Genomic DNA, 56,946 nt, shown 5'->3' with positions numbered 1-56,946 from the left:
CAGCAGCAGCGCCGGCGCCGCCAGCAGCCCGCGCCACGGCAGGCGCAGCGCGGACAGCAACTGCGGCATTCCCGGCAGCGCCGGCCGAGTCGGGAGCGGCGCCTGCAGCCGCAACGGCACGCCGGTCATGGCTTACTTGCCGAAGTTGACGGTCGGCGCCGTCGAGATCGCGCGCTCGTTCTCGACCGTGAACGAGGGCTTGGCCTGGTAGCCGAACATCATCGCCGTCAGGTTGGTCGGGAAGCTGCGCACGGTGACGTTATAGTCCTGCACCGAGGCGATGTAGCGCTGGCGCGCCACGGTGATGCGGTTCTCGGTGCCTTCCAGCTGCGACTGCAGGTCGCGGAAACTGGTGTCGGCCTTGAGTTGCGGATAGTTCTCGGACACCGCCATCAGGCGCGACAGCGCGCCCGACAGTTCGCCCTGCACTTGCTGGAATTTCTGGAAGGCTTCCGGATTGTTCAGCACTTCCGGCGTGATCTGGAAACTGGTGGCGGCGGCGCGCGCGCGCGTGACGGCTTCCAGCGTATCCTTTTCGTGGGTGGCATAGCCCTTGACCGTGTTGACCAGGTTCGGGATCAGGTCGGCGCGGCGCTGGTACTGGTTCACCACTTCGCCCCAGGCGGCCTTGGTGGCTTCGTCCTTGGACTGGAACTGGTTGTAGCCGCAGCCCGAGAGCAGGGTGCTGGACAGGACCGCGGCCAGCAGCAGGCCGGACCAGCGCGTGATGAGGGATGGCTTCATGGAAAATCCGTAGCAAGTTGTCGAATGGTTAAAAATATACCCGAAACGGCAATCCGGCGGCGTACCGACATGCGGGTCACCGGCGCCGGCCGGCGAGCGCCGCCGGAGCGGCGCGCGCTACAATACCGGGTTTGCAACGATTGACGAGGCCCGCCGTGACTTTCATTACCAAGCTGAACGCCGCCTGGCGCAGCAACGATTCCCTGCTGTGCGTGGGGCTCGATCCCGACCTGCCGCGCCTGCCGGAACACCTGCGCCGCCAGCCGGACGGCATCGTGGCGTTCTGCAAGGCGATCATCGACGCCACCGCCGACCTGGCCTGCGCCTTCAAGCCGCAGATCGCCTATTTCGCGGCGCTAGGCGCGGAACGCCAGTTGGAAAAAGTGTGCGCCTGGCTGCGCGCGCGCCACCCGCACATTCCGCTGATCCTGGACGCCAAGCGCGGCGACATCGGCGCCACCGCGCACCAGTACGCGCGCGAAGCCTTCGAGCGCTACGGCGCCGACGCCGTCACCGTCAGCCCGTACATGGGCTTCGATTCGGTCGAGCCCTACATGGAATGGGAAGACCGCGGCGTGATCGTGCTGTGCCGCACCTCGAATGCGGGCGGCTCCGACCTGCAGTTCCTGGACGCCGGCGGCCGTCCGCTGTACCAGCACGTGGCACAACTGGTGGCCGACAAATGGAACCGCAACGGCCAGTGCGCGCTGGTGGTCGGCGCCACCTTCCCGGACGAGCTGGCGCAGGTGCGCAGCATCGTCGGCGACATGCCGCTGCTGGTGCCGGGCATCGGCGCCCAGGGCGGCGACATCGGCGCCACCGTGGCGGCGGGCCGCACGGCGGATGGCGCCGGCATGATGATCAATTCCTCGCGCGCGATCATCTATGCCGAGCCGCAGGACGACGAGGATTTCGCCGCCGCCGCCCGCCGCGTGGCGCGCGCGACGCGCGACGAGATCAACCGTTATCGCGGCTGATACGGCCGCGGCGAGCCATCGCGTGATGGCGCCGGCGTTTGCTTTCACGGACACGGTCGTGCATGCGGCGCGGCGGCATGTACGCCGCCGGTGCAGCCGGCCCGTCTGTCGATCCCGCCCGTCGATCAATACCGTCCCGGCGCGATCGACTCGGCGTAATCGTACAGGGCGCCCAGGATGTCCTCGGCGCGTTCGTCCGCCGTCTCGGACAAGGCATCGATCTCGCCGGACAACTGCTCGATCGTGCGCGCGCCGCCATCCCCATCGAACAGGCGCGCCGCGCGGTGCGCTTCCCACTCCTGCAGTTCCTCCTGGTTCAGCGTATCCGGGAAATTGCGTGCGCGATAACGGAACAGCAGCTCGCCCAGGCGCTGGTCGTCGAACGACGGCCGCAGCGTGCCCAGGCGTTCCGGCGTTTCCTCGCGCAGCGATTCCAGCTTGCGCCGGTCGTTGCTGGAGATAAAGCCGCCATACAGGTCTTCGTCGACGTCGGCCTTGAGCGCCGGCTCGCCGCGCTCGAATACCTGCTTCCACACCGGCGCCATGTCCGGCCCGGCGGCGGCGATGCGCGCATGCGCCAGGCTCTGCTCGATATCCAGCTGCCACTTGGCGGCGGTGGCGGGGGTCAAGGTGCGCAGGTTACCGACCACCATCGGCGATTTGTTCAGGTGCACGCTCTTGACCGGCAGGCGCGTCACGCCTTCCGGCAGGTCGGCGCTGCGCGTGAACATGCGCAGGCGGATCGTCTCGACGTCCAGGCCGAACAGTTCCGACGGATCGTGACGGCAATCCCACACCAGCACTTCGTTCTTGTTGGTCGGGTGCGAGGCGATCGGCCAGACGATGGCCAGGCAGCCGCGCTCGGCCGGGAACATGCCGGACACGTGCAGGAAGGGCAGGCGCGCCGCCCGGTCCAGGTGCAGGCCCATCTCGGCGGCGACCTTGTCCTTGCGGCGCAGTTCCAGGCAAAAGTCGAACAGCTTCGGCTGCTGCTTGCGGATCAGGCGCGCCAGCGCGATGGTGGCGCGCACGTCGGACAGCGCGTCGTGGGCGGCGTCGTGCTGCAGGCCGTTGGCGCGGGCCAGGTCTTCCAGGCGGAAGCTGGGCTTGCCATCCTCGCGCAGCGGCCATTCGATGCCTTCCGGGCGCAGCGCATAGGTCATGCGCACCACGTCGAGCAAGTCCCAGCGCCCGCAATGGTTTTGCCACTCGCGCGCGTACGGATCGATCAGGTTGCGCCAGAACAGGAAGCGCGTCACTTCGTCGTCGAAGCGGATCGTGTTGTAGCCGACGCCGATCGTGCCCGGCTCGCTGAAGGCGGCGCACACCGCGGCGGCGAATGCGTGTTCCGGCACGCCGTGTTCCAGGCAATGCTGCGGCGTGATGCCGGTGATCAGGCAGGACTGCGGATCGGGCAGGTAGTCGGGCGCCGGCTGGCAGTACAGCATGACCGGCTCGCCGATCTCGTTGAGCTCGGCATCGGTGCGGAGCGCGGCGAACTGTGCGGGACGATCGCGCCGCGGTTCGGCGCCGAAGGTTTCGTAGTCGTGCCAGAGGAAGGTATGGGTGTTCATGGGGCCCGGATGGATGGTGAGGCGCCATTCTACCCGCTGGCATCGACCGGCCCTAGCCGCCGCTCAATCGATTCCGGGGAACCAATTCGGACGACGGCCTGGAGCGCCGTCGTACCCCTGCCTCAGGTGCAGATGCGGTCGCGTCCTGCCGCCTTGGCGCGGTACAGCGCGGCGTCGGCCGCCGCGATCAGGGCATTCTCGTCCTGGCCCGGCGCCAGGCTGGCCAGCCCGAACGAACCCGTGACGTGCGGCAGCGGAAAGCGCATGTCGGGAAACACCACGGCTTCGCGCATGTTCTGGCACAGGCGCTCGGCCACGATCAGCGCGGCCGGCAGGGCGGTGTTCGGCAGGATCGCCATCATTTCCTCGCCGCCGTAGCGCACCGCGAAATCGGACGGGCGCAGGGCGGCGCGCACCACCTCGGCGGCGGTGCCCAGCGCATGGTCGCCGGTGATGTGGCCATGGCTGTCGTTGAAGCGCTTGAAGTGGTCGAGGTCGATCATCACCAGCGACAGCGGCGTGCCGTCGTGGCGCGCGCGCGCCACCAGCTTGGGCAGCATGTCGGCCAGCCAGGCGCGGTTGTACAGGCCGGTCAAGCCGTCGTTGAGCGACAGCTGGCGGTAGAACTCGCCCAGCTTCTGGCGCCGGCGCAGCAGCGCATTGGCGGCGCGGATGCGGAACGACAGCAGGCGCAGCAGGTTGCGCGCGACGGCGTTGTTCTGCTCCACCAGGTTCCACAGCGCGTCCGGGTCGATCACCAGCAGCTCGGTGTCTTCCAGCGCCGTCATGGTCGTCAGGTTGGCGGCCTCGTCCAGCACCGATTGCTCGCCCACGCTTTCGCCGGGCGCGATGCGGTCGATGGTGGCTTCGCCCATCGCGGTTTCGGCGGCCACGCCGAGCGCGCCGGCCAGCACGATGTACAGGCGCGCACGCACGCTGTCCTGCAGCTGGTCGCCCTGCGGCAAGCGCACCACCGGACAGGAAGCGAGCCCGTCCGCGACGGCCGGGGTGTCGGCGTCGCGGAACAATTGCAGGTCGCTGATGGTGTAGCGCGAGGCGCCGAAAGTGCCGAGTCGTTCCATCGAGGCTTTGTTAATTCCAATCGGAAATTAGTCATGACGATGACGCATGATACCCCATCGCATTCATCCGGGGTCTGGCGCACGATAGGCAGGAATGGTTCAATGGCGGCATGCACGATCCATCCCATTCCCTGCCGGCCTCGGGCGACGACCCGGCCGACGCGCTGGGCCGCCGCCACCGGCCCTTTCCCGGCGCGCGCATCGTCTCGCTGGTGCCGTCGATCACCGAACTGCTGTGCACGCTCGGCCTGGCCGGGCAGCTGGTCGGGCGCACCGGCTTCTGCATCCACCCGCGCGACATCCTCGCATCGATCCCGAAGGTAGGCGGCACCAAGGACGTCAACGTCGACAAGGTGCGCGCGCTGGCGCCGACCCACGTGGTGGTCAACATCGACGAAAACGACAAGCCGCTGGTCGAACGCCTGGCGGAATTCGTGCCGCACATCGTGGTCACGCATCCGAACACGCCGCGCGACAACCTGGCGCTGGCGCGCCTGATGGGGGCGGTGTTCTGCGTGGAGGAAGCCGCCGCGCGCTGGTGCGCCGCCTTCGAGCGGGAATACGCCGCGCTGCGCGCCTTGCGGCCTGGACCGCCGCGCACGGTGCTGTACTGCATCTGGCAGGATCCGTGGATGACGGTCTCGCAGGACACGTATATCGCCAGCATGCTGGCCGAGCTGGGATGGCGCGTGCCTGCGCTGCCGGACACGGCGCGCTATCCGCGCTTTAACTGGTCGGACGACTTGGTGGATGGATTGGATGCGGTGCTGCTGTCGACCGAGCCGCACCGCTTTACCGAACGGCATGCGGATGCGTTGGAAAGGCAGATCGGGATACCGGTGCTGCTGGTGGATGGGGAGATGATGTCGTGGTACGGCAGCCGCGCGCTGGAGGGATTGCGTTATCTGCGGCGCTTGCGCGGGATGCTGGAGGGGGAGGCGGATGCCGACGAGGATGGGCCGACGGCCTGATTTACCGTCGTCCCCGCGCAGGCGGGGACCCATAGTGAGCATCCAGAAAAGTCAGCTTGAAAGCAGCATGGTACTTCCTGGCTAACAAAGCCTGACATTCAGCATGGGTCCCCGCCTGCGCGGGGACGACGGCGCTATGTTGTCCCGGACCCGATAGAGTTAGTCCGTGACAACCCCAATCACGAATTGCTGGTCAGGTTCTTGTCGGCTTCCGGCTCCACGTCCGCGCTCATCGGCGCCGGTTCACGCAGCTTCTTGTCGTTCAGGCGGCCGAGGGCGCTGTCCAGCGCGCGCTTGAGCTTGTCGGCGGCGTTCGAGATCGACAGGTGCAGGTTGTCGGCGTGGGCATGCACCACCACCGGCGCGTAGCCGGAGACGCGCGCTTCCATCATGCAGTAGTTGCTGCCGTCGGCGTGTTTCTGGCTGTTTTCGTTGCTCAGGTGGACATCGACGCGGCGGATATGTTCGCCGAAACGGGAGATGCTCGATTCGACCGCGCTGCGGACGCGCTCGTCCAGGCCCTGGTGACGGTCGATGGTGTTATCGGTGTTGACGTTGATTTCCATAAGAGTGCTCCAAATGTGAACATTGTGGAAACAATCTTACACCTTTCGCCAAATAAGCCGCGTTCCGCTGGGAATGCTCGCGTCACGCGGCCTGCATCGGCGGCGCCGAGCGCCTCAGCCGGCCTTGCGCGCGGCCTCTTCGGCTTCGTGGTGCGGGAAGCGGTCCATGCGCGACAGCACCGGGAACAGCTTCATCCAGGTGCCGGTGACCACCAGCGTGGCGGCCCCGCCGAAGATGATGGCGCGCACCAGGCCGAACCAGCTGGCGGTCAGGCCCGATTCGAATTCGCCCAGTTCGTTGGAAGCGCCGATGAACACCGAATTGACGGCGCTGACGCGGCCGCGGATTTCGTCCGGCGTCTCGTACTGCACCAGCAGGTGGCGGATGTAGACGCTGACCATGTCGCCGGCGCCCATCAGGAACAGGGCGACCAGCGCCACCGGGAACAGGTGGGTCATGCCCATCACCACCGTGCCCAGCCCGAACAGGCCGACGCCGCCGAACATCCACAGGCCGACGCGCCTAGTGATCGGGAAGAAGGCCAGCGCGATCGAGCACAGCGCGGCGCCGGCGCCGGGCGCGGTGCGCAGCAGGCCCAGGCTGGTCGGTCCGGCGCCCAGCACGTCGTGCGCGTAGGCCGGCAGCAGGGCGGTGGCGCCGCCGAACAGCACCGCGAACAGGTCGAGCGAGATGGCGCCCAGCACGATCGGCCGGCTCCATACGAAGCGCAAGCCTTCCAGCAGCGTGTGCCAGCTGACCGGACCCTTGTTGAACGCCTGCGGCGCGCTCCTGGTGAGCGCCATCAGCAGCACCGACAGCGCCAGCAGGATGCTCGATACCATGTACACGAAGTTGGGGCCGAACGCGTACAGCAGGCCGCCCAGCACCGGGCCCGCGATCACGGCCACGTGGAAGGTCGACGAGCTGAGCGCCACCGCCTGCGAAAAGTCCTTGTTCGGCACCAGGTTGCGCAGCACCGCCTGCGAGGCCGGCATCATGAAGGCGCGCGCACTGCCGTACAGCACCAGGATCGCGAACACCGGCCACACCACCGTGCTGCCGGACAGCGTAAATGCCACCAGCAGCAGGCTGCACAGCAATTGCGTGGCCATGCACAGCAGGATGATGGTGCGGCGGTTGTGGGTGTCGGCCACGTGGCCGGCCCACAGGATCAGCAGCAGGAAGGGCGCGAACTGCGCCAGGCCGATCAGGCCGAGGTCGAACAGGCTGTGCGTGATCTGGTACACCTGCCAGCCCACCGCGACGCTCTGCATCTGGACCGCGAGGGTGCCCAGGAAGCGGGCGGAAAGGTAAAACGACAGGTTGCGGTTGCGCAGGACGCTCAAGCCGCCGGAAGGGGAGGTCGATGACATAGGGGAGGGCTAGGGGTTCCGGAAGGAATGCAACCCACATTGTGCCCGATGTCGGCGGATGGCGCAGTCATTACACCCGCAGGCGCGGGTGTAATGACATTGGCATCGCCCGGTGCGCCGCGTCGGGACAGCGCTCAGGACTGGGCCAGGTCGGCCTCGGTCGTGAACGCGTCGGCGTAGAACTCTTCCGCCGGCAGGCCGCAGCGCTGCACGTAGTCGCGCCGCGCCGAGTCGACCATGATGGGCGCGCCGCAGGCATACACCTGGTGGCCGGTGAGGTCGGGCAGGTCTTCGATCACGGCGGCGTGCACGTAGCCGCTGCGGCCGCGCCAGTCGTCGGCCGAGGTCGCGTCCGACACCACCGGCACATAGCGGAAATGCGGCAGCTCGCGTGCCCACTGCTCGCACAGTTCGTGCATGTACAGGTCCTGCGGCCGGCGTCCGCCCCAGTACAGCGACACCGGGCGCTCCGACTTCAGGTGGATCAGGTGTTCCACCAGCGCCTTGACCGGGGCGAAGCCGGTGCCCGAGGCCAGCAGCACGATCGGCTTGGTCGATTCCTCGCGCAGGAAGAAGGTGCCGAGCGGACCCTCGAAGCGCAGGATGTCGCGCTCCTTCATGGTGCCGAACACGTGGTCGGTGAACACGCCGCCCGGCAGGTGGCGGATGTGCAGTTCGAGCGGGCCGCTGAACGAAGGCGCGTTGGCGATGCTGTAGGCGCGCCGCTTGCCGTCCTTGAGCAGGAATTCGATGTACTGGCCGGCGCGGTAGGCCAGCGCCTCGTTGGCCGGCAGTTGCAGCGACACCAGCGCGACGTCCGGCGCCGCGCGCACGATGGCGGCGACCCGGGTCGGCATCTTGCGCACCGGGTACTCGGTGCTGCCGCCGACCTCGCGCGCCTCGATCACCAGGTCGCCCTCGGCCACCGCGCAGCAGAACAGCGCATAGCCCTGCAGCTTTTCCTGATCGGACAGGGCGCGCTGCTGGTGCGGCTTGTGCTGCACCGCGCCCTCGACGACCTTGCCCTTGCAGGAACCGCAGGCGCCGTTCTTGCAGCCGTACGGCAGGCCGATGCCGGAGCGGATCGCGGCCGCGAGCACGGTTTCGTCCTGCTCGCAGTCATAATGGTGGCCACTGGGCTGGACAGTGATCTGGAACGTCATGGAATCCTCGAATGAATACAAATAAGAATGTCAGGTTTTACAAGCCGCGCCTGCTGGTCGTGGGCTGCGGCGATGTCGGCATGCGCCTGCTGCCGTGGGTGACGCGGCGCTTTCGCGTGTTTGCCGTCACCAGCCAGCCGGAGCGCCGCGCCGAGCTGCGCGCCGCCGGCGCCATCCCCATCGTTGCCGACCTCGACCGGCCGCGCACCCTGGCGCGCCTGCGCGGCCTGGCGCAGCACGTGGTGCACCTGGCGCCGCCGCAGCAGCAGGGGGAGCTGGATGTGCGCACGCGAAATTTGACCGCCATTCTACCCGAGGGCGCGCGCGTGGTTTATATAAGTACGACCGGCGTCTACGGCGACCGTGGCGGCGCCTTGACGGACGAGAGCGCGCCGCGCCGGCCGCGCAACGCCAGGGCGCGGCGCCGGGTCGACGCCGAGCAGGTTTTGCGCGCCTGGGCACTGGCCGCGCGCGGCAGCGTGGCGATCCTGCGCGCGCCCGGCATCTACGCCGCCGACCGCCTGCCGCTGGAACGCCTGCGGCGCGCCACGCCGGCGCTGGCGCACGACGAGGACGTGTACACCAATCATATCCACGCCGACGACCTGGCCTACCTGGCGTTCCTGGCGCTGTTCCGCGGCGGCGCCGGGCGCGCCTACAACGCCTGCGACGACACGCGCATGAAGATGGGCGAGTACTTCGATGCCGTGGCCGACGCCTTCGGCATGGCGCGCGCGCCGCGGGTGTCGCGCGCCGAGCTGGAGCGGACGGTGTCGGCCATGCAGTTGTCGTTCATGTCGGAGTCGCGCCGGCTGGTGAACGGGCGTATCAAGCGCGAACTGGGGGCGCGCTTGCGGTATCCGCGGGTGGAGGTGGCGCTGCAGGGGGCGAAAAATCCGTCTCTTGAAGGAGGGATGGAACAGATCAGGCAACAACAGGCGTCATGAAATGCAATATCGATGCATGACGCCTCGATGCCTTAGTTGGATCCGGATTTTGGGATGGTAGCGTTGTTCAAGTCTCTTTTTTCGATATGTGGGCCAGCACAGAACGCCGTTTGCGCATGCGGACCTGCACAAAACGCCATGGCAGTATTGGGGCCGCTGTGTGCATGGGAAGGTGACGTATGGATGTGTGGACCGGCACAGAACGCGGTTTTTACATGTGGTCCGGCACAAAAAGCAGTAGCGGCATCGAGCGTTCTGTCGGTCGTGGCTGGAAGGGCACGTCCGTGCGGCCCGGCGCAGAATGCCAGTTCGGCATGTGGTCCCGCGCAAAACGCGGTATCGGCGTTTACGCGAACCGGTTGATTTGAATTATGCGGTCCTGCACAGAATGCTGTTTCTGCATGGGGGCCGGCACAAAATGCCGCTGCTTGAGTTGCTGCGTCAGTGACTTCCGGCTTGATATACGCTTCGCCGAATGTCATTTCATATAACACACGCATCCGTTCTCCGCTGTCGACACGGAATTGGATATCGTTCCCACTACGCAGGCCGACGTATGGATAGTGATGCAGGAAATAGCCGAATACCTTTTCGCAATCGAGTGCATATTTCATCGTGTCTAGAATATGGTAATGCCAGAAGGTATCAATATCCATCAGCGGTGAAGTGTCTTCGTCAGGGTACATCTTCATCAGGCACAGAAATCGGCGATATTCTTTTTCGACCGAGTCCGTTTTTTTCTGACTCCAGCCTTCGCCTGACTCGGCGTGCATGAGCTTGAACTTGATCCGATCAAGGTCGATTTCCATAACTGCCGCGAATACCGTCTGAAAAAAAATGTTCTCACTCATTTGGTTTCCTCATCGATAGTTAATTCGTGAATTTTCTGCCAACAGTTGTCCTCTCTGGATTAATTTCGATCTATCCGTCTTAGCTTTAAAAAAGCACTAAATTTATGTCATTAAAGCTAAAATTTTGTTAACAGAAGGTTTTCTAAATTTAACTGATCCATTCGCATGCTAGAGCTGGCGATGAAGAGAGTTGTCAAAGATCTGATAGTGTGGTTTAGTGTGCATCGATAACGGTACCTAAGCATTCTGAATATTTGTTTAAGACATTGGCAATAAAAAGCCCGTCTTATGAGGACGGGCTGGGTTAATACAGTAAAACTGTAGCAATGAATCGGAAAATTCTTATGTCGTTGAGTCACAAATTCCCGGTGCTATTGTTTGGAAGATGATGACTTTTATAAATCATTTGTTGTTTCGTGACACGGAATTACGATATTGCAGTCAAGCGATCAGATGTTCCTTATGGGTGGGCCTTTTTCCGATGTGCGGGCCGGCGCAGTAAGCAGTATCTCCGCTGACAGCGCCGTCGCCGCGTGCAGCCAGCTTGCCGATGTGCGGACCGGCGCAGTAGGCAGTATCTCCGCTGACGGCGCCGTCGCCGAGTGCGACCACTTTGCCGATATGCGGACTGGCACAGTAGGCGGTGCCGCCGCTGACGGCACCGTCGCCGCGTGCGGCCAGCTTGCCGATATGCGGACCGGCACAGTAGGCGGTGCCGCCGCTGACGGCACCGTCGCCGCGTGCGGCCAGCTTGCCGATGTGAGGACCGGCGCAGTAGGCGGTGTCGCCGCTGACGGCGCTGTCGCCGCTTGCGGCCAGCTTGCCGATGTGAGGACCGGCGCAGTAGGCGGTGTCGCCGCTGACGGCGCTGTCGCCGCTTGCGGCTAGCTTGCCGATGTGTGGACCGGCGCAGTAGGCGGTGTCGCCGCTGACGGCGCTGTCGCCGCTTGCGGCCAGCTTGCCGATGTGTGGACCGGCGCAGTAGGCGGTGTCGCCGCTGACAGCACCGTCGCCATGAGTAGGCATTGCACTGATATGCGGGCCTGCGCAGTATGCGGCGGCACGGTTATCTGCACGCGCACCCGGATAATCTTCGCCGAAGGTCGCTTCGTACAACGTGCGCATGCGCTCGCCGCTGTCGACGCGGAACTGTTCGTCATCATCGCCGCGCATACCGACATACGGGTAGTGATGCAGAAAATAACCGAAGAACTGCTGGCAGTCGGCGGCATACTTCATCGTATCGAGGATGTGGTAGTGCCAGAACGTGTCCACATCGACGAGCGGAGCAGTATCTTCGTCAGGGTACATTTTCATCACACACAGGAAACGGCGATATTCTTTTTCCACCGCTGCCGTCTTTTCCAGGCTCCAGCCTTCTCCGGACTCGACATGCATCAGTTTGCTTTTGATCGGTTCCAGATCGAGTTCCATTGTTGCTTTAAACAGGTTATTCGCGTTCATGGTCATCCTCATTTTGTAGTGAGCTGCTTTATGTACTGCTTCCCTAGTTATTGGTACTGCAAATCCTCGTACGAATGTCCACAATAATGTAGTTACCCTCCATTTCTGCCGCTTTTATCAGAAGTGCTTCGAAAATCCGACTGTAAGTAACCTTGATGGTCTGTAGTCTCGCTCTATTTTCCATAAAACGTTCTCCTTCAGTTATCAAGAAAATTGTATGCGGATTTTCAAGTTCCTTTGAGGAAGCACAGATTTTTGCTGACCTGTGTTACCTGTAGTCAATTTAATGTAGGCAACAATTGGGCAGCTTGCGCTACGTCAATTTTCGAGAAAGTGTTATTCGAGCGCTACACGGGGGCGTGAAAATCGTGGCAGGCGACGCCGTAGGCACGGCGTTGCCGGAAGGGATACAGCAAGGAAGTAAACTTCAGATAACTGCCGAACCGACCGAACGTTCGTTTTGTTCTGGAATAGTAGTTGGAAAAGGGTCTGACACGGGTGCTGATACCATCACGGTGGTCCCACCGGCAGGTTCGCTGAATACTGCACAAGTGCCGCCGAGGATCAATACGCGCTCTTCAATGCCGACCAGTCCGAAAGAACCGTATTTATTGCGTCCTCCAGGGGGCAGGCCGCAGCCGTTATCCCTCACAGTCATCGACAGCCACCCGCTGGTCAGTCTCAAATCGACCACTACTCTGGTTGCGTTCGCATGTCGCACGATATTCGTAAGCGATTCTTGTAATATGCGAAAAAAAGCGGTGGCACAGTGATCAGGCAAGGAAATTTCGCCGTGCTCATCATTTACTTCGCATCGAATACCGGTGCGGCGCTGGAACTGGTTGACTTGCCATTCGACGGCGGCTGACAATCCCAGGTCGAGCACAGTTGGACGCAAATCGTTGATGATCTGGCGAACACTCTTGATTGTGGTGTCGATCTGTATGAGAGTTGCTCGAGCCCTCTTGTGGAGCAGTCTCTGAGTGCCTTTTGTGCGCGAGGACAGCATTTCTGCTTCGATGCGTAGTGCCAGCAAATTCTGACCCAGGTCGTCATGAATTTCCCGAGCAATCCGTTTCCGTTCCAATTCTTTGATTTGATAGGCGTGGTCGGCCAGGCGGCGTAATTTTTGATGAGAGAGCTGCAGTTTGTTTTGACTTTCACGTAACTCGCTGGTCATCTCCTGGGCCAATACCAGTGCGGCTCGGCGCGATGACGTCAGCATGCGCAGCAATGCATACAACAGCATGGACCCTATGAACCCGAACGACATCACCATTTTCGGGTAGTAGTCATCGAAATCGGTGTGCAGAGCATACTTTGGCACGCTGTAGACGATCTTCCATGGACGGCCATTGAAGTCCAAAGGCAGCGTGGTAAAAAACATGTCCGTACCGCGGTCGAGGGGTGGCGTGGGATCGTTTATGCTTCCCCGGCTATCGAACAATGCCAGCGGGTGATCTGTAATCTCTCTTCCATTGATGTCGAAACCATTTCCGACATCATAGAGTGTCATCCGTACGCCTGAAATAGGAATTTCATCGATCACGCCATGCAGCAATTTGGGGAGGCTAACCGCGATTCCGAGGGATCCCATGTAAGCGGCACGGCGTTGTTCGATCGTTCCAGTCGGCGCGCCGAAGCGATAGACCGGCATGCGTATCCCCAGGTGTGCATCGTTTGGTTTGGAAAGAACGGGAATCGGCGTGCCTGTCGCATGTATCGTGCCGTCATCGCGCTCCTGGATCAGGCGCTTGCCGAAAAAGCGATTGGCCATCAGGTCGGTTCCGTAATGACCTGTGCTGAATAAATCCGGCTCAATATATGAAATGATCAGGTAGGCAGTGCGCGGACCGGGAGGAGAAACATCCAATGGCGGCGGTGCTTTCAAGTAGCCGTGCATCTCATTGCGCAACTCGGCCATGAAAGCCGGACGCTGGCGCTCGGTGACGTAAAAGGCGAAATTCACACCCGCGATCGCAGGAAAATTCTTCTCCAGTTGTAGTCCATGCACGTATTCGTGAAAGTAACGATGCGTGGGTTTTTCCAGGCTTTGCAGCATACTGGCGGTCCCGCGTAGCAGGTCGGTATATGACTTGACACGTACGCTGACCACGCTCTGCGCATACTTCACGTGGTTGTTGAAACGTTCCTGAGCATCGCTTTCGATCGATCGCTGGGTAAAAATGTATAGCGAACTACCGATCAGTGAGGACACCACTGCACCAACCCAGAACGAGATGCGGGTAATCGAAAACGCATCACGCAGCACGGACGGCATGGCAACTCCCGGAAACATTATCGCGGCAATGGATGCCGGAAAAGGGGATTAACTCCCTGCAACTTACGCATTTACGGTAAGCAGCGAACCTAGCAGGTTGGAGAGTTGTGTACGATCAAAGATCGGAAGCCGCTGCAGTTGTTGTACAACAGAAATAAGGCATGGCAACGAGCGTAAAAAAGCCCGATGCATCCTCTGCATCGGGCTTCGGTTTCCCGTCCAAGGCAACCGGGTCTCACTTGCCCCAGCTATCCTTCAAGGTCGTCACCCGGTTGAACACCGGCTTGCCCGCCACCGAATCCACACGGTCGGCCACGAAGTAACCGTGGCGCTCGAACTGGAAGCGCTGGTCGGCCGCGGCATCCTGCAAGCCCGGTTCGACGAAGGCGTTCACGGTTTCCAGCGCGTTCGGGTTCAGCGCGCTCATGAAATCCTTGCCGCCGGCATCCGGTTGCGCTTCCAGGAACAGGCGGTCGTACAGGCGCACCTCGGCGGCCAGCGCGTGCGAGGCGCTGACCCAGGTGATGTTGCCCTTGACCTTGTAGTTGTCGGCGCCGGGCGTGCCCGATTTCGAGTCCGGGAAATAGTTCACGTGCACGGCGGTGACGTTGCCGTGCTCGTCCTTGTCGAAGCCGGTGCACTCGGCCACGAAGCCGTATTTCAGGCGCACGCGCGCGCCCGGCTTGTCGGCGCTCGGCGGCGTGAAGCGGAAGTAGCCCTTGGTGGGGGTTTCCATGAAGTCTTCTTGCTCGATCCACAGTTCCCTGGTGAACGGGAAGGAGCGGGTGCCCCATTCCGGATGGTGCGGGTGGACCGGGGCGTTGCACTCGACCGTGTCGCCTTCCGGGAAATTGTCGACGATCAGCTTCAATGGACGCAGCACGGCGATCGCGCGCGGCGCCTTCGGGTCGAGGTCGTCGCGCAGCGCGCCTTCCAGCGTGCTCATGTCGATCCAGCCGTCGGCCTTCGAAACGCCGATGCGCTCGCAGAACAGCTGGATCGCTTCCGGCGTGTAGCCGCGGCGGCGCAGGCCGACGATGGTCGGCATGCGCGGGTCGTCCCAGCCGGCGACGACGCCGTCGTCCACCAGCTGGCGCAGCTTGCGCTTGGAGGTAACGACGTAGGTCAAGTTCAGGCGCGAGAATTCGTACTGGCGCGGCACCGGACGCGTGAAGAAGCCGCCCTCGGCCAGGGTCTCGACCAGCCAGTCGTAGAACGGGCGGTGGTCGGTGAATTCCAGCGTGCACAGCGAGTGGGTGATGTCTTCCAGCGCATCCGAGATCGGGTGCGTGTAGTCGTACATCGGGTAGATGCACCACTCGTCGCCGGTGCGGTGGTGGTGCGCGTGGCGGATGCGATACAGCGCCGGGTCGCGGTTGGTCATGATCGGCGAGGCCATCGCATCCTCGCTCATCTTGGCGCGCAGGATGTGTTCGCCGTCCTTGTACTTGCCGGCCTTCATGTCGCGGAACAATTGCAGCGACTCGTCCGCCGGACGGTCGCGGAACGGCGAGTTGGTGCCCGGCGTGCCGAAGTTGCCGCGGTTTTTCGCCATCTCCTCGGCGCTCTGGCTGTCGACGTAGGCCTTGCCGGTCTTGATCAGGTACTCGGCCATCTCGTACAGCTTGCCGAAGTAGTCGCTGGCGTAGTGCAGGTATTCCTGGCCGCCTTGCTCCCACGAAAAGCCGAGCCACTTGACGCTGTCCATGATCGTGTCGACGTATTCCTGGTCTTCCTTTTCCGGATTGGTGTCGTCGAAACGCAGGTGGCAGCGGCCCTGGTAGTCGCGCGCCAGGCCGAAGTTCAGGCAGATCGACTTGGCGTGGCCGACGTGCAGGTAGCCGTTCGGCTCCGGCGGGAAGCGGGTGATGACCGAAGGCATGCCGGGGCGGCTGTGGGTGCCGGCGGCCAGGTCGGCGTCGACGATCGACCGCACGAAATTCGAAGACGGCGCCGCCGACGGGCTGGGCGCCGCGGAGTTCTTGTCGTTGCTCATGGAAACTAGTTTTAGATGGGTAAGATTCCTGGCATTTTACCGTAGAAGGGACGGCATCGGGCCGCTGTGTGGGGAGGCGCACGGTCGGCCCGATATGGCCGGCGCATAGTCGGGTCGAGGCTGCGCTTCGCCCGCGCATTGTTTGTAATCGGGCGTTGTGTAGGATAATCGCGGTTTGCCATTTTTTCGGCATCAGGCTGGAGACTTCCAAGTGGAAAATTTATACGCGATCCTCGGCGTCGCGCCGAACGCCACCGACGACGACATCAAGAAGGTTTATCGCTCGCTGGCGATGCGCTATCACCCGGACCGGAATCAGGCGCCGGGCGCGGAAGCGCGTTTCAAGGCGGTCACCAAGGCCTACGAGATCCTGTCCGACCGCGCCAAGCGCGAGGAATACAACCAGAGCGTCAATCACCGCATCGTGCTGGATGCGGAAGGGGAGGCGTTCGAATTGTGGCGCTCCCTGTTCGCGCTGAACGGCGTGAACCTGCATGCCTGAACAGCCGGTATATCAACGAATACAAATAGATCACCATGAAAAAAGTACACCCCGAATTCGCCTTTCAATCGCGTGAACTGGAAGGCCAGATCGACGGCACCCTGGGCGATCCGCCCAACCGCAAGAACTACGACATGATGGTGCAGGCCCTGGTATCCGAATACGCGGACGGCCACGGCCTGGACGACGTCAACATGATGGCCTTCGCGCTGGTCGACAAGATCCGCTTCACCGACCCGAAAGGCCTGGCGCGCGAAGCGCTGGACTACGAAGGCAACGGCGATCCGGCGCGCGTGTTCGCCATGGCCAATTGCGACGGCAACGGCGGCGATGAGGAAGGCGAGGGCAAGGCGATGTACGCGTCGATCTGCGAGAACCACCCGGAACTGGCGCGCCAGGCCATCGTCACCGCCTTTTTGTACAAGAACCAGGCGCGCTGGGAAGACGACGACCAGTCGCTCGACCAGCTGGCCAAGGGCGACGAGGGCGACGACGACGACCTGGACGAAGGCGCGGCAGGCGACGACTTCACCCATCTGTTCGACCAGGACGGAGGCGAGCGCGAATGAGCGACGACAACAAAGCCAACCTGCCGGCGCTGACGAAGCAGGTCAGCGAACTGGTGCTGGCCGGCTCGCTGCAGCATGCCGAGGAAGCGTTTTCGCAGGCCGCCGACGAACACGGCGACTATGCGGTGGCCGAGGTGCTGTCGACCCTGCCGCCGCAGGTCACCGCGCTGCACCTGGCCGGCTTCGACGGCGCCAAGACCTCGCTGGCGACGCTGCTGGTGCCGCCCAAGGCCTGGGCCGAAAGCCTGGCCTACCTGGCCGCGACCTGGCCGGACAACATGATCGAGGACGATCCCGAGCGCATCGCCGAGAACCTGTTCAACCACATCCACGGCGTGGTCTACGCCAACGACGACGAGGAGCGCCGCCACGAGCTGCTGGAGGCGGCGTCGAGCACCGACCATGGCGCCACCGCGTTCGCGATCCTGTGGTCGCTGGCGCCGCGCGAGATCCTGGAAGTGGCCGGCGAGATCAACAACCGCGGCCCGCACATCAACGTGCACACGACGTCGGACAGCGACATCGTGCCGCTGGCGGTCGACCTGGCCAAGGCCAGCGAGGACGGCTGGCAGCGCTCGCTGCTGGAATTGTTCCCGGAATACCGCAACACCGCCGACCTGGCCGATGTCGAGCTGCCGGACGATCCGGACGAGGAACCGGAATTCCAGCAGCGCGGCACGCGCGAACTGCTGTACCGCCTGCGCAAGCAGGTGCCGTCGGTGCGCACCACGCCCAAGCGCAGCACGCGCCGCAGCCTGGGTTCGGACATCTTCTCGTGAGCGGGGGCCAGGCAACGATGCTGCCGTCGATCGTCATCGAGAAGCTGCCGCGGCTGGTGCGCGCGATCCGCCTGCTGCCGGCCAAGGCCAGCGCCGACGAGGCCGCGGCGCTGGCCGACGAACTGGCCGGCATCACCGCGATGGTGGCCGAGAAGTTCACCAACGACCGCACCGCCGAGGGCATCCAGCGCGCCCAGCTGCTGACCGTGGGCGGCATGTCGCTCGGGCTGGAATACCTGGTCGGCGACGAGGAAGAGGACGTGGGCGACGAAGCCGCCATCCGGGTACTGGTCGGCGAGGGCGCCGAGCTGGTGTTCCAGCAGGGCTTCCGGCTGGTGCGCGAACTGGCGGCGCTGCCGGAAGACACGCTGGTCGGCGAATACGACAAGGACCCGGTGTACGCGCAGCGGCGTTTGAAGGAACTGTTCGTCGACCTGTGCTACGCCGAGCCGACCGAGACCTGGTCCGGCTACGAGCGCTACCTGGGCCAGCTGAAGCAGCGCGAAGGCGTGCAGGCGATCGTGCGCGCCGCCGAATGGCTGCGCCGCAGCCACTGGGACGGCGCGGTCAAGGACCCGGACCTGAACGCCGAGGGCGTGATCGCGCTGGCGGCGGTGTTCGCGATCGAGGGCGGCGGGCGCATCGTGGCGCGCACCGGGCACAAGGAGTTCGAGCGCTTCGTGGCCACCGTGCGCAAGACGCGGCCGGACTTCGAGGCCGGCTGGGCGGCGTTCCTGGAGCGCCTGCCGACGGCGCACCGGGCGGTGGTGGCCGAACGCATCGCCGGCCTGCGCGACGGCGCGCTGGTGCGCAACATCGCCGGGACGATGCCGGTGCAGCAGCTGTTCGTCGAGCTGGAAAACTACGCCGGTTCCGAGATCGACGCCGAGTACCCGTGACGTCGACGCCGGGTGGACGGATTTTCGTCCATCCGGCGTCCGACCGGCACGTCGCCCGAACGGGCCGTATGGACATGCCCAGTCATGATTGCGGCTATCATGACCCGCATCGACCCGGGACTTTCCATGCCTCACACTCGCATCGCCGCCGGCAGCGCGGACTTCAAACGCATCAACCGCGCCATGGTGTTCGGCGGCTTTTCCACCTTCGCATTGCTGTACTGCGTGCAGCCGCTGATGCCGCTGCTGTCGCACGATTTCGCCTTGACGCCCGCCCAGAGCAGCCTGGCGCTGTCGGTCGCCACCGGCGCGCTGGCGGTGTCGCTGCTGGCGTCCAGCGTGGTGTCCGAAAAATACGGCCGCAAGCCCCTGATGGCGGCCTCGATGTTCGCCGGCGGCGTCCTGACGCTGCTGGCCGCCTTCGCCCGGGACTTCGGCCAGTTGCTGGTGCTGCGCTTCCTGCTCGGCCTGCTGCTGGGCGGGATGCCGGCGCTGGCGATGGCCTACCTGAGCGAAGAGATCGACGGCCCCTCGCTGGGCCATTCGATGGGCCTGTACATCGGCGGCAGCGCCTTCGGCGGCATGGCGGGGCGGGTGCTGGCCTCGGTGATCAGCGATTTCTGGGACTGGCGCGTGGCGGTCGGCGCCATGGGCGTGGCCGGGCTGTACGCGGCCTTCGAATTCAACCGCAGCCTGCCGGCCTCGCGCAACTGGCATGCGGGGCAGGGCGGCTGGCGCGCGCTGGTCAACGGCACCGCGCGCCACATGGGCGACGCCGGACTGCCGTGGCTGTTTTCCCTGTCCTTCCTGCTGATGGGCTGCTTCGTCAGCCTGTACAACTACATCGGCTACCGCCTGCTGGCGCCGCCGTTCGCGCTGCGCCAGAGCGCGGTCGGGGCGCTTTCGGTGCTGTACCTGCTCGGCATCTTCAGCTCGGTCTGGGCCGGCAAGCTGGCCGACCGCCTGGGCCGGCGCAACGTGCTGTGGCTGGTGATGCTGGCGATGTTCGCCGGCCTGCTGCTGACGCTGCTGCCGTCAATGCCGGCGATCGTGGTCGGCGTCGGCCTGTTCACCTTCGGCTTCTTCGCCTCGCACTCGGTGGCCAGCAGCTGGGTCGGCCGGCGCGCACGAGCGCCGCAGGCGCTGGCGTCGGCGCTGTACCTGTTCTTCTACTACCTCGGGTCGAGCGTGGTCGGCTGGCTGGCCGGCGTGGTGTGGGCGCACGGCGGCTGGAGCGGCGTGGTGGCGCTGCTGGGGGTGATCCTGGGTGCGGCGCTGCTGGTGGCCTTGCGGCTGCGCGGGTTGGCGCCGCTGCCGGCGAATGTGGCGGGGAGTGCGGCGAGCCAGGTGTAGGTTGGCGCGAGGTTGGTGCGTGGGCGGCTGCGATAGGCGGCTGCAATAGGCGTTTTGCCGGCAGCCGCGATTGCCACCAGCAGATGCGCGTCGTCCCCGCGCAGGCGGGGACCCATGCTGAGTTTCCAGAATCGATCATCTGGAAAAATCAGCGTCACTTCCAGTGTATCGAATTCTGTTGCTGTGCATGGGTCCCCGCCTGCGCGGGGACGACGGTTCAGGTTGCGCGGCCCTCATTCGAGCCGGTTGCAAGCGCACGATTACTTTTCTACTTTGAGCTTTTTCGCCGCCTCCCTGTACTTCGCCGCGTTCGGCGCGTCGGTCCACTTCGGCGCCGTACGGTCGTTGGCGATGCGCAGCAGGCCGGCCGCGACGGTGCGGTCGATGCGCGCCATGTTGTCGTAGTCGACCTTTTGCCAGTCGTCGTCCTTGCCATGGTAGTCCGGGAAGGCGTACGCCACCGACAGCGTGTGCGCCGGCACGCCGGCGTCGGCCAGCGACTGGTTGTCGCTGTGGGCAAAATAACGGTCGCTGTTTTCCTTGTGCTTCCACAGCGTCACGCCGAAGCGCTTGCCGGCGCGCTGCAGCGCGGCGGGGACGGTCGAGTAGTCGAAGCCGGTGAGGTTGGCGGTGCGCAGGCGCGTGCCTTCGTTGTCGTCGGTGCGGCCGATCTGTTCCAGGTTGATGTCGGCCACCGTGTCCTTGAACGGGAACAGCGGGTGCTTGCCGTAGTGGCGCGAGCCGACCAGCCCGAGCTCTTCACCGAAGAAGGTCATGAAGACCATGCTGCGGCGCGGCCGCTTGCTGTCCGCCGCCAGCGCCGCCGCGATCTCGATCACGGATACCGTGCCGCTGCCGTCGTCGTTGGCGCCGTTGTAGATGTCGCCGTTGCGGATGCCGAGGTGATCGTAGTGCGCCGTCAGCATGACGTAGGTGTTCTTCAGCACCGGGTCGGACCCGCGCAGCACGCCGGCCACGTTGCGCAGCCTGACCGTGCGCGTGCCCGGTGCCGGCACCGTCACGGATGCGCTGGCGCCGGGCGCGCCCAGCGCGGCCGCGGCGTCGGCGCCGTAGACCGTCAGCATGCGCTGCATGCCGCCTGCGGGTGTGGCGCCGTCTTCCTCCACCAGCCAGCCGTTGACGCCGCTGCCGGACTGCTTGCCGGCGTCGACCAGCACCAGCAGCGCCGGCTTGCCCTTGAACTTGCCCAGGTCGGCATAGGCGGCGCGGCGGTCGGCCGGCATGGCCAGCACCAGCAGCTTGCCGTCGGCGCGCGCCGCATCCGCCATCGCCTCGGCCCAGAGCATCGACACCACCGGCACGTCCTGCAAGGCCAGGGCGTCGCGCAGGCGCAGGTCGACCGCGCCGGCCGGGATCGGCACGGCACGGCCGCCGGCCTGCACCGTGAAGCTGAACCGGGTCATGTCGCGCTCGGCGTATTGCCGCTCCGAGGTCTGGAAGTAGCCGTCGTCGCCGGCCGGTTCCAGGCCGGCGCGGCGGAACTGGGCGGCGATGTATTCGGCCGCCAGGTCCTGGCCGCGCGAGGGCGTGCCGCGTCCTTCGAGCAGGTCGGACGCGAGAAAGGACAGGTGGCCGCGCAGCGATTGCGCGCTGATGCGGGCGGCGACGGCATCGATGGACTGGGCGCCGGCGCTGGCGGCCGGCAGCGGCAGGGAAGCGGCGAGGCAGAGCGAGGCGGCGACAGTACGTGAAACGGCGAAAGAGCGCATGCGGGACGTCCGTGGGCAAGAAAGAAAGTCACTATTGCACGCAGGCCAGACCCGGTCAACCCGTGCGCCCCGCGTGCGCCGACGGGACTAGCATGTCGGTCCGGTCCTGCGTCAGGTCGATGCGGGGAACTCATCAATGCAAGGAGAACGTCATGTTGCAAGCAAACGAGATCCAGCAGCGATTCCAGCATATCCAGCAGACCATCGGCGAGGCCGAGCAGGCATGCCGCTCGTCGCAGGATACGCCCAACGAAATACGCGACTGCATCGACAAGCTCTCGCGCGAGTCGAAGCAGGCGCAGAACGTGATGCGCTCGAACGACCAGCAACGCATCGTCGAGTGCGTCGACAACCTGGAGTCGATGGGCGACGACGCCAAGCGCATCAGCCGCAGCCTGCCGCGCATGCCGGCGAACGTCGAATCCGCCGTCACGCGCGTGCATGACGAGCTATCCGACCTGAAGCACAAGCTTCATTAAAGGGCATCGCAAACCTACTGCGCGTTGCAGGTTCAACTTGCGATGCTCGCTGTACATGCGTACAGCTGCGCTTCTCAGTCGAACCTGCTGCCGCTCGCTACGGTCTTCGATACCCTTTGTCTTAGATGACTTTATCGGCGCGCAGGGCGGCGATCTCGTCGCCGCTCTTGCCCAGCACCTCGGCCAGCACCTCGTCGGTATGCTGGCCGAGCAGCGGCGGCGCCCGCTCGCTGGTGGCCGGCGTCGCCGACATCCGGATCGGATTGCGCACCAGCTGCACCGCGCCGGCGAGCGGGTGCGCCAGCCCGACCTGCATGCCGCGCGCCTGCACCTGCGGGTCGGCGAACACCTCGTCCAGGCCGTTGATCGGCCCGCACGGCACACCGGCCGCTTCCAGCAGGGCCAGCCATTCGGCGCGCGGCTTGCGCGCCACCATGTCGTCCAGCAGCGGCACCAGCAGGTCGCGGTTCCGCACGCGCAGCGGATTGGTGGCGAAGCGCGCGTCGTGCGCCAGGTCGGCGCGCCCGCCGGCTTCCACGAACCGGCGGTACTGGCCGTCGTTGCCGGTGGCGACGATCAGGTGGCCGTCGCTGCAGGCGAAGGTCTGGTAGGGCACGATGTTGGCGTGGGCGTTGCCCCAGCGCTTCGGCGGCTTGCCGCTGCTGAGGTAGTTGGCGCCGACGTTGGCCAGCATCGCCACCTGCGTGTCGAGCAGGGCCATGTCGATGTATTGCCCTTGTCCGGTGCGGTCGCGGTGGGTCAGCGCCGCCAGTACCGCGACCGTGGCGTACATGCCGGTCATCAGGTCGGTCAGCGCCACCCCCGCCTTTTGCGGACCGCCGCCGGGCAGCTCGTCGCGCTCGCCGGTGATCGACATCAGCCCGCCCATGCCCTGGATCAGGAAGTCGTAGCCGGCGCGGTGCGCGTACGGGCCGTCCTGGCCGAAGCCGGTGATCGAGCAGTACACCAGGTCCGGCTTGATCGTCTTCAGGGTGTCGTAGTCGAGGCCGTAGCGCGCCAGCTGCCCGACCTTGAAGTTTTCCAGCACCACGTCGCATTCGCGCACGAGTTCGCGCAGCAGCGCCTGGCCCGCGCTGCTGGCGATGTCGACCGTGAGCGAGCGCTTGCCGCGGTTGGCCGACAGGTAGTAGGCGGCTTCGCCGGTGGGCTGGCCGTCCGGACCGGGCGCGTAGGGCGGACCCCAGGCGCGGGTGTCGTCGCCGGCGCCGGGGCGCTCGACCTTGATCACGTCGGCGCCGAGGTCGGCCAGGTTTTGCGAACACCAGGGGCCGGCCAGTACGCGCGACAGGTCGAGCACGCGGATGTGGCCGAGCGCCCTGGCCACGCCTGGCGGCGCCGGCGCCGGCGCCGGCGCCGGCGCGGCGGGCGGCGGGTTATTGTTGGATGCCATCTTGTCCCCTTGTCGAATCGTTATGGCCGGGATTATAGCGGCGTCGCCGGGCAGCTTCAGCGGCGCAGGCGCCGGCCCAGGTGCTTTTTGAGCTGCGCCCTGAGCTGGTTGTTGAGGTGCTTGCCCAGTTGCCGGCGCAGCTGACGGCTTTCGCGTGGATCGTCGGCCTGCGCCGCCAGCGCCTGCGCGAAGCGCTCGCGTTCGCGGTCGACGATGCCGTCCACCAGCCGTTCCTCCAGCCCCATCGATTCCAGCACGAAGGCGGACAATTGCAGGCTGGCTTCGAGCGTTTCCGGCACCACCACGCTGGCGCCGGCGCGCTTCAGGGCGCGCGCATGCTTTTCGTCGCGCGAGCGCACGAACAGCTGCACCTGCGGGAATTCGCGGCGGATGCCGCGCACCGCCTGCAGCGCCGACGCCGGGTGGTCCATGGTCAGCACGATCGCCGGCGCTTCGTCCGCGTGCACGCGGCGCAGCAGTTCCGGGCGGGCGGCGTTGCCGAAGTAGACCGGCGCGCCCTCGGCGTGCAGGTTCGATACCAGCTTGGCGTCGTTCTCGAAGGCGACGTAGGCGATCTGCTGCGCCTGCAGCAGCTTGCCGAGCTGCTGGCCGACGCGCCCGAAGCCGGCGATGATCACCCGTCCGCGCAGCGCGTCCAGTTCGGCGCCGTCGGCCTCTGCCTGGCGTTCGCGGGCGCGGCCGGCGGCGCGCTCGCCGATGCCGCGTCCGATGCGCGCCAGCAGCGGCGTGATGAACAGCGACAGCCCGACCGCCAGCATCACGCGTGCGCCCAGGGCGCCGTCGAGCAGGTGCGCGGCGATCGCATAGCCGATCACGATGAAGGCGAATTCGCCGCCCTGGCCCAGGAGCAGGCCGCCTTCCACGGCGCGGCCCCAGGGCAGGCCGGAAAGGCGCAGCAGCGGCGCGATCACGACGCCCTTGAGCAGCACCAGCAGCAGCACCGCGCACGCCAGCCACAGCGGCGCCTGCAAGACCTGCAGCGCATCCATGCCCATGCCGACCGTCATGAAGAACAGGCCCATCAGCAGGCCCTTGAACGGATCGACCATCAGCTCGACCTCGTGCTTGAATTCGGTCTCGGCCAACAGCAGGCCGGCGATCAGCGCGCCCAGCGCCATCGACAATCCCGCCATGGAGGACAGTGCGGCGATGCCGAAGGTGGACAGCAGGATCAGGGCCATGAACACGTCCGGCTGGCGGTGGCGGGCAAAAGCGCGGAACAGCGGGTGCACCACGCGTCCGCCGACCAGGTAGATCAGGGCGATGGCAGCGGCCGCCTTGGCCATGGCGCCGAGGGCGAGCAGGGCGACCTGCTGCGCGCCGACAGGACTGGCGCCGTGCATGCCGTCATGTTCGCCGCCGAGGGCGCCGATCAGGATCAGGATCGGCACCACCGCCAGGTCCTGCAGCATCAGCACGGCGAAGGCGGCCTGGCCCAGGCGGGTGCCGGTCTCCTGGCGCTCGCCCAGCAGCTGCATCACCACCGCGGTCGAGGACAGCGACAGCACCAGGCCCAGCACCAGCGCCGCCGCCGGGCGCACGTCCAGCAGCAACGCCACCGCGCCGCCGATCAGGGTGGCGCACAGCAGCACTTGCGCGCTGCCGGTGCCGAACACCCAGCGCCGCATCGACCACAGGCGCGCCGCCGACAGTTCCAGGCCGATCATGAACATCAGGAACAGCACGCCCAGCTCGGCCAGCATGGCGACGTTGTCGTTGTTGGGGAAGGTGAGGTAGCCGAGCCAGGGCACGTCGTGCGCCAGGCGCCCCAGGCCGAACGGGCCGAGCAGGGCGCCGGCGGCGAGGAAGCCCAGCACCTGGTTGATGCGCAGGCGCTGCAGCGTGGGAATCAGGACGCCGGCCAGGGCCAGGAACAGCAGGATTTCGCGCAGGAAGGGAAGAGGGTGCTGTTCTTGCACGGCGGGCCTTTGCGGACGGTAATCGATAACGGTCCGGGCCATTGTATATCGCGTCGCAGGGTGGACGGCGGCACCGGCGCCGTGGCAATCGCCGGTACGCGTGCGCCGTCCACGCGGCGATACGCGGCGCTTGCGTTACCGCCACGCCGTTTTTGGTCATGCGTTCGTATCGTGCGAACGCGTGATGTCGTCTATACGGTACTCGCCTGCAAGGCCTCCGGCGGCGTTTGTTCCATCTGGCGCTGGCCGCCGGCCTGCGGCTGGCGGCTCTCGGCGGTGCGGATCAATTCCTCCATTTCCGGATCGTGCTGGTTGCGCAACTCCAGATAGCGTGCCAGCGCGTTGTCCAGCGCCGGCAGCAGGATGCCGCGTTGGCTCGACAGTACCGCCTGGCGCGGGCGCGCCGCGGCGAAGCCGAACGCGGACGCGGGCTTGACTTCCAGGCGGCTGGCGTCGACCCCGGCCTGGGCCGCCGCCTGCAGCGCCAGTTCGGCCCACGTCACCGTGCCCAGGTTGGACAGGTGCCAGATGCCGGATTCGCGGTCGATGGCCAGGTCCAGGCAGGCGTGCACCAGGTCGGGCACGTAGGTCGGCGATACCGCCAGGTCGCCACAGGCCGTGAACGGCTCGCCGCGCTCCAGCGCCTCCAGCGCCAGGGTGACGAAGTTGTGCCTGTCCCAGGGGCCGAAGAAGGCGCTGGTGCGCACCACCAGTGCGCCCGGGTGCGCATCCTGCACGCGCAGCTCCGCCTGCGCCTTGCTCTTGCCGTACACGCCCAGCGGCGCCACCGCGTCGGTCTCGACGTAGGGGCGTTCCTGGGCGCCGTCGAACACCAGGTCGCTGGAAAAGGTGGTCAAATGGACGCCGTGGCGCGCGCAGGCGGCGGCCAGCACGGCCGGGCCGGTGGCGTTCTCGCGCATGCAGCGCTCGACGTCGCGCTCGGCATCGTCGACGCGCACGTAGCCGGCGGTGTTGATCACCGCCCACGGCTTGTGCAGCGCCAGCGCGCGCTCGACCGAGTCCGGATCGCCGATGTCCATGTCGTGGCGCGACAGCAGGCGGTAGGCCAGGTTGCGCGCGCGGCAGATGCGGGCGAAGGCGCGTCCCAGCGTGCCGCTGGCGCCGCTGATCAGGATCGGCGCGGCGGCGCGGCCGAACAGCGTGTGGCCGTCGGCGGTGATCGAGGTGACCGCGGCCGGCGTGGCCACCGGCGTGCATAGGAAACGGCCCGGACGGCGCCACCAGCCCTGGCCGCGCAGCACCGGGTGCGACAGCGGCGCGCCGTCGGCCAGCTCGCGCATCATGCGCGCCACCGCGGTCGGGCGCGGCTCGGGCGCGCGCACGTCGAACGGGCCGGGTTCGTAGTAGCCGCGGTCCTGGGTCACCAGGCTGTTCCAGTCGAACGAGCCGAGCAGCGACCACACGGTAACGGCGCGCACGTCGACGCCGTTGTCGCGCGATTGCTTGGCGCCTTCCCAGATTTCCAGCAGCCAGCGCAGCTGGTCTTCGCGGTTGGCGTCGATGTGGGCTTCGGTCACCGCCAGCGGGATGCGGTAGCGTTCCCAGATCTCGGACAGCAGCGGCGCGATGCCGGCGCTCGGCGTGGCCAGTGCGCGCGAGGCTTCGATGTCGGCGCACGGCACGCCGTCGGCGCTGCCGCGGTGGTGGCGCGGGTAGCGGCGCGGGCGGTGGTCGAGCCAGCGCTCGCTGGTGACGTAATAGTTGACGCCGATGATGTCGGGCGGACATGGATGGTCGCGGAACCAGAGCAGGTCGGCGGGGTCGGCGCCGTGCTTGAGCAGGTAGGACCACAGCGCGTGTTCGGGGCCGACCATGCCGCACAGCAGGTCCCAGGCCAGCCAGCGCCGGTCGTTGTAGAACTCGGCCACCTCCGCCATCTGCGGCGTGCTGTAGGTCTTGCCGAGGTCGTCGGTCTGCACCAGCTTGGCGTGCGGATTGACGGCGCGGATGGCGCGCATCGACAGCACGGTGGCGCGGCACTGGTTCAGCAGGGCCTGGATGAAGGTGCGGTCGTCGCGCCCGTGCGGGTACCAGACGCCGTACAGGCCGGCGAAGCGCGCCGTGGTGCAGGGTTCGTTGACCGGAGTATAGAACTCGATCCATGGATAGCGCGCGGCCACCGCGCCGGCATACTCGGCCAGCTGCTCGGGAAAGGCCGGGTCGACCAGGCTCGTATGGCGCGGGCCGCTGCCGTGGTGGATCAGGCCGGCGATCGGGGTGATGCCGGCGGCGCGCAGTGCGGCGAGGCGCTCGTCCGGCCAGGTCCAGTCGGCGCGGTCGATGCCGTCCGGCGCGGTGCGCTCCCACAGCACCGGGTAGCGGATGGCGCGGATGCCGGTGGCGGCGAAGCGCGCGATGTCCTCCGGCCGGCCGGCGTGGCCGTTGCGCTCGAGCTGGTGGAAATAGGTGTCTTGAACGCGGTTGACGGTGCATTCGAGGCCGCCCCAGAGTTCCAGCGGGCGGTTGTGGCTGTTCGTGCTCTTCGTTGAATCCATGAAATCACCAATCATTAATTTTATTGCAACAAAAAATCCAGCGTGGCCCCACGCGATGAAAGGGGGAGGGAATTCGTGCGGTGCCGGTTGACAGCGTTGCGTCAACCTGCAACCATGCCATCCATGAATTTTTCGTATCCACATTCCCTGCTTCAAGCCTGGTGGCGCCGCTGACAGCGCGCGGCCAGAGAGGAATGTGTCTTTCGTTCAAACGCCGCCTCGATGCAAGGTGACGTCATTTGGACGCAGCAGTATCGAGGCACAATAAGAAACCCAAGGGAACTCGATGAGTCTGCAACCTTCCACTGCTTCCACGTCCATCATCTTGACCGGCGATCGTCCCACGGGGCCATTGCATCTCGGCCACTACGTCGGCAGCCTGCGCAATCGCGTCACTTACCAGGATCAATATCGCCAGTTCATCATGCTGGCGGACGCCCAGGCGCTCACGGACAACATGGATGATATCGGTAAGGTACACCGGAACGTGGTCGAAGTGGCGCTCGATTACCTTGCCGTAGGGATCGACCCGGCCAAGTCGACCATCCTGATCCAGTCGCAGATTCCGGAATTGACGGAGCTGACCTTTTATTACCTGAACCTGGTGACCGTCGCGCGCCTGGAGCGCAACCCGACCATCAAGCAGGAAATCGTATTGCGCGGCTTCGAGCGCGACATCCCGGCCGGGTTCATGACCTACCCGGTCAGCCAGGCCGCCGACATCAGCGCCTTCAAGGCTTCGATCGTGCCGGTGGGCGAGGACCAGATCCCGATGATCGAGCAGTGCAACGAGATCGTGCGCAAGTTCAACCGTGGCGCCGGGCGTGACATCCTGGTCGAGTGCAAGGCGATCGTGCCGGAAGTCGGCCGCCTGCCGGGCATCGACGGCAAGGCCAAGATGAGCAAGTCGCTCGGCAACACCATCAACCTGGGCGCCACCGCCGACGAGATCCGCGCCGCGGTCAAGATGGTGTACACCGACCCGCTGCACCTGAAGGTGTCCGACCCCGGCCACGTCGAGGGCAACGTCGCCTTCCTGTATCTGGATGCATTCGATACCGACAAGGAAGGCCTGGCCGAGATGAAGGCGCACTACCAGCGCGGCGGCCTGGGCGATTCCGTGGTGAAGAAGCGCCTGGAAGGCATCCTGCAAGACCTGCTGGCGCCGATCCGCGCGCGCCGCGAGGAACTGGCCAAGGACAAGGGCCACGTGATGCAGATCCTCAAGGAAGGCACGTACAAGGCGCGCGAAGTGGCGGCGCAGACGACCGACGAGGTGCGCAAGGCACTGGGGTTATCGTATTTTTGATCCGATGTGGATCGACCGGCACATGGATCGGGGGCGTGTGCCCAAATCGACCAACACGGCATGCCCAAATCGACCAACACGTAAGGCACGGCCACGTTCCCAGATCGACTAACGTGCAAGGCTCGGCCACGTGCCCAAATTCATTAACGAGTAAAGCTCTGCCACGTGCCCAAACACGTCGTCCCCGCGAAGGCGGGGACCCACGCTGAGCAAGATCAATCGATACCGTGGAAGCACTTTGAATGCTTCGGCATATCGACTTTAGACAGTCAGTATGGGTCCCCGCCTCCGCGGGGACGACGCAAGAATGCCCACGCTGTCATGCAGCGCTGCACTTCTCCAAATCAATCCTTCAAATCGGCCGGCACCTTGCCGCCATTCGCCGCCAGCTTGTTCATGACCTGGCGGTGCAGCCAGATGTTCATGCTGGCCGAGTCGTTGGTGTCGCCGCTGTAGTTCAGCTCGGCCGCCAGTTCCTTGCGCGCCTGCAGGCTGCTGTCCAGGCCCAGCAGTTTCAGCAGGTCGACGATCGAAGTGCGCCAGTTCAGCTGCTGGCCCGATTGCGCCTGCATGTTGCCCAACACTTGTTCGACGTCCACCTGGTCCATGGCGGCCGGGGCAGCTTGTGTCTGTGGTGCGGCCTGGGGCGCAGCTTGCGGTGCCGCCGGCGCCGTGCCGGTGGTCGGCTGGGTGTTGGCCGGGTGACGCGAAGGGAAGATCTTGTGGAAGATATCGCCGAGAATGCCCATGTTTGCTCCTTGGTTGTTGTTGGTTGCCGGTTGAGAGTTGGATGCGCCCGAGTTGTTGTGCAGACGCTGTGCCATGGCGCCGAGCGCGACCGCCAGGGCGGCGCCGCCGATGGTCTTCACCAGCGTCGGATGGGCGGCATAGAAGTCGCCCATGCGGTCGACGATGCCCGGGTTCTGCTGCTCGGCCTTGGCCGCCAGTTCCTGCACCTGCTGCGGAGAAATCTGCGCAGCCTGGTCGGGCGTGACTTGCTGGCCGCCTCCCAGCAGGTTGCCGAGGGCGCCGCCGGCCATCGAGGACAGGACGCCGGGGCCGACGCTCGACAAGATCTGGTTGAGCAGGCCGGCACGCTGGTCCGGATTGCTGTTGCCGAACAGCTGGCCGATCATCTGCGGGAACGGCGGGGTCTGGTCGGAACGCAGCGCCTGCGTCACGCCCTGCGCCAGCGACGCCAGCGACGAGTTCTGCGCCACGCGATCGAAATCGTTCTCGGCCTGGCCCGTGCCGGCGTTGGTAGTGCCACCGCCCAGGTATTGGTTTAACAGGTTGCCTAAGTCAAAGCTCATAGTGTTTCTCTTGTGACGAACGAACGAGCGCTCAGGGTAGGGCGCACGCTTGCTGCGCTCCGTTCGTTAGCGAACCCATAACGGCGATTCGGGTTTTTGACTGAACATTCCTTGCATGGACAGCGGGCAGCCGGGCACGTAAGCTGGCGCCATGATGCCCTACCTTCCGCTGTTCCTGTTCGTGCTGGTATACGGTTATGCCACGCTGGCCTGGAGCTTGCCGCCGGCGGCCGGCATCGCTTACCTGCTTGCCAGCGTTATATGTTTCGCCGCTTACGCCTCCGACAAGGCGGCTGCGCGGCGCGGCGAGCGACGCACGCCCGAGCGCAGCCTGCTGCTGCTGGGCTTGGCCTGCGGCTGGCCCGGCGCCGTGCTGGCGCAGCAGTGGCTGCGCCACAAGACCCGCAAGCAGCCATTCCGTCGCCTGTTCCTGGCGAGCGTGGTCGTGAACGTCGCCGCCTTCCTGTGGCTGGCGCACTGGTTGTCGTCGTGAGGGGGTGAATGCCCATGTGGCCGTATCCGACTGTCCTGGCGCACCGCGGCGGCGGCACGCTGGCGCCCGAAAATACCCTGGCCGGCGTGCGCCGCGGCATGCAGGCCGGTTTCCGCGCCATCGAATTCGACGTCATGCTGGCGCGCGACGGCATTCCCGTGGTACTGCACGATCCGTGGCTGGGGCGCACCGTGTCCGGTTCCGGCAACGTGTTCGACTACGATGCGGCCGAGCTGGCGGCGCTGGATGCGGGCAGCTGGTTCGGGCGCGCGTACCGGGGCGAGCCGGTGCCGCTGTTCGCGGACTTCGCGCGCTTCTGCAAGGATCATGGCGTGTGGATGAATATCGAGATCAAGCCGGCGCCAGGCCATGACATCGAGACCGGCGCCGTGGCGGCGCGCATGACGGCAGCGCTGTTCGCGGCCGAGATCGGCGCGGCCGAGGTGGACGCAAGGCAGACGGCGCGGGTGCCGCTGCTGTCCTCGTTCAGCACGGTGGCGCTGGAAGCGGCGCGCGCGGCCGCGCCTGGGTTGCCGCGCGCCTGGCTGACGGATAAATTGCCGCTGGATTGGGAAGCGCGGGCGCGGGCGCTGGGCGTGGTGGCGCTGCACGTGAACCAGCGCCATCTGCGGCGCGCGCAGGCGGCGGCAGTCAAGGCGGCCGGGTTCGGCTTGTTCTGCTATACGGTAAACGATCCGCGGCGGGCGCGCACCTTGCTGGCGTGGGGCGTGGATGCGTTCTGTACCGATCGGATCGATGTGATCGGGGCGGATTTCGCTTGACGTGGCAAGCAGCGATGTTGAATGCGGCTCCGTGGGCCGGCGCGATGGATCGGACGGCGTGTATCGCCGCGTAGACGGCGCAGCCGCCTACCCTGCGCGTTGCGGTGTGTGTCACCGTGTCGACAAGTCGGGGCGAATGGCCGATGAACGCGCACTGCATCGTACGCTATAATCATTTTCTTTATATAGCATGCTGCCTTCACTCGCCCCTACGCCATGAAATCCACCGAAATTCGCGAAAAGTTTCTCAAGTTCTTCGAGTCCAAAGGCCATACGATCGTCCGTTCCAGCCCGCTCGTGCCGGGCAACGACCCGACGATGCTGTTGACCAACAGCGGGATGGTGCAGTTCAAGGACGTGTTCCTGGGCCTGGATACGCGCCCGTACAAGCGCGCCACCACCGTGCAGCGCTGCGTGCGCGCCGGCGGCAAGCACAATGACCTGGAAAACGTCGGTTACACCGCGCGTCACCACACCTTTTTCGAGATGCTGGGCAACTTCAGCTTCGGCGATTACTTCAAGCGCGACGCCATCAACTTCGCCTGGGAACTGCTGACCAAGGTGTATGGACTGCCGGCCGAGAAGCTGACCATCACCGTCTATTTCGAGGACGATGAGGCCTACGACATCTGGGCCAACGAGATCGGGGTGCCGCAGGAACGCATCATCCGTATCGACGACAACAAGGGCGCGCGCTACGCGTCCGACAACTTCTGGCAGATGGCCGACACCGGTCCGTGCGGTCCGTGCACCGAGATCTTCTACGACCACGGCGCCGACATCTGGGGCGGTCCTCCGGGCTCGCCGGAAGAAGACGGCGACCGCTTCATCGAGATCTGGAACCTGGTGTTCATGCAGTTCAACCGCGACGAACAGGGCGTGCTGACGCCGCTGCCGAAGCCGTCGATCGACACCGGCATGGGCCTGGAACGCCTGGCCGCGGTGCTGCAGCACGTGCACAGCAACTACGAGATCGACCTGTTCCAGAACCTGATCCGCGCGGCCTCGCGCGAGACCGGCGCCACCGACCTGGCCAACAATTCGCTGAAGGTAATCGCGGACCACATCCGCGCGGCATCGTTCCTGATCGTCGACGGCATCATCCCGAGCAGCGAAGGCCACGGCTACGTCCTGCGCCGCATCATCCGCCGCGCGCTGCGCCACGGCTACAAGCTGGGGCAAACGAAACCGTTCTTCTTCAGGCTGGTCGAAGACCTCGACATCGAGATGGGCGCCGCCTATCCGGAACTGCACGACGCCAAGGAGCGCGTGATGCAGGTGTTGAAGGCCGAGGAAGAGCGTTTCGGCGAGACGCTGGAAAACGGCATGAAGATCCTGGAAGCGCAACTGGCCAAGGATGCCGAGAACCTGGACGGCGCCACCGCCTTCACCCTGTACGACACCTACGGCTTCCCGCTCGACCTGACCGCCGACATCTGCCGCGAGCGCGGCGTGACGCTGGACGAGGACGGTTTCACGGCCGCCATGGAGCAGCAGAAGAAGACCGCGCGCGCCGCCGGCAAGTTCAAGATGGCCGCCAATGTCGAGTACGCGGGCGAAAAGACCAAGTTCGTCGGCTACGATTCGCTGGTGCACAACACCCACGTGCTGGCGCTGTACGCGGGCGGCGTGTCGGTGCAGGAACTCAAGGCCGGTGACGACGGCATCGTGGTGCTGGACACCACCCCGTTCTATGCCGAGTCCGGCGGCCAGATCGGCGACAAGGGCGTGATCAAGACCGCCGCCGGCCTGTTCGAGGTCGAAGATACCCTCAAGATCCAGGCCGAGGTGTTCGGCCACCACGGCGTACTGCAGTCGGGCTCGCTGAAGGTCGGCGACACGGTCGACGCGCAGGTCGACGAAGCCAAGCGCGCGCGCACCATCCGCAACCACTCGGCCACGCACTTGATGCACAAGGCGCTGCGCGAAGTGCTCGGCTCCCATGTCCAGCAGAAGGGCTCGCTGGTCGATCCGGACAAGACCCGCTTCGACTTCAGTCATAACGCGCCGCTGACCCAGGAGCAGATCGCCCAGGTGGAAACCATCGTCAACCGCGAGATCCTGGAAAACCACGCGACGCAAGCCCAGCACATGTCGATGGACGATGCGATCAAGCACGGCGCGATGGCGTTGTTCGGCGAAAAGTACGGCGACACCGTGCGCGTGCTGGACATCGGCAGCTCGAAGGAGCTGTGCGGCGGCGTGCACGTCAACCGCACCGGCGACATCGGCCTGTTCAAGATCGTGTCGGAATCGGGCGTGGCCGCCGGCATCCGCCGCGTCGAAGCCGTGACCGGCGAAGGCGCGCTGGCGCTGGTGCAGTCGATCAACCGCAAGCTGACCGAAGCCGCAGGCGCGTTGAAGACCAGCCCGGAAGAGCTGCCGTCGCGCATCGCCCAGGTGCAGGACCAGGTGAAATCGCTGGAAAAGGAAATCGCCGCGCTGAAGTCGAAGCTGGCCGCGGGGCAGGGTGACGAACTCATCACGCAAGCCATCGACGTCAACGGCATCAAGGTGCTGGCGGCAACGATGGAAGGCGCCGACGTGGCCGGCCTGCGCGAGACCATGGACAAGCTGAAGGACAAGCTCGGGACCGCCGCCATCGTGCTGGCATCTGTGCTGGAGGGCAAGGTCAGCCTGATCGCCGGCGTTACCGCCGACGCCACCGGCAAGGTCAAGGCCGGCGAGCTGGTCAACTTCGTCGCCAAGCAGGTCGGCGGCAAGGGCGGTGGCCGCGCGGACATGGCGCAGGCCGGCGGCACCGATGCTGCGGCCCTGCCGCAGGCGCTGGCCGGCGTGGCCGGCTGGGTCGGCGAACGCGTCTCGGCGTAAGCGTCCCAAGCGTGCCGCGCACGGCCTTATTGCTGTGCTGCGGCATGCAACATGAATGGCGTTGAGATGCCGATGCGTAGGGTGGACGGCTCGCCGTCCACGCGTTCATACATCGCATGCGTCGTCGCGCTCTCATTCGGTTTGCCGATCAGCCGGCAAAATGGCGTCTTCGCCGTCGTACGAACACAACTATTCATCGGTTCGTTGAACGCGTGGACGGCGTAGCCGTCCACCCTACACGCAACGTAAGCGTTCCAATTTTTCCACCGATCTCTTCAAAATTCCGGGTGTCAAGTTCTTGCCGTTGTTACAACGCAACAGGCATACCAAAATTTGGTGCGCCGCGTCATAATCCCGCAATTGGAGTACTATGCGGGCATGTGCCCACTAAACTAGCAGGCTATCGATGACTGAAACTATAATCGACACCGGCACCATCGGGGTCCGCAAGGACCTGGATGCGCGTGGCTTGAATTGCCCCCTGCCGATCCTCAAGGCCAAGAAGGCCCTCGCCGAACTGGAAAGCGGAGAAGTGCTGCGCATCGTCGCCACCGACACCGGTTCCGTACGCGACTTCCAGGCGTTTGCCAAACAGACCGGCAACGCCCTGCTGGCGCATACCATCATCAACGGCGAATTCACGTTCTGGCTGCGCCGTAAATAAACAGCCGGCAACAGGCGTCCGTCTACCGGACGCAACAACCGGACGGGGCAGGCCGAACGCCCCGTCAGGATTCCCTCGGTCAACTTGCAGCTTCTTTGCCTTTTCCCAACCATCGATTTGATTCAGCCTAAAGCGCGTCGCGCGAATTAGGGCATTCCTTCTAACCGGAAAACGCACGATCGTGCTTTAATTCTGACCTGAACGGAATTTGCTCTTATAATTCGGATCGTTTTTGTCAGTCACTCATTCCATTTTCCAAAGGCCCACTATGAAAGTCCTGGTACCCGTCAAACGCGTGGTCGACTACAACGTCAAGGTTCGCGTCAAGTCCGATGGCAGCGGCGTCGACATCGCCAACGTCAAGATGTCGATGAACCCGTTCGACGAGATCGCGCTGGAAGAGGCCACCCGCCTGAAGGAAGGCGGCAAGGTGACCGAAGTGGTGGCCGTGACCTGCGGCGTGGCGCAAGCCCAGGAAACCCTGCGCACCGGCATGGCGATCGGCGCCGACCGCGGCATCCTGGTCGAGACCGGGGCCGAGATCGAGCCGCTGGGCGTGGCCAAGGTGCTCAAGGCATTGGCCGACAAGGAGCAGCCGCAGCTGATCATCCTGGGCAAGCAGGCGATCGACGACGATTCGAACCAGACCGGCCAGATGCTGGCGGCGCTGCTGGGCTGGCCGCAGGCGACCTTCGCCTCGAAGGTGGTGCTGGAAGACGGCAAGGTGACGGTGACGCGCGAAGTGGACGGCGGCCTGGAAACCGTGGCCTTGACGCTGCCGGCGATCATCACCACCGACCTGCGCCTGAACGAGCCGCGCTACGTGACGCTGCCGAACATCATGAAGGCCAAGAAGAAGCCGCTCGAGACCATCAAGCCGGACGAGCTGGGCGTCGACATCGCCCCGCGCTTGAAGACGATCAAGGTGTCGGAGCCGCCGAAGCGCTCGGCCGGCGTCATCGTGCCGGACGTCGCCACCCTGGTGCAGAAACTGCGCGGCGAAGCCAAAGTCATCTAATACAGAAACAACAAGGGAACATCATGGTCGCACTCGTCATTGCTGAACACGACAACGCGGCGCTGAAAGGCGTCACCCTGAACACCGTCACCGCCGCCCTGCAGTGCGGCGGCGACGTCCACCTGCTGGTGGCCGGCAGCGGCTGCGGCGCCGTCGCCGAACAGGCCGCCAAGGTGGCCGGCGTCTCGAAAGTGCTGGTCGCCGACGCGCCGCACTTCGCCGACGGCCTGGCCGAGAACGTCGCCGAGCAGATCCTGGCGGTCGCCGGCAGCTATTCGCACATCCTGGCCCCGGCTTCCGCCTTCGGCAAGAACGTGCTGCCGCGCGTGGCCGCCCGCCTGGACGTGGCGCAGATCTCGGAAATCACCAAGGTCGATGCGCCCGACACCTTCGAGCGCCCGATCTACGCCGGCAACGCCATCGCCACCGTGCAGTCGACCGACAATGTGAAGGTCATCACCGTGCGCGGCACCGGCTTCGATGCCGCCGCCACCGAAGGCGGTTCGGCCGCCGTGGAAAACGTCGCCGCCGTCGCCGATGCGGGCAAGTCGGCCTTCGTCGGCCGCGAACTGGCCAAGTCGGACCGTCCGGAACTGACCGGCGCCAAGATCGTCGTCTCGGGCGGCCGCGGCATGGGTTCGGGCGACAACTTCAAGATCCTGGAGCCGCTGGCCGACAAGCTGGGCGCAGCCATGGGCGCCTCGCGCGCCGCGGTCGACGCCGGCTACGTGCCGAACGACTGGCAGGTCGGCCAGACCGGCAAGATCGTCGCCCCCACGCTCTACATCGCGGTCGGCATTTCCGGCGCGATCCAGCACCTGGCCGGCATGAAGGATTCGAAGACCATCGTCGCCATCAACAAGGACCCGGAAGCGCCGATCTTCTCGGTGGCCGACTATGGCCTGGTGGGCGACCTGTTCGAGGCCGTGCCGGCCCTGGTGCAGGAACTCGGCTAAGCCAGCCTCGGGTGGGTGCGATGAACATGCCCACCGTCCTTGAAACCGTCGTTCCCGCGCAGGCGGGAACCCATGCCGAGCGGACAGGAGCCCCATACGGTGCCGCTTCTTCACCTCTGCCTGGGTTCCCGTTTGCGCCGGAACGACGTTTTCTATTTGTGCGATAAAAACATCAGGAGACCAAGGTGAGCTACAACGCCCCTCTGAAGGACATGCTGTTCGTGGTGAACGAACTGGCCGGCCTGGCCGCGATCGGCCAGTTGCCCGGCTGCGAAGACGCCACCCCGGACACCGTCGAAGCCGTGCTCGAAGAAAACGCCTGCTTCTGTGGCGAAGTCATCGCCCCCCTGAACCACGCCGGCGACAAGGAACCGAGCTTCTGGCGCGACGGCCAGGTGACCATGGCCAAAGGTTTCAAGGAAGCCTTCCGCGGCTTCGCCGACGCCGGCTGGCAGGGCGTGCAGCACCCGACGCAATACGGCGGCCAGGGCCTGCCCAAGCTGGTCGCCGCACCGTGCATGGAAATGCTGCACGGTGCCAACCTGTCGTTCGCGCTGGTGGCCCTGCTGACCGACGGCGCCATCGAAGCGCTGCTGACCGCCGGCACCGAGGCGCAAAAGACACGCTTCATCGAGCCGCTGATCAGCGGGCAATGGACCGGCACCATGAACCTGACCGAGCCTCAGGCCGGCTCGGACCTGGCCGCGGTGCGCACGCGCGCCGTGCCGCAGGGCGACGGTACCTACCGCGTGCACGGCACCAAGATCTTCATCACCTACGGCGAGCACGACATGGCCGAGAACATCATCCACCTGGTGCTGGCGCGCACGCCGGACGCGCCCCCAGGGGTGAAGGGGATTTCGCTGTTCATCGTGCCCAAGTTCCTGGTGAACGAAGACGGCTCGCTGGGCGAGCGCAACGACGTGCAGTGCGTGTCGATCGAGCACAAGCTCGGCATCAAGGCGAGTCCGACCGCGGTACTGCAGTTCGGCGACCACGGCGGCGCCATCGGCACCCTGGTGGGCGAGGAAAACCGCGGCCTCGAATACATGTTCATCATGATGAATGCGGCCCGCTTCGGCGTCGGCATGGAAGGCGTCGGCCTGGCCGAGCACGCCTACCAGGGGGCCGTGGCCTACGCCAGGGACCGCGTGCAGTCGCGCGACCTGGCCGGTTCCAGCGGCCCGGTCGCCATCATCAATCACCCGGACGTGCGCCGCATGCTGATGTCGATGCGGTCGCAGACCGAGGCGGCGCGCGCGCTGGCCTACGTCGGCGCCGCGCACAGCGACCTGGCGCACCACCATCCGGACGAGTCGGTGCGCAGGGACAACCTCGCCATCTACGAATACCTGGTGCCGGTCATCAAGGGCTGGTCGACCGAGATGAGCGAGAACGTGGCGCGCGACGGCGTGCAGGTGCATGGCGGCATGGGCTTCATCGAGGAAACCGGCGCCGCCCAGCACTACCGCGACGCCAAGATCCTGACGATCTACGAAGGCACCACCGCGATTCAGGCCAACGACCTGGTCGGGCGCAAGACCGTGCGCGACGGCGGCGCCGTGGCGCAGGCGATCATCGCCCGCGTGCGGGAGACGGAGGTGGCGCTGGCCGAGCGCCAGGACGGCGTCGACGGCGGCGACCTGGCCGCCATCCGCCGCCAGCTGGCGGCCGGCAGCGACGCCCTGGGCGCGGTGGTCGACTTCGTGGTGGCCAACGCCAGGAGCGACGTGAAGGGCGTGTTCGCCGGCAGCGTGCCGTACCTGAAGCTGGCCGGCATCGTGCTGGGCGGCTGGCAGATGGCGCGCGCCGCGCTGGTCGCGCAGCAGAAGCTGGATGCCGGCGAGGGCGACGCCGCTTTCTACCGCGCCAAGATCGGCACCGCGCGCTTCTTCGCCGACCACATCCTGGCGCAGGCGGCCGGCATGCGCCATGCGATCGTCGAAGGCAGCGCCGGCGTGCTGGCGCTGTACGTCGACCAGTTCTGAGTGCGTTGTCGTCATTCGTGATGCGCACTTGAGCTTCCTCAGGCTCAATGCATGAGCTTCCTCCAGAATCGGGTCTCACCTATCCGGCCTGCATGCTGTTCATGCGGGGTGACTGGCCCAACCTGGAGGAGTGCCCATGTCATCGTTCCCTTCCGGCAGAACGCTGCCGGCCGCCGCCGTCGTCGCAACCCTGGTGTCGCTGGCAGCCTGCGGCGGCGGTTCCTCGTCGCCCGCGCCCATCAGCGCGTCCCCGCCCGTCACGCCGACGCCGCCCGGCGACCCCTTGCTGCCGCAGACCGAGCTCACGCTGGCAACCGAACACAGCAGCATCGCTTCGGCCGACGCCGCCAGCCAACCCAACTGGCCGGCCTGGAACCATGCCGGCGGCGACGCCATCGACGGCATCGGCTGCGCCAGGAACGAGAATTACCACGTGCATGCGCTGCTCTCCATCTACCGCAACGGCGTGCGCCTGGCGCTGCCTTCCTCGGTGGGGCGCAACAACAGCTGCAACTACGAAATCCACACCCACGACGGCACCGGCGTGCTGCACATCGAGACCGACGTGCCCAAGACGTTTACGCTCGGCCAGTTCTTCGCGCTGTGGGGGCAACGCTTGAGTGCGGCAACGATCGCCGGCCTGCCGGGCCCGGCCAAGTACTACGTGATCGAGAATGAAAAGATCGCGCCGGTCACCGGCGATCCCGCCGCCATCCCGCTGGCAGGGCACAAGGAAATCGTCGTCGTCGTCGGCACGCCGCCCGCCGTCCTGCCGCGCTACGACTGGGCTGCAAGCGGTTTGTGACAGCCTGCAGCCGACAATTCCAAAGCCGCTCATGCAGGCTCCAGGGCAAGGCGCATGTCGAGGACAGTACGCCAGTACGGCGAGACGAACGCAGCGCAGGCATGGGCTTGCAGTGGCGGCGCGTCAGCCGTAGGCACCGCCGGTGTACAGCAGGTCGAACAGGCGCGACAGCGTGGCGATCAGGATCGTGGTGCCGACCAGCATGGTCAGCACCAGCAGCAGCGCCAGTGGCCAGTTCGAGTGCGAGCTGCGGTTTGATGCGGCGTTGTGCCTGGCGTCCCAGCGCTCGTCGGGCGTCAGGCCGATCACCAGCGCCTCGACGAAGCCGGCCAGGCAGGAAACGATCAGCGGCAGCAGCACCCAGAACGGATTCGGCGCGCGGCCGAGGCCGTACACCAGCCCGGTGGCCGGCAGGCAGCACAGGTGCAGCAGGCCGAGGCGGTCGACGCCGCCTCGCAGGTAGAAGCGGTGCGCGCCCACGCCGCCGAGCAGGAAGGCGAGGGCGGTGGCGAGGGTCTTGTTCTTGTGCTTGGCCATCGGCTGTGGTTGTGGGCGGAAAGCCGACAGTATCCGCGCAAATTGTCGGTTTGGCACATTGTTTTCTGATGATGCGACGTGGCGGGTCATTACGCCTGTAGCGCTATGCCGCGAAATGGGTCATAATCTTGGATTCGCCGGGACTGCGCGCCGAGGTTGCATTAGTGCTTGCTGCTGAGTTGTAACGCGCGCTATAATCGTCGGCTTTCTCCGTCCAGCACAATTTTTTGGAAATATTATGGTCGTTATTCGTTTAGCTCGTGGTGGTGCCAAGAAGCGCCCGTTCTACAACATCGTTGCAACCGATTCGCGCAATCGTCGCGATGGCCGTTTCATCGAGCGCATCGGTTACTACAACCCGATGGCTTCGGGCAAGGAAGTCGGCCTGAACATCACCGCTGACCGTCTGGCTTACTGGCAAGGCGTTGGCGCACAACTGTCGCCGACCGTCGCTCGCCTGGTTGCCAACCAGCAGCCGGCTGCTTAAGTCGCGCACTAAGCCAAGCAACAAGGTTTGAACGGTTTGACCGATACGGCAACGCTTCCGGTTCCCGATGACCTCATCGAGGTCGGGTACATTTCCGGCGCTTATGGCATTCGGGGCGGCGTGCGCGTTGTCCCGCACTCCCCGGATGCGGATGCGCTGCTGGGCGTGAAAACCTGGTGGATCGACAAGCCTGCGTTGCGTACCGTTGCGGTGCGCAATGCGAAGTACCATAGCGGCGACGTCACCGCCACCCTCGTCGACGTGGGCGACCGCGATGCCGCCGAAGCGCTCAAGGGCGCCAAGGTGCAGGTGTCGCGCGCCGACTTTCCGGCATTGCCGGAAGACGAGTATTACTGGACCGACCTGATCGGCCTGGATGTGGTCAACCTGCAGGGCGAAGCCCTGGGCAAGGTGGCCGACATGATGCACAACGGCGCGCAATCGATCCTGCGCATCACGCCGCCGGCGGCTCCTTCAGAGCAAGAGGCTGCGGCAGGCGATCCTGCGGCAGGCGACCTTGCGTCACAGCAGCCGTCCGAACGCCTGGTGCCTTTCGTCGACCACTTCGTCAAGGCGGTCGACTTGCAGGCCCGGCTGATTACCCTGGACTGGGGCCTGGATTATTGACCCCATCCGTACGAAGCGAGGTCCCGATGCAGTTTGACGTCGTGAGCTTGTTTCCCGAAATGTTTGCCGCGTTGACGCAGTCGGGCGTGACCCGGCGCGCGCACGAGCAGGGGCGCTGGAACTTGTCGCTGTGGAATCCGCGCGATTTCACGCTCGACCGCCACCGCACCGTCGACGACCGCCCGTATGGCGGCGGCCCCGGCATGGTGATGCTGGCGCGGCCGCTCGAAGCGACCATCGCCGCCGCCAGGCAGCGCCAGCGCGACCTCGGCTTGCCGGCGCCGCGCGTGGTGTTCATGTCGCCGCAGGGCAAGCCGCTGACGCACGAACGCGTCATGGCGCTGAAGGACGAAGCGGGACTGGTGGTGCTGTGCGGCCGCTACGAAGCGGTCGACCAGCGCCTGCTGGACCGCGTGGTCGATGAGGAAATCTCGCTCGGCGACTTCGTGCTGTCGGGCGGCGAATTGCCCGCCATGGCGCTGATGGATGCCGTGGTGCGCCAGTTGCCCGGCGTGCTGGGCGACGATGCCTCGGCGGTCGAAGACAGTTTCGTCAACGGCTTGCTGGATTCGCCGCACTACACGCGGCCGGAAGTCTATGAAGGCGTGGCCGTGCCCCCGGTGCTGATGGGCGGCAACCATGCCGAGATCATGAAATGGCGCCGCCAGCGCATGCTGGAGGCGACCTGGAAGAAACGGCCCGATCTGCTGGACCAGGCGCGCGGCGCCGGCCGGCTGAGCAAGGCCGACGAGCAGTTTCTGGCGGGGCTGGAAGGTCCTGTCGATTGAAGATTTGCGCCGGCACGGGCCGGCGTGAAAACTGCGGACGATTCGTCCGCGTGTTCAACCCCATCCTCTACCGGACGAAGGCGATGCCGGCAAGATGGCTTTTGGAGTGGTTAAAAATGGATCTGATCCAACAACTCGAGCAAGAAGAAATCGCGCGCCTCGGCCGCAGCATCCCTGATTTCGCACCGGGCGACACCGTCGTCGTCAGCGTCAACGTCGTCGAAGGCAACCGCAAGCGCGCCCAGGCGTACGAAGGCGTCGTCATCTCGCGTCGCAACCGTGGCCTGAACTCGAACTTCATCGTTCGCAAGATCTCGTCGGGCGAAGGCGTCGAGCGTACCTTCCAGCTGTACTCGCCGCTGATCGCTTCGATCGAAGTCAAGCGCCGCGGTGACGTGCGCCGTGCCAAGCTGTACTACCTGCGCGAGCGTTCGGGCAAGTCGGCACGTATCAAAGAAAAACTGCCGGCACGCAAAGTCGCTGCAGCTGCTACCGCCGAGTAATTTCGGCTGTAACATGGAAAAGGCATCCTCGCGGATGCCTTTTTTCTTTTGGAGAACGCATTTTGGCAAAACAGCATCTCGACCCCCGCCACTTGCCGGTCGATGCCATCGCCGGCGAGGCCGCGCTGCCGGCCGAGCGCCTGGACGCCGGCTGGCTGCGCCGGCGCCTGGCCCATCCGCTCGCGTGGGAGCCGGAATTGCCGGAAGACCTGGCCTGGCGCCTCGGCAAGCTGCGCCGCGCGGCGGTGCTGATTCCCCTGGTGCGCCGCCCGCACGGCCTGACCGTGCTGCTGACCCAGCGCACCGCCCATTTGTCGAGTCACCCGGGCCAGGTCAGTTTCCCAGGCGGCAGTGCCGAGCCGGAAGACTCGTCGCCGATCGAGACCGCGCTGCGCGAAAGCGAGGAAGAGATCAGCCTGTCGCGCCGCCACGTCGAAATCGTCGGCGTGCTGCCGGACCATGTCACCGCTTCGGCCTTCATCGTGACGCCGGTGGTCGGCCTGGTCGCGCCGCCGTTCGACCTGGCGGCCGACCCCGGCGAGGTAGCCGAGATCTTCGAGGTGCCGCTGGCCTTTTTGATGGACGGCATGAATCACCAGCGCATGTCCTTCGAGCTGCCCGAAGGGGCGGGGCGGCGCAGCTTCTACGCCATGCCCTACGAACGTTTCTTCATCTGGGGCGCCACCGCCGGGATGCTGCGCAACCTGTTTCATCTCTTGCGCGCGTGAGCGGTTCCGGGTCCTTGGCGGCCGCCGCCGCGGCCGCCCGGCGTTGATTCCGACGGGCCTCTGCGCTATCGTAGCGGGCAATGAAGTCGGGCAACAATAAAAAGGACCGTGCATGACCTTCTTTTCCATCCTGTGCGCACTGCTGATCGAGCAACTCAAGCCGCTGCGCGCGGATAACCAGATCTATATCGGGATCAAGCGCCTGGCCATGCGCATCGAAGCCTGGTGCAACGCCGGCCAGGTCAGCCATGGCCGGCTGGGCTGGCTGCTGATGATGGCGCTGCTCATGCTGCCCACCACGATCGTGTACTGGCTCCTGGCGCACTACAACCTGGTATTCCTGACCTTTGCCTGGAACGTGCTGATCGTCTATCTGACCCTCGGTTTCCGCCACTACAGCCACTACTTCACCACCATCCAGTTCGCCCTGAACGCCGGCGACGAGGCCCAGGCGCGCCGGCTGCTGGCCGAATGGACCAAGGTCGACACGGTCGCCATGGGCAGCAGCGAGATCGCGCGCCTGGCCGTGGAAAAGGCGCTGGTCACCACGCACCGCAACGTGTTCGGCGTGTTCTTCTGGTTCCTGATGCCGCTCGGACCGGCCTGCGCCGTGATGTACCGCGTGGCCGAATACCTGGCGCGCGCCTGGAACGAACCCGACCACATGCGCAACGAAGCCTTCGGCCAGTTCGCCGCGCGCGCCTTTTACTGGATCGACTGGGTGCCGGTGCGCCTGACCGCGATCGCCTTCGCCGTGGTCGGCAATTTCGAGGATGCGATCTATGCCTGGCGCAATTTCGCCCACCGCTGGGCCGAGGAATCGCGCGGCATCATCCTGGCCGCCGGCGGCGGCGCCATGGGCGTGCGCCTGGGCACGCCGTACGAGAATGCGGCGCGCTTCGTGCCGCTCGATGCCGCCACCGCCGACCTGTCCGGCAGCGAAGCCGACGAATTGCCGGGCGAACAGCCGAACGTGCGTTCGCTCCAGAGCACGGTCGGCCTGGTCTGGCGCGCGCTGTTATTATGGATGCTGCTCTTGCTGCTGCTGTCCGGCGCCGTGCTGCTGGGATAAGGGCAGGGCCGGCCCGGATGGACGGCCGGGCGTACGCCGGTAGTACTCGAGAGCAACCGGCGTACGCTAGGCTCGTCCGCAAGTCTTCTATAAGATATAATTCCGGGGTTGTTCTCATCCACGCTTCATGTTTCAGTAAGCCGCACTATGGCCGAGTTACCGCAAACCGGGAAAGAACGCGCCGACGAGTTCATCATCCTCGGCGTCACAAGCAATGGCAGGCAGTTCCGCCCGAGCGACTGGGCCGAGCGCCTGTGCGGCGTCATGTCGTGCTTCCGCCCGCCGGGCAGCGGCGGCCGCAATGCGCACCTGCAGTATTCGCCGTACGTGCATCCGACCCTGATGAACGGCGTCAAGGCCGTGGTGGTCGACAATGCCCTCAAGAAGATCGAGCCGCTGGCCTACCACTTCGTCCTGAATTTCGCCAAGGACAACGACTTGCAGGTGGTGGATGCCTGCTACGTGCCGCATCCCGACGAAAAGAAGCCTTAAGAACCTATCCCAGTAGGGAACCGGTCGTTGCTGACGCGCCTGACAAGCGGGTGCCGCGTTGCTCGTCGTTGCATGGCTCGCCATGCGCCTCCTCGCGCCTTGCCCGCGCTTGTCAGTCATCGTCATCAACTTCCCTCTCCCTACTGAGATAGGTTCTAAGCGCTTTTTCCTGTTTTTACCCCGCCTCGTTTCCGAATTCGTTCCAATTGCAGCTTTGATGTCAGTCAAAGCTGTACCCATTCCGCGCGCTAGCTTGATGATTCATGCCGGGAGGATGTCATGGAAATCAGCAAGCTCTGCACCGTCGACACCGTCTGCTGCGCCCGCCATGAAAGCGTGCAGGGCGCGGCCCTGCTGATGCGCAAGCACCATGTCGGCGACATCGTCGTGGTCGACGATCCGGATGGCGAACGCACGCCGATCGGCATCGTCACCGACCGCGACGTGGTCGTGTCCGTCATTGCCCTCGGCCTCGATCCGCTCGGACTGGAGGTCGGCGATATCATGAGCGACGACCTGCTCACCGCCGGCGAGCACGACGACCCGTACCAGACCATCGAACGCATGCGCCTGCGCGGCATCCGCCGGGTGCCGGTGGTGAGCGATGGCGGCAGCCTGGCCGGCATCGTCAGCGCCGACGATTTGCTGGTGTTCCTGGCCGAGGAAATGGAAGAGCTGTCGCGCATCAGTCCCTACCAGCAGCAACACGAACGTCGCGCCCGCCAGTAGGCGCTCGAAGGGCGCAGGCCGGGTAAGCCTTGCCTAAGTTTCCGTCTGTTACCATGGTGCATTGCCTGCCAGCCTGGCGGCGGGCGTCAACCACGGACGGAATGCCATGACTTACCCCTTTCTCCAGCGCGGCCTGGCCGCATCGGTCGTCGGCGGTCTCTGCTTCGCCGCCGCGCCGGCCTGGTCGCTCGACCTGCCCAAGGGCGTGGTGCAGGGCCCCTCGGTCGAGGGCATCACCGAGTACCGCCTGCCGAACGGTTTGAAGGTGCTGCTGTTCCCGGATTCCTCGCGCCCGACCGTCACCGTCAACGTGACCTACCTGGTCGGCTCGCGCCACGAAAACTATGGCGAGACCGGCATGGCGCACCTGCTCGAACACCTGATGTTCAAGGGCACGCCGACGCACCAGGACATCACGCGCCAGTTCGCCGACCGCGGCATGCAGTTCAACGGTACCACCTCGCTCGACCGCACCAATTACTACGAGGTGTTCCAGGCCTCCGACGATAACCTGCAATGGTCGCTGCAGATGGAAGCCGACCGCATGACGCATTCCAACATCGCCCGCAAGGATCTCGATTCCGAGATGACGGTGGTGCGCAACGAATACGAGAACGGCGAGAATTCGCCGGGCGCGGTATTGTCCAAGCGCATGCAGAGCATCGCCTACGATTGGCATGCGTACGGCCGCGCCACCATCGGCAACAAGAGCGATATCGAGAACGTCGAGATCCCCAACCTGCAGAATTTCTACCGCACCTATTACCAGCCGGACAACGCGGTGCTGCTGGTGGCCGGCAAGTTCGACGCGGCCAAGACGCTGCTGTCGATCAACCGCCTGTTCGGCGCGATTCCCAAGCCCAAGCGTACGCTGCCGAAGTTCTGGACGGTCGAGCCGACCCAGGACGGCGAGCGCAGCTTCGAGGTGCGGCGCCAGGGCGACGTGCAGATCGTCGAGCTGGCCTACAAGGTGCCGTCCGGCCTGCACGACGACAGCGACGCGCTCAGCTTCGCCAGCACCATCCTGGGCGACGTACCGACCGGGCGCCTGCACAAGCTGCTGGTCGATACCGGCATGGCCAGCCAGGTGTTCGCCTATGGCCAGACCGGCTACGCGCCCGGCCTGCAGTACTTCGGCGCCGTGGTCAAGAAGGGCGAACCCTTGGCGCCGGTGCGCGCCGCGCTGACCCGGGCGGTCGAGGACTTCGCCGGGAATCCGCCCACGCCGGAAGAAATGGACCGCACCCGGCGCACCTACCTGAACAGCATCGAGCGCAGCCTGAACGACCCGCAGCAGGTCGGCCTGGCGCTGTCCGAAACCATCGCGCTGGGCGACTGGCGCCTGTTCTTCGTCGGCCGCGACAAGGTGTCGAGCATCACGGCCGAGCAGGTGGCCGCCGCGTCCGGGCGCTATTTCAAGCGCGACAACCGCACCACCGGCAGCTTCATCCCGGACGACGCGCCGCAGCGCGCGGCGGTGCCGCCGGCGCCCAGCGTCGAGAGCCTGCTCAAGGACTTCAAGCCCAAGGCGTCCAGCCTCACGGCCGAAGACTTCGAGCCGACCCAGGCCAACATCATGAAGCGCACCACCTTGACCACCGCCGGCGGCGTCAAGCTGGCGCTGCTGCCCAAGAAAAACCGCGGCGAGACCGTGTCGGTCGACCTGCGCCAGCACTTCGGCGACGAAAAGAGCCTGTTCGGCAAGGGCGCCGTGCCGACCCTGACCGCGGCCATGCTGATGCGCGGCACCACCCGCTACGACCGCGTGCAGCTGGCCGACGCTTTCGAAAAGCTCAAGATCGCCGGCGGCCTGACCCATTTCCAGACCACGCGCGAGAACCTGCCGGAAGCGCTGAAACTTGTCGCCCACGTGCTGCGCGAACCGAGCTTCCCGGCAAGCGAGTTCGAACAATTGCGCAAGCAAACGCTGGTCGGGCTGGACGCCAGCCGCAACGAGCCGGCGGACGTGGCTTCGCGCGCCATGAACGAGCACTTCGACATCTATCCGAAGGGCGACGTGCGCCACGAAACCACGCTGGCGGAAGACCTCGCCGAGATCCAGTCCGCCAGGCTGGACGACGTGAAAGCCTTCCATCGCGACTTCTACGGCACGTCGCCGGCCGAACTGTCGATCGTCGGCGACTTCGACGCCAAGGCGGTGCTGCCGCTGGTCGACCAGTTGTTCGGCGCCTGGAAAGCGCCCCAGCCGGCGGCGCCGGTGCTGCGCAAGAACGGCGACATCGCGCCCATCCGCCAGGTACTGAACACGCCCGACAAGGAAAACGGGTTTTATACGGCGCGCCTGAACCTCGACCTGAACGTCGAGGACCCGGACTACCCGGCGCTGATGCTGGCCGACTATATCTTCGGCGGCGGCGGCCTGAAGTCGCGCCTGATGGACCGCATCCGCCAGAAAGAGGGCTTGTCGTACGGCGGCGGTTCGCAGATCGCCCCGGGCGACCTCGACCGCGCCGGCAGCTTCGGCATCAGCGCCATCGCCGCGCCGCAGAACCTGGCCAAGGTCGACGCCGCGGTGCGCGAGGAACTGGCGCGCGTGCTCAAGGACGGCTTCACGGCGGCCGAACTGGCGGGCGCCAAGTCGGGCCTGATGCAGCAGCGTATCCAGAACCGCGCCGACGATGGCGCGCTGGCGGCCGGCTGGACCTCTTACCTGTACCGCGGCCGCACCTACGACTGGTCGGCCCGGTTCGAACAGCGCCTGCTGGCGGTCACGTTGCCGCAGTTGAACGCCGCGTTCAGCAAGGCGATCGACCCGGCCAAACTGTCGGTGGTGATGGCGGGGGATCAATCGAAAATAAAGCCTGCACCCTGATTGCAACACTCGGCCGTTACCGGAGTCGGTAACGTGTCGAGATGCTTGGTGAATATCCTTTACAGCGCTATGATGTTGCCCATAGGAAGTATTTCTCATGGGAAGCAATCGTTGCGCCAGAATAGTGTAAAGGAAGCATGATGAAAGGCTTGACCAAGCAAGCGCCGGGCGGCATCTCGTTCGCCGGCAAGGTAGTGCTGGTGACCGGCGCCGCCGGCGGCATCGGCCGCGCGATGGCGCTGGCGTTCGGGCGCGCCGGCGCCTGCGTCGTCATTGCCGACACCTCGGTGGACGGCGGCCACATGACCGCCGCGCTGATCGTCGAGGCGGGCGGCAAGGCATTGTTCGTGAAGACCAACGTCACCAGCGCCGCCGAAGTGGATGCGCTGATCGACAAGGTGGTGGCGCACTACGGGCGCATCGATTGCGCCGTCAACGGCGCCGCCATCGAGGAAGAACACCTGCCGCTGGCGGACGGCGAGAACGAGCAGTTCGACCGCATCATGAACGTCAACGTCAAGGGTGTGTGGCTGTGCATGAAAAGCCAATTGCGCCAGATGCTCAAGCAGGAAGACGGCGGCGTGATCGTCAACGTGGCCGATGCCGGCGGCCTGGTGGCGGCGCCCAACCGCGCCGTGTACGCGGCGTCCAAGCATGCGGTGGTCGGCCTGACCCGCACCGCCGCGGTCGAGTACGCCAAATCGAATATCCGCGTCAATAGCATCTGCCCGGGCGCGGTCAAGACGCCGATGCTGGCGCGCATGCTGGAACGCGAACCCGGCCGCGACAAGAAGCTCAAGGCGGCGCACCCGATGGGCCGCATCGCCGACGCGGCCGAGGTAGCCAACGCCGCATTGTGGCTGTGCTCGGACCAGGCCTCGTTCGTGACCGGGCACCAGCTGGCGATCGATGGCGGCCTGACCGCGATGTAAAAGCGCTGCGCCGTCGAGGCTTGACGCGGCTTACAGCGAAAATGTTTCATCGGCGTCACGCGGACTTTTCCCGTTCCAGATCTGCTTGTATTGCAGAGCACAATCGTGCATGCTGTAAAGACAATCTCGACTTGTTCAGGGGGACGTCATGGCCGCATCCACTACGCATGGGATCGCTTTTCCGGCATTCACGCCGGCGTTCGACAATTCGGTGTTCGACACCTGGGTCAAGGTAGGCACTGTCTACAAGGAAGCCATGGATGCGAGCGCGCAGAACCTGTTCTTCAGCTCCGCGCGCATCGTGCAGGAACAGACCCTGCGCGCCATGGTGACCGCGGCCCACTCCTGCGCCGAGGCACTCGCGCAGAACGCGGTGCAGGTGCAGCAGCAATCGGTGGCGCGCTTCAGCGCCGCCAACCAGAAGGCGGCCGAGATCATGGGCCGCGCCTGGATCGAAGGCATGACGCCGAAGATGACCACGGCGCGTTGAGGCTGGACGGTCTCTTCAGGACGGCCGCTTGCCACGTACCCGCTGCTGCTGTTTCTGCTGGGTCTGCGTGCGGTTCTTCTTGGCCGTGTACAAGGCCACCGCATCGCTTTTCGCCCGTTCCAGCGTGCGCATCTCCGGATGGTCGTCGTGCGGTGAAAAATATTCGGCGTCCTGGGCATCGACCACCAGTTTGATGGCGCTGTCGTCGTCGAGGTCGTACAGCTCGGTAAGCAGGGTGGCGACTTCGTCGAGGTAGGCTTCGTAGGTCAGGTTTGCCATCGGTGTATCCATAGAGAGTGGGGCCGGATTTTACGCCATGGCGGCCGCGCCGTGGGCGGCGTCGATGCGTGCACGCAGCCAGGCGTGGCTGCGCGCCTTCATCAGGTGCGCCATGCGTGTCGGAAAATGAATGACGCCGTGCGGCGTCTGCGGCAGCAGGTGCAGTTCGACATCGGCACCTGCGCACCAGCGCGCCGCCATGGCGACCGTGTCGTCGCGCAGCGGATCGAGCTCGCCGGCGAACAGCAGCGCCGGCGGCAGGCCGCCCGGGGTGCTCATGTCGCCGTACAGCGGCGACAGCGGCGCCCGACGGCGGGCGGCGTCGTCCAGGCCGGGCGTCAGGCGGCGCAGGGCTTCCGGCATGCCGGGTCCGTCCAGCACCAACGTCTCGGGGCCGGCGCCATGTACGCTGGGGGTGCCGGCCAGGTCGTACACGCCATAGTAGAGCACGGCGCCGTGCACGCGCCGCAGCAGCCCGGGCCAGGCTTGCAGGCGCAGCAGCGTGGCCGCGGCCAGGTGGCCGCCGGCCGACTCGCCGACGAAGAAGACCGGCAGGCCGGTGTATTCCGGCAAGCCGCCTTCCAGCAGCCAGCGCGCCGCCGCCAGGCAATCGTCCATCGGTCCCGCCAGCGGCGCATCCGGCGCCGACGCCAGCGCCAGGCGGTAATCGACCGACACCACCGCCACCGCGCAGGCCGCGATGGTGGCCGCATTCAACTTGTCGTTCATGCGCGCGTTGCCGATCACCCAGCCGCCGCCGTGGATATCGAACACCACGGCGCGCACCGGGCCGCGCGGGCGCAGGATGCGCAGCGGCACCGGCGCGCCATCGGTGGTCAGCAGCCGCCGTTCGGCATCGATGCCGGCGTGCGCCAGGCGGCGGTCGGCGCCGACCTGGCCCAGGCGCAGCAGGGCCTGCAGCAGGCGCGGCGCCCAGCGCCGGCGCATCTTGAAACGCGGCATGCGCGCGAGCTTGCGGTTGAAGCGGCGCGCTTCGTCGAGGGTGGCTGCGTCGATGGCGAACTGGCTCATGGTGCGATGGCGGCGGGCATCAGGCCGCGCTCAGTTCGGCCACGAAATCGTACATGTCGCCGCGAAAATAGGAGCGGCAGAATTCGATCGCTTGGCCGTCCGGCAGGAAACCGAGACGTTCCACGCACAAGCCGGCGTCGCCTTCCTTCGACTGCAGCAGGCGCGCCTGTTCGGCGTCCAGCAGCAGCGCGGACAGCCGCTGCAGCGCGCGCACCGGACGCTTGCCGGCGGCTTCCAGCGCCTCGTACATCGAGACGTCGACCGCCTCCAGCGAGGGCAGGGCGGCGGCGGCGATGGTGGCGTATTCCAGGCACATCGGCATGTCGTCGGCGTAGCGGATGCGGTGGAAGCGGTACACGGCGGCGCCCGGCGACAGGCGCAGGCGCAGCGCTTCTTCCGGCGTCACCATGCCCTCCGAGCGCTTCAGCCACACGCTGCGCGGGGTGCGTCCGCGCGAGCGCATGTCTTCGGAAAACGAGGTCAGCTTGGCAAAGTTCTTCTCGACCTTGGTGTTGATGAAGTTGCCGGAGCCGGGGCGACGCACCAGCAGCCCTTCCTCGACCAGGCCGTCGATCGCCTTGCGTACCGTGATGCGCGAGATGTCCAGTTCGGTCGCCAGCTGGCGCTCGGCCGGCAGCGCCTCGGCCGGCCCGAACACGCCGCGCTCGATCGATTCGCGCAGCGCACGCTGCAACTGCTGGTACAGCGGCAGGTTGCTGGTGGCGGACAGGGACTGCATCAGCTGCGCGAGAGGAGACATGCGGCGGCACGGGTTGGAAAGGATGGCCGATGATACCAAAAAAAGACCGCTTGGCCGCGGGGAGCGTAAGTGAGCACGTCGTCCCCGCGCAGGGGGAAGAATGCCACTGGCATTCTTCACCCCATACCGAGTATCCATGGTCGCTATGTATGGGTCCCCGCCTGCGCGGGAACGACGGCATCCGTATGGCTCACTTCTGGCGCGGATTCTTCAGCTTGGCGTCCGGCCGCACCATCTTGCCGTCCTGGATCAGCCGAACTGTATTCGCCACCGCGCGCGCCACGTTGCGCACTTCTTCCTGGAACCCGGTGTCGCGGTCGAGCGTGTCGTGGCTTTCGGCGTAGGATTCGTAGTAGCCGACGTAGCGGTCCAGCTGCGACTGGAAGCCGGCGTCGATGAAACCCATCCAGTCGAGCCAGTCGGACAGCGAGCGCCGCGTCGGTTCGATGCCGGCCACGTCGCCGTGCACCACCAGGCCATAGGCGCGTCCGGCCAGGTGCTTCGGATAGTCCCAGTCCTTTTCCAGTTCCTTGGCTTCTTCCGGCTTCTTGCCGTGGGTCGAGCTCGGGTCCGGGTTGCCGCCGTCGGCGCATACCAGGCGGTCGATCATCAGTTTCAGTACCGCCGGGGTCTGGTACCAGTAGGTCGGGGTCAGGATGATCACGCCGTGCGCCGATACCCAGCGCTCGTAGATCTCGTTCATCCAGTCGTTGTCCTGGTTCAGCGAATGGTTCGGATAGCAGCTGCACGGCCAGTGGCATAGCGGCATCGCGGTCGACACGCAAGCCTTGCACGGGTGGATGCGGCGTTCGTAGTCCGAGGTCAGCAGAGAGAGGTCGAGCAGGTCGGTCTCGAATCCTTCGCCCTGCAGCAAGTCTTCGCACAGGCGCGCCAGGCGCCAGGTCTTGGAGATCTCGCTCGGGCAGCTGCCGTCGTTGCGCGCCGAGGCGTTGATCAGGAGGATGCGGCGGCGGGTAGCCGGGTCCTTTTGCCGCGCTTCGGCGGCCAGCAGGCGGTCGTGCGCCTCTTTCCACTCGACCGACAGATCGTAGTCCGGATCGGCGAAGCCGGGGCCGGCCTTGACCGTGACCGGGGCCTTGTGCGATTCGACGTAGGTTTTCCACGCCACTTCCTCGACGGCGGCCAGCTCCTTGCCGACCTCCCCGTAGGCGGGATCGTAGAACTTGCGCATGAAGCGCAGGTGGAATTCGTTGCGGTCGAGTTTTGCGGGCGCCTGGCCCTTGCGTACGATGGTCATGACAGCCTTTCAACGGTGCGGTTGCTGATAGCCCGATTATGAAAGGCCGCGGCTGTCTGGCCGGTACGGCACTTAACAGAAGCATTCCAGAAATGCGCATGAAAAAAGCGGCGCGGGCCGCGAAGCCCGTGCCGCTTTGATGCTCGTCCGCCGGTATGCGGACGCTGCAGTGCTTACTTGGCCGCGGTGGCGCCGCCGGCCGGGTGGTTTTCCAGCAGCACCCAGTAGTGGGCGGTGTCGGCCAAGCCGCCGCCGGCCTTGACGGTCTCGAAGGTCTTGATGGCTTGGTCCTTGCGGCCGGCGCGCGCGTAGGCCATGCCCAGGCGCAGCTTGGCTTCGTCCGGCGACTTCAGGCCGCCCTTGGCGATACCCTGCTCGATGAAGCCGATGCCCTTGTCGTACTGGTCCATCGTGACATAGGCCCAGCCCAGGTTGACCAGGCCGATGCCGCTCTTGGCCTTGGCCGCCGAGGCTTCGCCGGCGGCGATGTTCTTGGCGTCGGTGGCGGCTTCCTTGTTGGCGCGGTCGCGCAGCTGGCGGTGCTGGGCGGCGGCGCTGCCGGTGCCCAGCACGCCCGCGGCGAAGCCGGCATCGACCACCTTCTTGGCTTCGGTCGGGAAGCCGTCCTTCAGGGCCAGTTCGGCCAGTTCGGTATACGCTTCCGGCGACATCGCCTTGCTGGCGGCAAACTGCAGGCGCAGCACGTTGGTGATGTTGGCGTCGCTGAAGCCCGCCTTGCGCACGATGCCGCGGCTGATCAGGTCGGCCCAGTAATCGTCGGTCGGGTAGTACGACGCCAGCTGTTCCAGGCCGCGCAGGTAGGCGGCGTCGTCCTTGGTCTTGTTGGCGGCCGAGGCGTACAGGCGCAGGTCTTCGGCGCTCGGGGTCTTGCCGGCCTTTTGCTGGGCTTCCAGCACCGGGCCCTGCATCTTGACCGCGGTGGCGTAGTCGCCGCTGAAGTAGTAGGCGCGGATCAGGGCCGCGTTGACGGCGTCGGTGTTGTTGCCGTTGGCCTGCATCTGCTTGAACATCTCGATTGCTTTCGGATAGTTCTTGGCGTTGAAGTAGGACTGGGCCAAGGCTTGCGTGAAGCTGGCCTGGTCGGCCGGCGCCAGCTTGCCCGAGGCGATGACCGCCTCCAGCGCCTGCGTCTGCATGGCGTCGTTGTTGGTGGCGCTGGCCAGCGACAGCTTCATGCGGTTGACCACGTAGATTTCGTACGGGGTCTTGTCCGGGAAGGCTTCGGCCTGGGTCACGCGGTTCTGGACTTCGGTGTAGTTCTTGGCATCCATCAGCGGCTTGATCTGCGCCGGATCGAGCAGCTTGAACAGGTCGGGACGGACCGAATCCTGGGGCGCCGCCGCCGGTGCGGCCGGCTTGGCATTGTTTTGCGCGGACGCGCCGTGCATCAGGGCCGGCGCGGCATTCAGGCCGATCGCGGCAAACATCAGGGCAAGGCGGGCAAGACGGAATTGGGACATGGAGTATCCTTCTCTTGGTAACGGCGTATGACGATTAAATTGAACAGTGGCAAATTTGCCAACTCGAACAAAACGTGCATTGTCCCACAAAGTACGCGATCGGGCGCGCATGCGCGCACCCTGCGTGAATCGGGCAGGGGCATTGTGCCGCAGCGGCCGGGTCGGCGGTGCCGTCGTTACAATGCGTTACCGCGCGTCGTCGCTTGCGCGCGCGGTGTTTGCTCATGCGAAGCCGGGCACCGGGCAATGTCCTTGCGCTTCGATGTCGCCGGCCAGCCAGGCGTTCACGGCTTCCAGCGCCGGCGGCGCGAAACCGAAGGTCAGCAGCGCCGGCGCGTCGAAGTCGAGCGCCTGGTACGGATTCCACAGGGCCAGGTGCAGGTCCGGCTGCCAGGTGGCGCGCGCATGCGGGCCGTAGCGGCGCCGTGAGGTCGAGGCCAGCAGCGTGAAGCGGCCATCCGCCGGCAGCGCATTCCAGTCGAAGCGTTCGGCGTCGGCGAAGGTGACCAGGTCGACGTCGTACCGCTCGCCCAGCGCCGCGGCGATGCGCGCCGCCGGCACGCCGGCTTCGGACACGCCGTCGCTGACCACGTCCTGGCGCGCCACCAGGCGCAGCCTGGCCCCGGGCGGCGGACGGCGCGGTGCGCGGTAAGCCGTCAAGCCGCGCTGCCAGGCGCGCGCCATCAGGGCGCGGTCGGCGGCCTCGGTGGCGTAGGGCGCGGCCAGCGCCGGGTAGGTCGCGGCCAACCGGTCCAGCCGATCCAGGCGCGCCCGCACCTCGTGCAGCGGCAGGCGGCCGTCGGCGATGGCTCCGGCGATGGCGTCCAGCGTTTCTTCCTGGGTGGCGCGGCTGCCGATCGCCATCACCATGTCGGCGCCCGCCAGCAGTGCGTTCAGGGCGGCCTGGCCGGCGCCGTAGCGGTGCGCGATGGCATGCATGTCCATGCCGTCGGTGATGATCACGCCGTGGTAGTCCCAGCCGGCGCGCAGCAGGTCGTGCAGGATCGCGCGCGACATCGTGGCCGGGCTGTGCGGGTCCAGCGCCGGGTACACGATGTGCGCCGTCATCACCGCCGGCGCGTGCGGCGCGGCCGTGCGGAAGGGCGCGAACTCGAAGCGTTCCAGTTCGTCGAGGGGCTTGTCGACGGTGGGCAGGTCGCGGTGCGAATCGACGTGGGTGTCGCCGTGGCCGGGGAAATGCTTGACGCAGCAGGCCACGCCCTCGGCTTGGCTACCCGCCATCCAGGCCAGCGCGATGGCGGCGGCGCGCTGCGGATCGGCGCCGAACGAGCGCTCGGCGATCACCGGATTCAAGGGGTTGTTGTTCAGGTCCAGCACCGGCGCGAAATTCCAGTTGAAGCCCATCGACTTCACCGCGCGCGCCACCGCGGCGCCGACGTCACGCGCCAGGGCCGGATCGTCGGCCGCGCCCAGCGCCATCGCCGACGGCGGCGGCGGCACCCACAGCGAGCGCACCACGGCGCCGCCTTCCTGGTCGAGGGCGATCAGGGCATTCTCTCCCATCGCCGCGCGCAGGGCGCCGGTGAGCTCGCCCAGCTGGCCGGCATCGACCATGTTCTGGCGGAACAG

52 protein-coding genes (2 of these 52 cut by a window edge) are annotated in these 56,946 nt (G+C 65.6%); 29 read left to right on the top strand and 23 right to left on the bottom strand.

The genetic code is table 11. The features are described from left to right. Positions 1–69: the beginning of a TPM domain-containing protein gene (locus HH212_RS01815; protein WP_170205203.1), read on the bottom strand. It extends 849 nt beyond the left edge of the window; only the first 69 of its 918 coding nucleotides appear in the window; it begins with the start codon at positions 67–69; its stop codon lies off the left edge, out of view. A 63-nt stretch (positions 70–132) separates the two neighbouring features. Continuing rightward, entirely contained in the window at positions 133–744 is a 612-nt protein-coding gene (locus HH212_RS01810) for a LemA family protein (protein WP_169433823.1), read from the bottom strand. A 155-nt stretch (positions 745–899) separates the two neighbouring features. Between HH212_RS01810 and pyrF the strand changes: the two genes are divergently transcribed. Continuing rightward, the gene (gene pyrF / locus HH212_RS01805) at positions 900–1,721 is read left to right on the top strand and encodes an orotidine-5'-phosphate decarboxylase (protein ID WP_169433822.1); all 822 of its coding nucleotides are present in this window, start codon (positions 900–902) and stop codon (positions 1,719–1,721) included. Positions 1,722–1,846: 125 nt separating this feature from the next. Here pyrF and sbcB read toward each other — a convergent pair whose 3' ends face one another. Together sbcB and HH212_RS01795 are read right to left on the bottom strand one after the other, a co-directional pair. Beyond that, positions 1,847–3,295 (bottom strand): exodeoxyribonuclease I, encoded by a 1,449-nt coding sequence (gene sbcB / locus HH212_RS01800; RefSeq protein WP_169433821.1) that lies wholly within the window; start codon positions 3,293–3,295, stop codon positions 1,847–1,849. A gap of 122 nt (positions 3,296–3,417) precedes the next feature. Then, entirely contained in the window at positions 3,418–4,377 is a 960-nt protein-coding gene (locus tag HH212_RS01795; protein ID WP_169433820.1) for a GGDEF domain-containing protein, read from the bottom strand. 110 nt (positions 4,378–4,487) lie between these two features. Here HH212_RS01795 and HH212_RS01790 point away from each other — a divergent pair, with 110 nt between their 5' ends. Next, entirely contained in the window at positions 4,488–5,348 is an 861-nt protein-coding gene (locus tag HH212_RS01790; RefSeq protein WP_169433819.1) for a helical backbone metal receptor, read from the top strand. Positions 5,349–5,527: 179 nt separating this feature from the next. Here HH212_RS01790 and HH212_RS01785 read toward each other — a convergent pair whose 3' ends face one another. The 3 genes from HH212_RS01785 to HH212_RS01775 all read right to left on the bottom strand — a co-directional run bounded on the left by HH212_RS01785 (position 5,528) and on the right by HH212_RS01775 (position 8,451). Beyond that, positions 5,528–5,914, bottom strand: a complete 387-nt coding sequence (locus tag HH212_RS01785) for an HPF/RaiA family ribosome-associated protein (protein ID WP_169433818.1) — start codon at positions 5,912–5,914, stop codon at positions 5,528–5,530. A gap of 114 nt (positions 5,915–6,028) precedes the next feature. Then, a complete protein-coding gene (locus HH212_RS01780) occupies positions 6,029–7,288 on the bottom strand; it encodes an MFS transporter (protein ID WP_169433817.1) in 1,260 nt (419 codons plus the stop codon). A gap of 134 nt (positions 7,289–7,422) precedes the next feature. Then, a complete protein-coding gene (locus HH212_RS01775; RefSeq protein WP_169433816.1) occupies positions 7,423–8,451 on the bottom strand; it encodes a CDP-6-deoxy-delta-3,4-glucoseen reductase in 1,029 nt (342 codons plus the stop codon). A gap of 11 nt (positions 8,452–8,462) precedes the next feature. On the opposite strand from HH212_RS01775, the gene HH212_RS01770 reads away from it, so the two are divergent. Then, positions 8,463–9,398 (top strand): NAD-dependent epimerase/dehydratase family protein, encoded by a 936-nt coding sequence (locus HH212_RS01770; protein ID WP_169433815.1) that lies wholly within the window; start codon positions 8,463–8,465, stop codon positions 9,396–9,398. A 32-nt stretch (positions 9,399–9,430) separates the two neighbouring features. On the opposite strand, the gene HH212_RS01765 is transcribed toward HH212_RS01770, so the two are convergent. From HH212_RS01765 to HH212_RS01750, 4 genes are all read right to left on the bottom strand, one after another. Then, a complete protein-coding gene (locus HH212_RS01765) occupies positions 9,431–10,249 on the bottom strand; it encodes a glycine-rich domain-containing protein (protein WP_169433814.1) in 819 nt (272 codons plus the stop codon). A gap of 441 nt (positions 10,250–10,690) precedes the next feature. Continuing rightward, complete coding sequence (locus HH212_RS01760; protein WP_211172441.1) at positions 10,691–11,713, bottom strand: glycine-rich domain-containing protein; 1,023 nt, start codon at positions 11,711–11,713, stop codon at positions 10,691–10,693. A 427-nt stretch (positions 11,714–12,140) separates the two neighbouring features. Continuing rightward, positions 12,141–13,994: a sensor histidine kinase gene (locus HH212_RS01755; protein WP_169433813.1), complete on the bottom strand. Its 1,854-nt coding sequence runs from the start codon at positions 13,992–13,994 to the stop codon at positions 12,141–12,143. A gap of 235 nt (positions 13,995–14,229) precedes the next feature. Next, positions 14,230–15,990, bottom strand: a complete 1,761-nt coding sequence (locus HH212_RS01750) for a glutamine--tRNA ligase/YqeY domain fusion protein (protein WP_169433812.1) — start codon at positions 15,988–15,990, stop codon at positions 14,230–14,232. Positions 15,991–16,201: 211 nt separating this feature from the next. Between HH212_RS01750 and HH212_RS01745 the strand changes: the two genes are divergently transcribed. The 5 genes from HH212_RS01745 to HH212_RS01725 all read left to right on the top strand — a co-directional run bounded on the left by HH212_RS01745 (position 16,202) and on the right by HH212_RS01725 (position 20,092). After that, a complete protein-coding gene (locus tag HH212_RS01745) occupies positions 16,202–16,492 on the top strand; it encodes a DnaJ domain-containing protein (RefSeq protein ID WP_169433811.1) in 291 nt (96 codons plus the stop codon). Between the two features lie 35 nt (positions 16,493–16,527). Beyond that, positions 16,528–17,061, top strand: coding sequence for a hypothetical protein (locus HH212_RS01740; protein ID WP_169433810.1), 534 nt, complete (start codon positions 16,528–16,530; stop codon positions 17,059–17,061). After that, a complete protein-coding gene (locus tag HH212_RS01735; protein WP_169433809.1) occupies positions 17,058–17,840 on the top strand; it encodes a hypothetical protein in 783 nt (260 codons plus the stop codon). Before HH212_RS01740 ends, HH212_RS01735 begins: the two co-directional genes overlap by 4 nt. Positions 17,841–17,857: 17 nt before the next feature. After that, on the top strand, positions 17,858–18,739 hold the full coding sequence (locus tag HH212_RS01730) for a hypothetical protein (RefSeq protein WP_170205202.1): 882 nt from the start codon (positions 17,858–17,860) through the stop codon (positions 18,737–18,739). Positions 18,740–18,865: 126 nt separating this feature from the next. Next, positions 18,866–20,092 (top strand): MFS transporter, encoded by a 1,227-nt coding sequence (locus HH212_RS01725; RefSeq protein WP_229217515.1) that lies wholly within the window; start codon positions 18,866–18,868, stop codon positions 20,090–20,092. Positions 20,093–20,352: 260 nt separating this feature from the next. On the opposite strand, the gene HH212_RS01720 is transcribed toward HH212_RS01725, so the two are convergent. Beyond that, entirely contained in the window at positions 20,353–21,822 is a 1,470-nt protein-coding gene (locus HH212_RS01720) for a M28 family peptidase (protein ID WP_169433807.1), read from the bottom strand. 152 nt (positions 21,823–21,974) lie between these two features. On the opposite strand from HH212_RS01720, the gene HH212_RS01715 reads away from it, so the two are divergent. Next, entirely contained in the window at positions 21,975–22,301 is a 327-nt protein-coding gene (locus tag HH212_RS01715; RefSeq protein ID WP_169433806.1) for a hypothetical protein, read from the top strand. Between the two features lie 121 nt (positions 22,302–22,422). On the opposite strand, the gene HH212_RS01710 is transcribed toward HH212_RS01715, so the two are convergent. The 3 genes from HH212_RS01710 to HH212_RS01700 form a co-directional block, all read right to left on the bottom strand. Continuing rightward, positions 22,423–23,712 carry a CaiB/BaiF CoA transferase family protein gene (locus tag HH212_RS01710; RefSeq protein WP_169433805.1) on the bottom strand — a complete coding sequence of 430 codons (1,290 nt, stop codon included), beginning with the start codon at positions 23,710–23,712 and terminating at the stop codon, positions 22,423–22,425. Positions 23,713–23,768: 56 nt separating this feature from the next. Further along, positions 23,769–25,652, bottom strand: coding sequence for a cation:proton antiporter domain-containing protein (locus tag HH212_RS01705; RefSeq protein WP_211172440.1), 1,884 nt, complete (start codon positions 25,650–25,652; stop codon positions 23,769–23,771). A 191-nt stretch (positions 25,653–25,843) separates the two neighbouring features. After that, entirely contained in the window at positions 25,844–28,168 is a 2,325-nt protein-coding gene (locus tag HH212_RS01700) for a family 1 glycosylhydrolase (protein WP_169433804.1), read from the bottom strand. Between the two features lie 286 nt (positions 28,169–28,454). Between HH212_RS01700 and trpS the strand changes: the two genes are divergently transcribed. Next, positions 28,455–29,477 carry a tryptophan--tRNA ligase gene (trpS, locus tag HH212_RS01695; RefSeq protein ID WP_169433803.1) on the top strand — a complete coding sequence of 341 codons (1,023 nt, stop codon included), beginning with the start codon at positions 28,455–28,457 and terminating at the stop codon, positions 29,475–29,477. Positions 29,478–29,821: 344 nt separating this feature from the next. Here the strand turns inward: trpS and HH212_RS01690 are convergent, their stop codons facing one another. After that, positions 29,822–30,226: a DUF3597 domain-containing protein gene (locus tag HH212_RS01690; protein WP_170205201.1), complete on the bottom strand. Its 405-nt coding sequence runs from the start codon at positions 30,224–30,226 to the stop codon at positions 29,822–29,824. A 715-nt stretch (positions 30,227–30,941) separates the two neighbouring features. On the opposite strand from HH212_RS01690, the gene HH212_RS01680 reads away from it, so the two are divergent. The 8 genes from HH212_RS01680 (at position 30,942) to HH212_RS01645 (ending at position 40,328) form a co-directional block, all read left to right on the top strand. Beyond that, positions 30,942–31,283, top strand: a complete 342-nt coding sequence (locus HH212_RS01680; RefSeq protein ID WP_308633237.1) for a DUF1294 domain-containing protein — start codon at positions 30,942–30,944, stop codon at positions 31,281–31,283. Between the two features lie 14 nt (positions 31,284–31,297). After that, entirely contained in the window at positions 31,298–32,065 is a 768-nt protein-coding gene (gene ugpQ / locus HH212_RS01675; protein ID WP_169433802.1) for a glycerophosphodiester phosphodiesterase, read from the top strand. 216 nt (positions 32,066–32,281) lie between these two features. Continuing rightward, a complete protein-coding gene (gene alaS / locus HH212_RS01670; protein WP_169433801.1) occupies positions 32,282–34,897 on the top strand; it encodes an alanine--tRNA ligase in 2,616 nt (871 codons plus the stop codon). A gap of 406 nt (positions 34,898–35,303) precedes the next feature. Further along, positions 35,304–35,561: a sulfurtransferase TusA family protein gene (locus HH212_RS01665; RefSeq protein ID WP_370663904.1), complete on the top strand. Its 258-nt coding sequence runs from the start codon at positions 35,304–35,306 to the stop codon at positions 35,559–35,561. Between the two features lie 268 nt (positions 35,562–35,829). Next, positions 35,830–36,579, top strand: coding sequence for an electron transfer flavoprotein subunit beta/FixA family protein (locus HH212_RS01660; protein ID WP_169433800.1), 750 nt, complete (start codon positions 35,830–35,832; stop codon positions 36,577–36,579). Positions 36,580–36,602: 23 nt separating this feature from the next. After that, on the top strand, positions 36,603–37,535 hold the full coding sequence (locus HH212_RS01655) for an electron transfer flavoprotein subunit alpha/FixB family protein (RefSeq protein ID WP_169433799.1): 933 nt from the start codon (positions 36,603–36,605) through the stop codon (positions 37,533–37,535). 185 nt (positions 37,536–37,720) lie between these two features. Then, positions 37,721–39,523 (top strand): acyl-CoA dehydrogenase, encoded by a 1,803-nt coding sequence (locus tag HH212_RS01650; RefSeq protein WP_169433798.1) that lies wholly within the window; start codon positions 37,721–37,723, stop codon positions 39,521–39,523. A 136-nt stretch (positions 39,524–39,659) separates the two neighbouring features. Continuing rightward, positions 39,660–40,328 carry a hypothetical protein gene (locus HH212_RS01645; RefSeq protein WP_169433797.1) on the top strand — a complete coding sequence of 223 codons (669 nt, stop codon included), beginning with the start codon at positions 39,660–39,662 and terminating at the stop codon, positions 40,326–40,328. A gap of 123 nt (positions 40,329–40,451) precedes the next feature. Here HH212_RS01645 and HH212_RS01640 read toward each other — a convergent pair whose 3' ends face one another. After that, positions 40,452–40,865, bottom strand: coding sequence for a TM2 domain-containing protein (locus tag HH212_RS01640; protein ID WP_169433796.1), 414 nt, complete (start codon positions 40,863–40,865; stop codon positions 40,452–40,454). Positions 40,866–41,103: 238 nt separating this feature from the next. Here HH212_RS01640 and rpsP point away from each other — a divergent pair, with 238 nt between their 5' ends. The 11 genes from rpsP to HH212_RS01585 all read left to right on the top strand — a co-directional run bounded on the left by rpsP (position 41,104) and on the right by HH212_RS01585 (position 50,546). Further along, positions 41,104–41,352, top strand: a complete 249-nt coding sequence (gene rpsP / locus HH212_RS01635; RefSeq protein ID WP_169433795.1) for a 30S ribosomal protein S16 — start codon at positions 41,104–41,106, stop codon at positions 41,350–41,352. 36 nt (positions 41,353–41,388) lie between these two features. After that, positions 41,389–41,979 (top strand): ribosome maturation factor RimM, encoded by a 591-nt coding sequence (gene rimM, locus HH212_RS01630; RefSeq protein ID WP_170205198.1) that lies wholly within the window; start codon positions 41,389–41,391, stop codon positions 41,977–41,979. A 26-nt stretch (positions 41,980–42,005) separates the two neighbouring features. Next, positions 42,006–42,767 carry a tRNA (guanosine(37)-N1)-methyltransferase TrmD gene (trmD, locus tag HH212_RS01625; protein ID WP_169433794.1) on the top strand — a complete coding sequence of 254 codons (762 nt, stop codon included), beginning with the start codon at positions 42,006–42,008 and terminating at the stop codon, positions 42,765–42,767. Positions 42,768–42,883: 116 nt separating this feature from the next. Further along, positions 42,884–43,270 carry a 50S ribosomal protein L19 gene (gene rplS, locus HH212_RS01620; protein ID WP_170205197.1) on the top strand — a complete coding sequence of 129 codons (387 nt, stop codon included), beginning with the start codon at positions 42,884–42,886 and terminating at the stop codon, positions 43,268–43,270. Positions 43,271–43,332: 62 nt separating this feature from the next. After that, positions 43,333–43,998: a CoA pyrophosphatase gene (locus HH212_RS01615; RefSeq protein ID WP_169433793.1), complete on the top strand. Its 666-nt coding sequence runs from the start codon at positions 43,333–43,335 to the stop codon at positions 43,996–43,998. A gap of 112 nt (positions 43,999–44,110) precedes the next feature. Next, positions 44,111–45,070, top strand: a complete 960-nt coding sequence (locus tag HH212_RS01610) for a CobD/CbiB family protein (protein ID WP_169433792.1) — start codon at positions 44,111–44,113, stop codon at positions 45,068–45,070. Between the two features lie 147 nt (positions 45,071–45,217). Beyond that, positions 45,218–45,562 carry a DUF3579 domain-containing protein gene (locus HH212_RS01605; RefSeq protein WP_169433791.1) on the top strand — a complete coding sequence of 115 codons (345 nt, stop codon included), beginning with the start codon at positions 45,218–45,220 and terminating at the stop codon, positions 45,560–45,562. A 279-nt stretch (positions 45,563–45,841) separates the two neighbouring features. Next, positions 45,842–46,291 (top strand): CBS domain-containing protein, encoded by a 450-nt coding sequence (locus HH212_RS01600; protein ID WP_169433790.1) that lies wholly within the window; start codon positions 45,842–45,844, stop codon positions 46,289–46,291. Between the two features lie 106 nt (positions 46,292–46,397). Beyond that, positions 46,398–49,124, top strand: a complete 2,727-nt coding sequence (locus HH212_RS01595; protein ID WP_169433789.1) for a M16 family metallopeptidase — start codon at positions 46,398–46,400, stop codon at positions 49,122–49,124. Between the two features lie 140 nt (positions 49,125–49,264). After that, positions 49,265–50,056, top strand: coding sequence for an SDR family oxidoreductase (locus HH212_RS01590; RefSeq protein ID WP_170205196.1), 792 nt, complete (start codon positions 49,265–49,267; stop codon positions 50,054–50,056). 148 nt (positions 50,057–50,204) lie between these two features. Next, entirely contained in the window at positions 50,205–50,546 is a 342-nt protein-coding gene (locus HH212_RS01585) for a hypothetical protein (protein ID WP_169433788.1), read from the top strand. A gap of 15 nt (positions 50,547–50,561) precedes the next feature. Here the strand turns inward: HH212_RS01585 and HH212_RS01580 are convergent, their stop codons facing one another. The 6 genes from HH212_RS01580 to HH212_RS01555 all read right to left on the bottom strand — a co-directional run. Continuing rightward, positions 50,562–50,825 carry a hypothetical protein gene (locus HH212_RS01580; RefSeq protein ID WP_211172439.1) on the bottom strand — a complete coding sequence of 88 codons (264 nt, stop codon included), beginning with the start codon at positions 50,823–50,825 and terminating at the stop codon, positions 50,562–50,564. Positions 50,826–50,855: 30 nt separating this feature from the next. Further along, the gene (locus HH212_RS01575; protein ID WP_169433787.1) at positions 50,856–51,857 is read right to left on the bottom strand and encodes an alpha/beta hydrolase fold domain-containing protein; all 1,002 of its coding nucleotides are present in this window, start codon (positions 51,855–51,857) and stop codon (positions 50,856–50,858) included. A gap of 19 nt (positions 51,858–51,876) precedes the next feature. Then, the gene (locus HH212_RS01570; RefSeq protein ID WP_169433786.1) at positions 51,877–52,617 is read right to left on the bottom strand and encodes a GntR family transcriptional regulator; all 741 of its coding nucleotides are present in this window, start codon (positions 52,615–52,617) and stop codon (positions 51,877–51,879) included. 190 nt (positions 52,618–52,807) lie between these two features. After that, positions 52,808–53,875, bottom strand: a complete 1,068-nt coding sequence (locus HH212_RS01565) for a flavodoxin family protein (RefSeq protein ID WP_169433785.1) — start codon at positions 53,873–53,875, stop codon at positions 52,808–52,810. A gap of 173 nt (positions 53,876–54,048) precedes the next feature. Then, positions 54,049–55,356 carry a tetratricopeptide repeat protein gene (locus HH212_RS01560; protein WP_169433784.1) on the bottom strand — a complete coding sequence of 436 codons (1,308 nt, stop codon included), beginning with the start codon at positions 55,354–55,356 and terminating at the stop codon, positions 54,049–54,051. A 222-nt stretch (positions 55,357–55,578) separates the two neighbouring features. Beyond that, positions 55,579–56,946 carry the 3' portion of a glycoside hydrolase family 3 N-terminal domain-containing protein gene (locus HH212_RS01555; RefSeq protein ID WP_170205194.1) on the bottom strand. It continues 78 nt past the right edge of the window, so only the last 1,368 of its 1,446 coding nucleotides appear in the window; its start codon lies off the right edge, out of view — the gene reads right to left on this strand; its stop codon occupies positions 55,579–55,581.

Source organism: Massilia forsythiae, from assembly GCF_012849555.1.
In the GTDB taxonomy this organism is placed as follows: domain Bacteria; phylum Pseudomonadota; class Gammaproteobacteria; order Burkholderiales; family Burkholderiaceae_D; genus Telluria; species Telluria forsythiae.
The sequence above is the reverse complement of the archived record's forward strand: the minus strand, read 5'-3'. Positions and strand labels throughout refer to the sequence as shown.

Excerpts from the sequence above, each read along its gene's own strand:
- HH212_RS01810 (WP_169433823.1), bottom strand. The coding sequence starts at position 744 with ATGAAGCCATCCCTCATCACGCGCTGGTCCGGCCTGCTGCTGGCCGCG.
- sbcB (WP_169433821.1), bottom strand. The coding sequence starts at position 3,295 with ATGAACACCCATACCTTCCTCTGGCACGACTACGAAACCTTCGGCGCC.
- HH212_RS01795 (WP_169433820.1), bottom strand. The coding sequence starts at position 4,377 with ATGGAACGACTCGGCACTTTCGGCGCCTCGCGCTACACCATCAGCGAC.
- HH212_RS01790 (WP_169433819.1), top strand. The coding sequence starts at position 4,488 with ATGCACGATCCATCCCATTCCCTGCCGGCCTCGGGCGACGACCCGGCC.
- HH212_RS01785 (WP_169433818.1), bottom strand. The coding sequence starts at position 5,914 with ATGGAAATCAACGTCAACACCGATAACACCATCGACCGTCACCAGGGC.
- HH212_RS01780 (WP_169433817.1), bottom strand. The coding sequence starts at position 7,288 with ATGTCATCGACCTCCCCTTCCGGCGGCTTGAGCGTCCTGCGCAACCGC.
- HH212_RS01775 (WP_169433816.1), bottom strand. The coding sequence starts at position 8,451 with ATGACGTTCCAGATCACTGTCCAGCCCAGTGGCCACCATTATGACTGC.
- HH212_RS01770 (WP_169433815.1), top strand. The coding sequence starts at position 8,463 with ATGAATACAAATAAGAATGTCAGGTTTTACAAGCCGCGCCTGCTGGTC.
- HH212_RS01765 (WP_169433814.1), bottom strand. The coding sequence starts at position 10,249 with ATGAGTGAGAACATTTTTTTTCAGACGGTATTCGCGGCAGTTATGGAA.
- HH212_RS01760 (WP_211172441.1), bottom strand. The coding sequence starts at position 11,713 with ATGAACGCGAATAACCTGTTTAAAGCAACAATGGAACTCGATCTGGAA.
- HH212_RS01755 (WP_169433813.1), bottom strand. The coding sequence starts at position 13,994 with ATGCCGTCCGTGCTGCGTGATGCGTTTTCGATTACCCGCATCTCGTTC.
- HH212_RS01750 (WP_169433812.1), bottom strand. The coding sequence starts at position 15,990 with ATGAGCAACGACAAGAACTCCGCGGCGCCCAGCCCGTCGGCGGCGCCG.
- HH212_RS01740 (WP_169433810.1), top strand. The coding sequence starts at position 16,528 with ATGAAAAAAGTACACCCCGAATTCGCCTTTCAATCGCGTGAACTGGAA.
- HH212_RS01735 (WP_169433809.1), top strand. The coding sequence starts at position 17,058 with ATGAGCGACGACAACAAAGCCAACCTGCCGGCGCTGACGAAGCAGGTC.
- HH212_RS01730 (WP_170205202.1), top strand. The coding sequence starts at position 17,858 with ATGCTGCCGTCGATCGTCATCGAGAAGCTGCCGCGGCTGGTGCGCGCG.
- HH212_RS01725 (WP_229217515.1), top strand. The coding sequence starts at position 18,866 with ATGCCTCACACTCGCATCGCCGCCGGCAGCGCGGACTTCAAACGCATC.
- HH212_RS01720 (WP_169433807.1), bottom strand. The coding sequence starts at position 21,822 with ATGCGCTCTTTCGCCGTTTCACGTACTGTCGCCGCCTCGCTCTGCCTC.
- HH212_RS01715 (WP_169433806.1), top strand. The coding sequence starts at position 21,975 with ATGTTGCAAGCAAACGAGATCCAGCAGCGATTCCAGCATATCCAGCAG.
- HH212_RS01710 (WP_169433805.1), bottom strand. The coding sequence starts at position 23,712 with ATGGCATCCAACAATAACCCGCCGCCCGCCGCGCCGGCGCCGGCGCCG.
- HH212_RS01700 (WP_169433804.1), bottom strand. The coding sequence starts at position 28,168 with ATGGATTCAACGAAGAGCACGAACAGCCACAACCGCCCGCTGGAACTC.
- trpS (WP_169433803.1), top strand. The coding sequence starts at position 28,455 with ATGAGTCTGCAACCTTCCACTGCTTCCACGTCCATCATCTTGACCGGC.
- HH212_RS01690 (WP_170205201.1), bottom strand. The coding sequence starts at position 30,226 with ATGGGCATTCTCGGCGATATCTTCCACAAGATCTTCCCTTCGCGTCAC.
- HH212_RS01680 (WP_308633237.1), top strand. The coding sequence starts at position 30,942 with ATGATGCCCTACCTTCCGCTGTTCCTGTTCGTGCTGGTATACGGTTAT.
- ugpQ (WP_169433802.1), top strand. The coding sequence starts at position 31,298 with ATGTGGCCGTATCCGACTGTCCTGGCGCACCGCGGCGGCGGCACGCTG.
- alaS (WP_169433801.1), top strand. The coding sequence starts at position 32,282 with ATGAAATCCACCGAAATTCGCGAAAAGTTTCTCAAGTTCTTCGAGTCC.
- HH212_RS01665 (WP_370663904.1), top strand. The coding sequence starts at position 35,304 with ATGACTGAAACTATAATCGACACCGGCACCATCGGGGTCCGCAAGGAC.
- HH212_RS01660 (WP_169433800.1), top strand. The coding sequence starts at position 35,830 with ATGAAAGTCCTGGTACCCGTCAAACGCGTGGTCGACTACAACGTCAAG.
- HH212_RS01655 (WP_169433799.1), top strand. The coding sequence starts at position 36,603 with ATGGTCGCACTCGTCATTGCTGAACACGACAACGCGGCGCTGAAAGGC.
- HH212_RS01645 (WP_169433797.1), top strand. The coding sequence starts at position 39,660 with ATGTCATCGTTCCCTTCCGGCAGAACGCTGCCGGCCGCCGCCGTCGTC.
- HH212_RS01640 (WP_169433796.1), bottom strand. The coding sequence starts at position 40,865 with ATGGCCAAGCACAAGAACAAGACCCTCGCCACCGCCCTCGCCTTCCTG.
- rpsP (WP_169433795.1), top strand. The coding sequence starts at position 41,104 with ATGGTCGTTATTCGTTTAGCTCGTGGTGGTGCCAAGAAGCGCCCGTTC.
- trmD (WP_169433794.1), top strand. The coding sequence starts at position 42,006 with ATGCAGTTTGACGTCGTGAGCTTGTTTCCCGAAATGTTTGCCGCGTTG.
- rplS (WP_170205197.1), top strand. The coding sequence starts at position 42,884 with ATGGATCTGATCCAACAACTCGAGCAAGAAGAAATCGCGCGCCTCGGC.
- HH212_RS01610 (WP_169433792.1), top strand. The coding sequence starts at position 44,111 with ATGACCTTCTTTTCCATCCTGTGCGCACTGCTGATCGAGCAACTCAAG.
- HH212_RS01605 (WP_169433791.1), top strand. The coding sequence starts at position 45,218 with ATGGCCGAGTTACCGCAAACCGGGAAAGAACGCGCCGACGAGTTCATC.
- HH212_RS01600 (WP_169433790.1), top strand. The coding sequence starts at position 45,842 with ATGGAAATCAGCAAGCTCTGCACCGTCGACACCGTCTGCTGCGCCCGC.
- HH212_RS01595 (WP_169433789.1), top strand. The coding sequence starts at position 46,398 with ATGACTTACCCCTTTCTCCAGCGCGGCCTGGCCGCATCGGTCGTCGGC.
- HH212_RS01590 (WP_170205196.1), top strand. The coding sequence starts at position 49,265 with ATGAAAGGCTTGACCAAGCAAGCGCCGGGCGGCATCTCGTTCGCCGGC.
- HH212_RS01585 (WP_169433788.1), top strand. The coding sequence starts at position 50,205 with ATGGCCGCATCCACTACGCATGGGATCGCTTTTCCGGCATTCACGCCG.
- HH212_RS01580 (WP_211172439.1), bottom strand. The coding sequence starts at position 50,825 with ATGGCAAACCTGACCTACGAAGCCTACCTCGACGAAGTCGCCACCCTG.
- HH212_RS01575 (WP_169433787.1), bottom strand. The coding sequence starts at position 51,857 with ATGAGCCAGTTCGCCATCGACGCAGCCACCCTCGACGAAGCGCGCCGC.
- HH212_RS01570 (WP_169433786.1), bottom strand. The coding sequence starts at position 52,617 with ATGTCTCCTCTCGCGCAGCTGATGCAGTCCCTGTCCGCCACCAGCAAC.
- HH212_RS01565 (WP_169433785.1), bottom strand. The coding sequence starts at position 53,875 with ATGACCATCGTACGCAAGGGCCAGGCGCCCGCAAAACTCGACCGCAAC.
- HH212_RS01560 (WP_169433784.1), bottom strand. The coding sequence starts at position 55,356 with ATGTCCCAATTCCGTCTTGCCCGCCTTGCCCTGATGTTTGCCGCGATC.